This window comes from Serratia sp. OLAL2, assembly GCF_002752475.1.
Classification (GTDB): domain Bacteria; phylum Pseudomonadota; class Gammaproteobacteria; order Enterobacterales; family Enterobacteriaceae; genus Serratia; species Serratia bockelmannii.
Genome location: NZ_MSTL01000007.1, coordinates 1 through 57671, shown reverse-complemented (window position 1 = coordinate 57671; position 57671 = coordinate 1). Strand labels below are relative to the sequence as shown.

General features: G+C 58.6%; 49 protein-coding genes, 3 tRNA genes, 1 other RNA gene and 1 pseudogene (1 of these 54 running past the window's edge). 22 read left to right on the top strand and 32 right to left on the bottom strand.

What is annotated here, in order from left to right; genetic code table 11:
* From yejM to BVU99_RS07235, 3 genes are all read left to right on the top strand, one after another.
* Positions 1-1107, top strand: the 3' portion of a protein-coding gene (gene yejM, locus BVU99_RS07245) for an LPS biosynthesis-modulating metalloenzyme YejM (RefSeq protein ID WP_025303564.1). Its footprint begins 675 nt before the window's first position; only the last 1107 of its 1782 coding nucleotides appear in the window; its start codon lies beyond the left edge, outside the window; the stop codon is at positions 1105-1107.
* 78 nt (positions 1108-1185) lie between these two features.
* Positions 1186-1262: transfer RNA gene (locus tag BVU99_RS07240), tRNA-Pro, on the top strand.
* Between the two features lie 35 nt (positions 1263-1297).
* Positions 1298-1426: non-coding RNA, RtT sRNA (locus BVU99_RS07235), on the top strand.
* A gap of 112 nt (positions 1427-1538) precedes the next feature.
* Here BVU99_RS07235 and BVU99_RS07230 read toward each other — a convergent pair.
* The 5 genes from BVU99_RS07230 to BVU99_RS07210 are packed head-to-tail and all read right to left on the bottom strand — an operon-like array spanning position 1539 to position 6538.
* Complete coding sequence (locus BVU99_RS07230) at positions 1539-2732, bottom strand: 3-hydroxybenzoate 6-monooxygenase (protein ID WP_043136451.1); 1194 nt, start codon at positions 2730-2732, stop codon at positions 1539-1541.
* A 19-nt stretch (positions 2733-2751) separates the two neighbouring features.
* Positions 2752-3396, bottom strand: coding sequence for a maleylacetoacetate isomerase (gene maiA, locus BVU99_RS07225; protein ID WP_060433915.1), 645 nt, complete (start codon positions 3394-3396; stop codon positions 2752-2754).
* A gap of 19 nt (positions 3397-3415) precedes the next feature.
* Positions 3416-4117 carry a fumarylacetoacetate hydrolase family protein gene (locus BVU99_RS07220; RefSeq protein ID WP_025303616.1) on the bottom strand — a complete coding sequence of 234 codons (702 nt, stop codon included), beginning with the start codon at positions 4115-4117 and terminating at the stop codon, positions 3416-3418.
* Between the two features lie 15 nt (positions 4118-4132).
* On the bottom strand, positions 4133-5170 hold the full coding sequence (gene gtdA / locus BVU99_RS07215) for a gentisate 1,2-dioxygenase (RefSeq protein WP_049208494.1): 1038 nt from the start codon (positions 5168-5170) through the stop codon (positions 4133-4135).
* Positions 5171-5188: 18 nt separating this feature from the next.
* Positions 5189-6538, bottom strand: coding sequence for an aromatic acid/H+ symport family MFS transporter (locus BVU99_RS07210; RefSeq protein ID WP_049203377.1), 1350 nt, complete (start codon positions 6536-6538; stop codon positions 5189-5191).
* Positions 6539-6663: 125 nt separating this feature from the next.
* Between BVU99_RS07210 and BVU99_RS07205 the strand changes: the two genes are divergently transcribed.
* Entirely contained in the window at positions 6664-7572 is a 909-nt protein-coding gene (locus tag BVU99_RS07205; RefSeq protein WP_043136460.1) for a LysR family transcriptional regulator, read from the top strand.
* 38 nt (positions 7573-7610) lie between these two features.
* Here the strand turns inward: BVU99_RS07205 and ttrA are convergent, their stop codons facing one another.
* From ttrA to ttrB, 3 genes are read right to left on the bottom strand one after another with little or no spacing between them, the layout of a single operon-like run.
* Positions 7611-10682, bottom strand: a complete 3072-nt coding sequence (gene ttrA, locus BVU99_RS07200; RefSeq protein WP_099817469.1) for a tetrathionate reductase subunit TtrA — start codon at positions 10680-10682, stop codon at positions 7611-7613.
* Positions 10675-11700, bottom strand: coding sequence for a tetrathionate reductase subunit TtrC (ttrC, locus tag BVU99_RS07195; protein WP_049294873.1), 1026 nt, complete (start codon positions 11698-11700; stop codon positions 10675-10677). The genes ttrA and ttrC overlap by 8 nt, the downstream gene beginning before the upstream one ends.
* Positions 11697-12434 carry a tetrathionate reductase subunit TtrB gene (gene ttrB / locus BVU99_RS07190; protein ID WP_049208488.1) on the bottom strand — a complete coding sequence of 246 codons (738 nt, stop codon included), beginning with the start codon at positions 12432-12434 and terminating at the stop codon, positions 11697-11699. The genes ttrC and ttrB overlap by 4 nt, the downstream gene beginning before the upstream one ends.
* A 228-nt stretch (positions 12435-12662) precedes the next feature.
* Here ttrB and ttrS point away from each other — a divergent pair, with 228 nt between their 5' ends.
* The 4 genes from ttrS (at position 12663) to BVU99_RS07170 (ending at position 16707) form a co-directional block, all read left to right on the top strand.
* The gene (gene ttrS, locus BVU99_RS07185) at positions 12663-14384 is read left to right on the top strand and encodes a tetrathionate respiration histidine kinase TtrS (RefSeq protein WP_244590496.1); all 1722 of its coding nucleotides are present in this window, start codon (positions 12663-12665) and stop codon (positions 14382-14384) included.
* On the top strand, positions 14356-14955 hold the full coding sequence (ttrR, locus tag BVU99_RS07180) for a tetrathionate respiration response regulator TtrR (RefSeq protein ID WP_043136478.1): 600 nt from the start codon (positions 14356-14358) through the stop codon (positions 14953-14955). Before ttrS ends, ttrR begins: the two co-directional genes overlap by 29 nt.
* A gap of 340 nt (positions 14956-15295) precedes the next feature.
* Positions 15296-15958, top strand: coding sequence for a VUT family protein (locus tag BVU99_RS07175; protein ID WP_025303625.1), 663 nt, complete (start codon positions 15296-15298; stop codon positions 15956-15958).
* 17 nt (positions 15959-15975) lie between these two features.
* Complete coding sequence (locus BVU99_RS07170) at positions 15976-16707, top strand: metallophosphoesterase (protein WP_043136485.1); 732 nt, start codon at positions 15976-15978, stop codon at positions 16705-16707.
* On the opposite strand, the gene BVU99_RS07165 is transcribed toward BVU99_RS07170, so the two are convergent.
* Both BVU99_RS07165 and BVU99_RS07160 read right to left on the bottom strand, forming a co-directional pair.
* On the bottom strand, positions 16700-17188 hold the full coding sequence (locus BVU99_RS07165) for a hypothetical protein (RefSeq protein WP_043136490.1): 489 nt from the start codon (positions 17186-17188) through the stop codon (positions 16700-16702). The genes BVU99_RS07170 and BVU99_RS07165 overlap by 8 nt on opposite strands.
* Positions 17189-17842, bottom strand: a complete 654-nt coding sequence (locus BVU99_RS07160; RefSeq protein ID WP_025303628.1) for a helix-turn-helix domain-containing protein — start codon at positions 17840-17842, stop codon at positions 17189-17191.
* An 871-nt stretch (positions 17843-18713) separates the two neighbouring features.
* Here BVU99_RS07160 and BVU99_RS07155 point away from each other — a divergent pair.
* Both BVU99_RS07155 and BVU99_RS07150 read left to right on the top strand, forming a co-directional pair.
* The gene (locus tag BVU99_RS07155; protein ID WP_025303629.1) at positions 18714-18956 is read left to right on the top strand and encodes a DinI family protein; all 243 of its coding nucleotides are present in this window, start codon (positions 18714-18716) and stop codon (positions 18954-18956) included.
* Positions 18957-19097: 141 nt separating this feature from the next.
* On the top strand, positions 19098-20273 hold the full coding sequence (locus BVU99_RS07150) for an acyltransferase (RefSeq protein ID WP_060447942.1): 1176 nt from the start codon (positions 19098-19100) through the stop codon (positions 20271-20273).
* A gap of 133 nt (positions 20274-20406) precedes the next feature.
* Here BVU99_RS07150 and BVU99_RS07145 read toward each other — a convergent pair.
* The 4 genes from BVU99_RS07145 to BVU99_RS07130 form a co-directional block, all read right to left on the bottom strand.
* A tRNA-Thr gene (locus tag BVU99_RS07145) sits at positions 20407-20482 on the bottom strand.
* A 6-nt stretch (positions 20483-20488) separates the two neighbouring features.
* Positions 20489-20576, bottom strand: a tRNA-Ser gene (locus BVU99_RS07140).
* A 157-nt stretch (positions 20577-20733) separates the two neighbouring features.
* Positions 20734-21063 (bottom strand): osmotically-inducible lipoprotein OsmE, encoded by a 330-nt coding sequence (gene osmE, locus BVU99_RS07135; protein ID WP_025303630.1) that lies wholly within the window; start codon positions 21061-21063, stop codon positions 20734-20736.
* Between the two features lie 126 nt (positions 21064-21189).
* Complete coding sequence (locus BVU99_RS07130) at positions 21190-21657, bottom strand: nuclear transport factor 2 family protein (RefSeq protein WP_025303631.1); 468 nt, start codon at positions 21655-21657, stop codon at positions 21190-21192.
* A gap of 107 nt (positions 21658-21764) precedes the next feature.
* Between BVU99_RS07130 and BVU99_RS07125 the strand changes: the two genes are divergently transcribed.
* Entirely contained in the window at positions 21765-22343 is a 579-nt protein-coding gene (locus BVU99_RS07125) for a TetR/AcrR family transcriptional regulator (protein WP_099817467.1), read from the top strand.
* Here BVU99_RS07125 and BVU99_RS07120 read toward each other — a convergent pair.
* Together BVU99_RS07120 and ompC are read right to left on the bottom strand one after the other, a co-directional pair.
* Positions 22337-22753, bottom strand: a complete 417-nt coding sequence (locus BVU99_RS07120; RefSeq protein ID WP_025303633.1) for a VOC family protein — start codon at positions 22751-22753, stop codon at positions 22337-22339. The genes BVU99_RS07125 and BVU99_RS07120 overlap by 7 nt on opposite strands.
* Positions 22754-22911: 158 nt before the next feature.
* Entirely contained in the window at positions 22912-24042 is a 1131-nt protein-coding gene (gene ompC, locus BVU99_RS07115) for a porin OmpC (protein ID WP_025303634.1), read from the bottom strand.
* Positions 24043-24745: 703 nt separating this feature from the next.
* Here ompC and BVU99_RS07110 point away from each other — a divergent pair.
* Genes BVU99_RS07110 through rcsB form a run of 4 tightly spaced genes read left to right on the top strand, consistent with a single transcriptional unit; the run spans position 24746 to position 29728 of the window.
* Positions 24746-25153: a DUF4186 domain-containing protein gene (locus BVU99_RS07110; protein ID WP_062826730.1), complete on the top strand. Its 408-nt coding sequence runs from the start codon at positions 24746-24748 to the stop codon at positions 25151-25153.
* Positions 25154-25207: 54 nt separating this feature from the next.
* Entirely contained in the window at positions 25208-26362 is a 1155-nt protein-coding gene (locus BVU99_RS07105) for an MFS transporter (protein ID WP_099817466.1), read from the top strand.
* A gap of 20 nt (positions 26363-26382) precedes the next feature.
* Positions 26383-29085 (top strand): phosphotransferase RcsD, encoded by a 2703-nt coding sequence (rcsD, locus tag BVU99_RS07100; RefSeq protein ID WP_099817465.1) that lies wholly within the window; start codon positions 26383-26385, stop codon positions 29083-29085.
* Positions 29078-29728 carry a response regulator transcription factor RcsB gene (rcsB, locus tag BVU99_RS07095; protein ID WP_004935900.1) on the top strand — a complete coding sequence of 217 codons (651 nt, stop codon included), beginning with the start codon at positions 29078-29080 and terminating at the stop codon, positions 29726-29728. The genes rcsD and rcsB overlap by 8 nt, the downstream gene beginning before the upstream one ends.
* Before the next feature lie 61 nt (positions 29729-29789).
* Here the strand turns inward: rcsB and rcsC are convergent, their stop codons facing one another.
* Positions 29790-32651 carry a two-component system sensor histidine kinase RcsC gene (gene rcsC / locus BVU99_RS07090; RefSeq protein WP_089181144.1) on the bottom strand — a complete coding sequence of 954 codons (2862 nt, stop codon included), beginning with the start codon at positions 32649-32651 and terminating at the stop codon, positions 29790-29792.
* A 167-nt stretch (positions 32652-32818) separates the two neighbouring features.
* Positions 32819-35461 carry a DNA topoisomerase (ATP-hydrolyzing) subunit A gene (gyrA, locus tag BVU99_RS07085; protein WP_025303639.1) on the bottom strand — a complete coding sequence of 881 codons (2643 nt, stop codon included), beginning with the start codon at positions 35459-35461 and terminating at the stop codon, positions 32819-32821.
* A gap of 212 nt (positions 35462-35673) precedes the next feature.
* Here gyrA and ubiG point away from each other — a divergent pair, with 212 nt between their 5' ends.
* From ubiG to yfaE, 4 genes are all read left to right on the top strand, one after another.
* Entirely contained in the window at positions 35674-36399 is a 726-nt protein-coding gene (gene ubiG / locus BVU99_RS07080; RefSeq protein ID WP_025303640.1) for a bifunctional 2-polyprenyl-6-hydroxyphenol methylase/3-demethylubiquinol 3-O-methyltransferase UbiG, read from the top strand.
* Positions 36400-36837: 438 nt separating this feature from the next.
* Positions 36838-39126 (top strand): class 1a ribonucleoside-diphosphate reductase subunit alpha, encoded by a 2289-nt coding sequence (gene nrdA / locus BVU99_RS07075; protein ID WP_025303641.1) that lies wholly within the window; start codon positions 36838-36840, stop codon positions 39124-39126.
* A 67-nt stretch (positions 39127-39193) separates the two neighbouring features.
* Complete coding sequence (gene nrdB / locus BVU99_RS07070; protein WP_019453694.1) at positions 39194-40324, top strand: class Ia ribonucleoside-diphosphate reductase subunit beta; 1131 nt, start codon at positions 39194-39196, stop codon at positions 40322-40324.
* Between the two features lie 3 nt (positions 40325-40327).
* Positions 40328-40588, top strand: coding sequence for a class I ribonucleotide reductase maintenance protein YfaE (gene yfaE / locus BVU99_RS07065; protein WP_025303642.1), 261 nt, complete (start codon positions 40328-40330; stop codon positions 40586-40588).
* Between the two features lie 59 nt (positions 40589-40647).
* Here the strand turns inward: yfaE and BVU99_RS25345 are convergent, their stop codons facing one another.
* Both BVU99_RS25345 and BVU99_RS07055 read right to left on the bottom strand, forming a co-directional pair.
* Entirely contained in the window at positions 40648-40800 is a 153-nt protein-coding gene (locus BVU99_RS25345) for a Hok/Gef family protein (RefSeq protein WP_004935921.1), read from the bottom strand.
* A gap of 230 nt (positions 40801-41030) precedes the next feature.
* On the bottom strand, positions 41031-41852 hold the full coding sequence (locus tag BVU99_RS07055) for a helix-turn-helix transcriptional regulator (protein WP_043136550.1): 822 nt from the start codon (positions 41850-41852) through the stop codon (positions 41031-41033).
* Positions 41853-41968: 116 nt separating this feature from the next.
* Here BVU99_RS07055 and BVU99_RS07050 point away from each other — a divergent pair, with 116 nt between their 5' ends.
* Positions 41969-43177 carry an NAD(P)/FAD-dependent oxidoreductase gene (locus BVU99_RS07050; protein WP_230203399.1) on the top strand — a complete coding sequence of 403 codons (1209 nt, stop codon included), beginning with the start codon at positions 41969-41971 and terminating at the stop codon, positions 43175-43177.
* Between the two features lie 3 nt (positions 43178-43180).
* On the opposite strand, the gene BVU99_RS07045 is transcribed toward BVU99_RS07050, so the two are convergent.
* Complete coding sequence (locus BVU99_RS07045; RefSeq protein ID WP_049207301.1) at positions 43181-44377, bottom strand: nicotinamide mononucleotide deamidase-related protein YfaY; 1197 nt, start codon at positions 44375-44377, stop codon at positions 43181-43183.
* A gap of 245 nt (positions 44378-44622) precedes the next feature.
* On the opposite strand from BVU99_RS07045, the gene tyrP reads away from it, so the two are divergent.
* Positions 44623-45831, top strand: coding sequence for a tyrosine transporter TyrP (tyrP, locus tag BVU99_RS07040; protein WP_004935940.1), 1209 nt, complete (start codon positions 44623-44625; stop codon positions 45829-45831).
* 61 nt (positions 45832-45892) lie between these two features.
* On the opposite strand, the gene BVU99_RS07035 is transcribed toward tyrP, so the two are convergent.
* On the bottom strand, positions 45893-46432 hold the full coding sequence (locus BVU99_RS07035; protein ID WP_038876374.1) for a YfaZ family outer membrane protein: 540 nt from the start codon (positions 46430-46432) through the stop codon (positions 45893-45895).
* Between the two features lie 338 nt (positions 46433-46770).
* Here BVU99_RS07035 and katA point away from each other — a divergent pair, with 338 nt between their 5' ends.
* Positions 46771-48207: a catalase KatA gene (gene katA, locus BVU99_RS07030; protein WP_033651930.1), complete on the top strand. Its 1437-nt coding sequence runs from the start codon at positions 46771-46773 to the stop codon at positions 48205-48207.
* A 43-nt stretch (positions 48208-48250) separates the two neighbouring features.
* On the opposite strand, the gene menE is transcribed toward katA, so the two are convergent.
* From menE to BVU99_RS06980, 10 genes and pseudogenes are all read right to left on the bottom strand, one after another.
* Positions 48251-49636, bottom strand: a complete 1386-nt coding sequence (gene menE / locus BVU99_RS07025) for an o-succinylbenzoate--CoA ligase (RefSeq protein ID WP_049294882.1) — start codon at positions 49634-49636, stop codon at positions 48251-48253.
* Positions 49624-50607 carry an o-succinylbenzoate synthase gene (menC, locus tag BVU99_RS07020; protein ID WP_025303649.1) on the bottom strand — a complete coding sequence of 328 codons (984 nt, stop codon included), beginning with the start codon at positions 50605-50607 and terminating at the stop codon, positions 49624-49626. The genes menE and menC overlap by 13 nt, the downstream gene beginning before the upstream one ends.
* Positions 50607-51464: a 1,4-dihydroxy-2-naphthoyl-CoA synthase gene (gene menB / locus BVU99_RS07015; RefSeq protein WP_043136531.1), complete on the bottom strand. Its 858-nt coding sequence runs from the start codon at positions 51462-51464 to the stop codon at positions 50607-50609. The genes menC and menB overlap by 1 nt, the downstream gene beginning before the upstream one ends.
* An 11-nt stretch (positions 51465-51475) precedes the next feature.
* Entirely contained in the window at positions 51476-52246 is a 771-nt protein-coding gene (menH, locus tag BVU99_RS07010) for a 2-succinyl-6-hydroxy-2,4-cyclohexadiene-1-carboxylate synthase (RefSeq protein ID WP_025303651.1), read from the bottom strand.
* Complete coding sequence (menD, locus tag BVU99_RS07005; protein WP_025303652.1) at positions 52243-53919, bottom strand: 2-succinyl-5-enolpyruvyl-6-hydroxy-3-cyclohexene-1-carboxylic-acid synthase; 1677 nt, start codon at positions 53917-53919, stop codon at positions 52243-52245. The genes menH and menD overlap by 4 nt, the downstream gene beginning before the upstream one ends.
* A 380-nt stretch (positions 53920-54299) precedes the next feature.
* Positions 54300-54611 carry a stress response protein ElaB gene (elaB, locus tag BVU99_RS07000; protein WP_025303653.1) on the bottom strand — a complete coding sequence of 104 codons (312 nt, stop codon included), beginning with the start codon at positions 54609-54611 and terminating at the stop codon, positions 54300-54302.
* A gap of 81 nt (positions 54612-54692) precedes the next feature.
* Positions 54693-55724 carry an L-idonate 5-dehydrogenase gene (gene idnD / locus BVU99_RS06995; protein WP_099817464.1) on the bottom strand — a complete coding sequence of 344 codons (1032 nt, stop codon included), beginning with the start codon at positions 55722-55724 and terminating at the stop codon, positions 54693-54695.
* 22 nt (positions 55725-55746) lie between these two features.
* Positions 55747-56511, bottom strand: a complete 765-nt coding sequence (gene idnO / locus BVU99_RS06990) for a gluconate 5-dehydrogenase (RefSeq protein ID WP_025303655.1) — start codon at positions 56509-56511, stop codon at positions 55747-55749.
* Between the two features lie 239 nt (positions 56512-56750).
* Positions 56751-57260: a DUF1097 domain-containing protein gene (locus BVU99_RS06985; RefSeq protein ID WP_025303656.1), complete on the bottom strand. Its 510-nt coding sequence runs from the start codon at positions 57258-57260 to the stop codon at positions 56751-56753.
* A 130-nt stretch (positions 57261-57390) separates the two neighbouring features.
* Positions 57391-57671, bottom strand: a pseudogene (locus BVU99_RS06980) (MFS transporter); the annotation flags it as partial.

Sequence of the window (57671 nt, the reverse complement as noted above, 5' to 3'; positions counted from 1 at the left end):
CAAGAGTATGAGCGCCGCCTGATGCAACAGGGCAACCCGGAAGCGGTGGCGGTGGAGTATCCGCTCAGCGATCTCAGCTACGGCGATAAAGGCAGCGGCTATAACCTGCTGATGATCGTGGTGGACGGCATTCGCGCCAAAGACGTGGCGCAGGACATGCCGGCGCTGACGCGCTTCGCCCAGGAAAACGTGCGCTTCAGCGATCACTACAGCTCGGGTAATCATGCCGACACCGGGCTGTTCGGCCTGTTCTACGGCATTTCTCCGACCTATCTGGACAGCGTGCTCGCCGGCCGCAAGCCGTCGGCGCTGCTCAACGCGCTCGGCGATCAGGGCTACCAACTGGGGCTGTTCTCTTCCGACGGTTTCAACGCCAGCCTGTACCGCCAGGCCCTGTTGACCGACTTCTCGCTGCCGACGCCGGCGCCGCAAAGCGACGCGCAAACCACGCAGCAATGGCAGCGCTGGCTGACGGATCAGGGCGGCAAAGAGCCGTGGTTCTCCTATATCAACTTCAGCGGCGCCGAGCCGGCCGAAGGCGACAAAACCCCGGCGCCGGCCGATTTTATCCAACGCTATCGCACCGGCGCGCAAGACGTGGATGCCCAGATAGCCCAGGTGCTGGATACCCTAAAACAGCGCGGTCTGCTGGACAAAACCGTGGTGGTGATCACCGCCGAACACGGCGTCGAATTCAACGACAGCGGCAAAGGCCAATGGGGCGCCGGCACTGCCTTCAACCAGGCGCAACTGCAGGTGCCGTTGGTGATCCACTGGCCGGGCACCCCAGCGCAGACCATCAGCAAGCTGACCGGCCATAACGACGTGATGCGCACCTTGATGCAACGGTTGCTGCACGTGAAAACCGCGCCGAAAGACTATTCGCAGGGCGAAGATCTGTTCACCGCCCAGCGCCGCAACGACTGGATCGCCACCGGCGATGGCAATCAGCTGGTGATCACTACGCCGACGCAGACGCTGATGCTGGACAACAGCGGCAACTATCGCGTCTACGATCAGAACGGCGAAGAAATAAAAGACGAGAAACCGCAGCTTGCTCTGCTGCTGCAGGTGCTGACCGATGTAAAACGCTTTATCGCCAACTAACTGCTTAAAACTAAAGCAATCAAGTGGCGAGGCGCTTGCATTAACATCGGGAATCGGTAGTATGATTTTTCATAGCGTCGGCATGTAGCGCAGCCTGGTAGCGCACCGTCATGGGGTGTCGGGGGTCGGAGGTTCGAATCCTCTCATGCCGACCAAATTTAAGAAAACCTGCTGTTACAGCAGGTTTTTTTTCGTCTGCACGTCGAGAGGATGAGAATCTCCGAAGGAGGTTTGAGCCGAACGTAGTGAGACCACGTTGCTTTAGCAACGGCCCGCAGGGCAAGCATCGAAGATGCGCATAATCCTCTCATGCCGACCAAATTTAAGAAAACCTGCTGTTACAGCAGGTTTTTTTTCGTCTGCATATTGAGAGGATTAGGCCGCACCGATTTGGCCCATGCGCTAGCGGAGGCCTGGGCAGGGCCTCTCTCTCAGCGCGGCTGCAGGCAGTTTTCTTCTTTCCAGCCGTACAGCCATTCCATTCCGCGATAAAATTCCGCCTGAGATTTGCCTTTCCATAACAGATTACGCACCTGGCGCTCAACGCCTGCGGCGTGATAAACACGGCCCATCTCACGGGTTGACCAGACGATGCGCGCCGTGCGTGGAATACGTACCGACTCGTACAGGGCAAGCGCTTTTGCCGCATCCCCTCCATGCTCTTCCAGCGCTTTACCCAGCGTTACCGCATCCTCCAGCGCCATGCAGGCTCCCTGTGCCATATACTGTGCCACCGGGTGCGCTGCGTCTCCCACCAGCGTGATACGGTCGTTGCCCCATTTCTCCACCGGTTCACGATCGGCGGTTGACCAGCGGCGCCATGAGGTCGGCTTATCCAGCATCTGGCGCGGACGCGGGTGAATACCGGAAAAATAGGAAAGTACCTCCTCTTTACTGCCCTCCTTCACACCCCATTCCTCCTGCTGACGGCTATGGAACGTCACCACCAGGTTATACTGCTTCCCGCCGCGCAGCGGGTAATGCACCAGATGGCAATGCGGCCCCGCCCACAGTACCGGCGCGTTAATGCGTAAATCCTCCGGCATCTCATCGCAATTAATCACGGCGCGGTAAACCACATGTCCGGTCACCCGCGGCGCATCGCCCAGCAGGTACTGCCGCACCACCGACCTCACGCCATCGCAGCCGATCAGAATATCCGCCGTCCAGCGATTGCCCTGCTCATCAAATACCGTCACATCGTCCACCGTTTGGCTGATACCCGCCACCTGCGTTGAGGTACGGTATTCCACATCCGGATGGGTCAATACCGCTTCCCAAACAGAGGCGTGGATATCCGCCCGATGGATAACTGCATAGGGACCGCCAAAGTGATCGCGAAATGCTTGCCCGGTCTCAATATGCACCACCTCCTGGGCATTGACCGCATCCATCAGGGTAATGTGATCGGTAAAGACGGCGCGCTGACGCGCTACGCCGCCCACACCCAGGCTATCCAGCGCGGAAAAGGCGTTGGGGCCGAGCTGAATACCCGCCCCAATCTCACCAATCTCGTGCGCCTTTTCCAACAACATCACTTTAATGCCCTGGCGAGCCAGCGAGAGCGCAGTCGCTGCGCCGCCAATGCCTCCCCCGACGATAATTGCGCGCATCACTTTAGCCATTGTTTTCCTCCTTTCGGGCTCAGGCTGAGATTTTGTCTTGTTGGTTTTCGGGCGCCGCGGCGATGAACGCCGGGAGCTGAGTACAGGCGTCGTAAACCGCCTTACAGCGCGGATACCCGCTCAGATCGCACCCCATCCGCAGGGCATTCGCCCACTGAGGGATCAGGCAGCAATCCGCCAACGTCGGGGTATCTCCAACGCAGAAGGGTCCTGGCGGCCTCTGGAGCAACAGCTGTTCTACGGCGCTCAGCCCTTGGCGGATCCAGTGCGCATACCAGCGTTTTTTCTCTTCCTCACTCACCTTCAGCTCTTCACTCAGGTAGCGTAAAACCCGCAGGTTATTTACCGGATGAATATCGCAGGCAATAACATAGACGATTTCCAGTATCCGGCTGCGCGCCGGGTCGGCCGTCGGCAACAGCGGCGACTGAGGAAAATGGCGATCCAGCCAGTCAATAATCGCCAGCGACTGGCTGAGAGACTCACCGTCGTCCGTGAGCAGCGTCGGCACCAGCCCGACCGGGTTCATTCGCCGATATGCCAGCTCATTCTGCTGCCCGATACGAATATTGACCCCCACCGTCTGGTAATGGAGGCCTTTCAGCGCCAGCGCAATGCGCACGCGGTAGGACGCTGAGCTATTAAAGAAACTGTACAGCTTCATCATTCACCTCTGAATCGGCTCAGACAATCTTCACGGCGATTGGGGTTAGCCCCTCTACATTGCCGGTAATCACATCGCCTTTCACCACCGCGCCCACCCCTTCCGGCGTCCCGGTAAAAATCAGATCGCCGGGCTGCAGCTCAAAAAAGCCGGACAGATAGCTGATGGTTTCATTCACCGACCAGATCAGATGGCGGATGTCGCTGCGCTGGCGATCGCTGCCGTTGACCTGCAGCCAGATAGGCGCGTTGTTCACGTCGGCGCTGTCGCCGGCTTTATGCAATGGCGCGATGGGCGCAGAAAGATCGAACGACTTGCCGATTTCCCATGGGCGCCCCATCTGACGCATGTCCATCTGCCGATCGCGGCGGGTCATGTCCAGGCCTGTGGCATATCCCCAAATGTATTCATGCGCCTTTTCCAGCGGAATATCGCTCCCCCGTTTGCCAATCGCCACCACCAGTTCGATTTCGTAGTGATAGTTGTCGGTTTGCGACGGATACGGCAACGCCAGCGTTTCGCCGGCCGCCACCGGCACCACCGCATCGGCAGGCTTGCAGAAGAAAAACGGTGGCTCACGATCCGGGTCAAAGCCCATTTCGCGGGCATGCGCAGCATAGTTACGCCCGACGCAGTAGACACGGCGCACGGGAAACTGTTTATCACTCCCCACAACAGGAACCGTCACAGGGGCTTGCGGTGCAAATACGTATTGCGTCATTTTGTCTCTCCCAAATTAATAACGTGCTTCGCGGAACAGTCCCAGGGCTTCCTGAACCGGCCTGTCCGAGAAACTGAATAACACGGTGTCTTCGTCCGCCTGAAACGACACGTCGAACCAGGTCGGCGCCACGAAGATATCTTTTGCCGAAAAGTGAAGGGTTTCGCTGCCGATGCTGACCTGGCCGCGCCCTTCCACCACGTGGTAAATGGTGCTGTCCGTGGTGCGCGCCTTCCGTGAGGAAAAGCCTTTCGGCAGCAGCTGCAGGAAGGCGCCCATCGAGGGCATGGGATAGCCGCCGGTCACCGGGTTGGCGTAGCGCATCTTGTAGCCGTCCCACTCGTCGGCGTCCCCCATGCGGGTGAGGTCGTGCAGCGCTTCCCGGCTGCGATCGTAGCGGTAGTTGAAAATGGGCGATGAGTTGCCTTTCTGATGGCGCAGCGGCAGCATATTGGCCGCATAGCGCGGTAAATAATCCCCCTCCTGGCGCGTCACGGGCTGCTGCTCTTGCGGATAGTCTTCCGCGAAACCGCAACCCAGCAGGTTCACCAGCGGCAGATCCAGCCCGTCCAGCCATACCACCGGCTCCTCGCCGGGATTACCGTGATCGTGCCAGCGCCACTGCGGCGTCAAAATGAAGTCGCCTTCATGCATTTGCGTACGTTCACCGTCAACGGCGGTAAATGCCCCTTTCCCTTCGACGATAAAACGCAATGCCGACTGATTATGGCGATGGCTCGGCGCGACTTCGCCCGGCATGATCAACTGCAATCCGGCATACAGCGTCGGGGTGATGGAGGACTGTCCGCGCAGCATCGGGTTTTCCAGCACCAGCACGCGGCGAACCGCCTCTTTGGCGCCAATCAACTCGCCGCTGGCCAGCAGGTGCGGGCGAATCGCCTGATAGTTCCAGTAAGCCGGAGCGCAGTTTGCATTCGGCGTTTGCGGCACCAAATGGTGCAGCGACTCCCACAATGGGGTCAGGTTCTGCCCTGAAATATGCCGGTAGAACTGCTGGCGGCTGGGATTAACATCCTGATTGCGTTCAGGCATAGGGATTCTCCTTTTCATTCACGACGCTGCGCGAGGCAACGTATCAGGGGCTGGAGCAGACTGGCGAACAACAGCCGTCAGCAGCATTAACATCACCGTACTGATCGCCGCCGGCACGGCAATAATGAAAAATAGCGTATCGAATGAGAAATTCATCGCCATCATCACGCCGCCGGCAAGCGAGCCGACAATCGCGCCGCAGCGGCCAATGGCATTGGACCAGCTGACGCCGGTCGCCCGGCTTTGTGTCGGATAGAGCGTGGCGGTCAAGGCATTCAGCCCAACCTGCGAACCGCTGATGCCGATGCCGGTGCCGAAGATGGCCAGCGCCATCAGCCACAGGCCGTTCTCGCTCAGACCAATCATGACGATACACGCGGCTCCCAGGGCGTAGCTCGCCGCCAACACCCGGAAGGGATTGTATTTGTCCATCAACGCGCCCAGCCCCAGCGCCCCCAACGTTCCGCCCATCTGGAAAGCGGCGGTCACCCAAGAGGCATGCTGCAGATCTATACCGCGATGGTTAAGCAGCGTCGGCATCCAACTGGAGAGCAGATAGATAATCAACAGGCTCATAAAAAAAACCGCCCAGAGCATGAGAGTAATGCGCAGCTGGCGGCCGGCAAACAGCGGGCTGATGCTCCCTTTGGTCGCCGTAGCGGCTTCGTTGAGGTAAAAATGGGTCTCTTCATCGCACTCTCGGGTGATGCCGCTGACCGTTTTGGCAATCACCTTGCGCGGCAGTTGGCGGCGGACCTGCCAGCGCGGGGATTCCGGCAGGGCAAACAGCAGCACCACAAAGAGCATCAGCGGCAAAACGCCTCCGAGCACCAAAATGCCGTGCCACCCCATCACCGGCACCAGTTGGGCGCTGACGATCCCGCCCAGGGCTGAACCGAGCGTGAAACCGCAGAACATCAGCGTGACCAGCGCACCACGGCGGCGAGCAGGCAGATATTCAGAGGTCATCGTGATGGTGTTCGGCATCGCGCCCCCCAACCCCAGGCCGGTGAGAAAACGTAAAATGACCAGCGTTGGCATATCGGGGGAGAAGGCCGAAATCAGGCTCAGCGTGCCAAACAGCGCCACACAAAGTTCGATGACGCGCTTGCGGCCAAAGCGGTCAGAAAGCGGGCCGCAAAGCAGTGCGCCCGCCGTCAATCCCAACAACCCCGCGCCAAACAGCGGTGCCAGTTCGCCGGCGGTCAGTTGCCATTGGGTACGGATGTCGGGTGCGATGAAACCAATGGCGGCGGTGTCAAAACCATCGAACATCACCACCAAAAAGCAGCAGATGATAACGCGCCACTGCGTCTTACCGATGGGAGCAGCATCGATCAGTGCTTGTAAATCACGCCGTTGAGTCATAGTGAGCGCCTCGGTGCAGGTAGGGAGATGTCTGTCTTGTTTTAGGTATGTTACGAATTTGTATCCTTAGCGATAAAATGTACAATGGCTTTTCAGGCAGAGACATAACCGGAGGGTTATAGCAAATGGCGAACTGGGCGCAGAAAATGAAACTTCACCATCTGCAAATGTTGGTGGCGTTGGGTGAGCAGGGAAATCTGACCCACGTTGCCCGGATGATGAACATCTCCCAACCCGCTCTGTCAAAATGGTTGTCACAGCTCGAAGATGAGATTGGGATCACGCTGTTTGAGCGGCATAGCAAAGGGCTGCGCCCCTCCGAGGGGGGGAAACTGCTGCTTCAGCATGCGCAGCGCTTGGTCAACGATCTCGAGCGTTCGCAGTCTGAAATCGCCCGCTTTAAGCAAGGCGGGCTGGTGGGAAGCCTGAAAATCGGCTGTTCGCCGGTCGCCACCGACTGCGTTTCGCAGGCCATATTGAGCCTGCTGCAGGAAATGCCAACGCTGCATCTCAATATTGAGGAAAAGGTGATGACCCCGCTGCTGCACGATCTGATCGCGGGCGCGGTGGACGTCGTCGTGGGCCGCGTTGGCGGGCGGGCGCTGCAACTGCCGCTCAACTATCAAGTGCTCTACACCGAACCGGTATGCTTTGTTGCCCGCCCTCACCATCCGCTGGCGGAATCCGCCTCCCTCACCTGGCGCGATCTCACCCACTGGCGCTGGATTGTCTGGCCGACCGGCACGCCCATCCGCCTCAGCATTGATAATGCGCTGGCGGATAACGGCGTGATGCTGCCCGAAAACACGGTTGAATCGGCATCCATGAACGTCAGTACCAACCTGCTGCAAAGCAGCGATATGATCTCCATTCTTTCCCTACGGCTGGCGCAGCGTTATGCCAGCCAGGGGCAGTTGGCGATCCTGAATCTGCCGAAGATAGAGCAGAAAGGCAGCGTGGGCGTCTTCTGGCGCAACAGCGAACCGCCTTTTACCGCGCTGAGCCGCTTTTTGCAGCTGCTGACGCAGGCTTAACACCCCCACCTGCAGCCACAGCAGATTTACGGCTGCGCCTACGCGGAAAGCTTGACGATGGTCGCAGGGATCCCCTGACGCACCGCCGCTCCGGTCACCCAATCCAGCCAGGTATTCGGCACTTCACGCGTCGGATCGGCAAAGCCCAAATCGTTGAGGTTGATGCCGGCGGCGATGCGCTCATCCATCGCCAGCGGTTCGCCGTCCAGGTAGTGCTGACTGGCCCCCATCTCCCGGTGGCCGTAGCCGTGTTCCACCGCGATCACGCCGGGCATCACGCCCGCCAGTAAACTGATCCGCACCTCTCGACTGCCGCCCGGCGTGCTGATACGTACCCGGTCGCCGTGTTGAATGCCGAAACGTGCCCCGTCTGCCGGATTCAGCGCCACCAGGTTCACCGGTTTCACGTCATGCAGGCGCCGGATCACCGCGGTGGAGCTGCTCATCACGTTGGATTTGAAGGACATCAGGCGCAGTGGCCACTGCTGCTCAGGGTAGAGCGCTTCCACCGCGCGGCCGTCCGACAAACGCGCCGGATAGCAGGTTGGGCAGCCGCTGAAGCGCTCGCCGGTGATCGCATGCCGGTGCTGCGCCACTTCCGCATTCCAGATCTGCAGCGGTTTCTCCCACCGGTTGCCCACGCTGCCGTCGCGGCGGCCGCTGTCGTGAACGGCGAAGCGGCCGCCGCGGCTGTAAATAAACGCCACGCGGTCGATTTCATCGGCGCGCAGCGTCTGCGCAAGCTGCGGCAACAAGCGATCGACACCGCTCAGCGTCAGTTCGTCCGCCCTCGCGGCCGGCACCGGCGCCTTGCCGGCAAACGCCACGTTGGCGGCGGCGCGCAGATAATAATCCTCGGCGCAGTTGAGCGGCAGCAGCTCGCCCTGGCCGTCGCCGATAGCGCGATCGCCGAACCCCGGCAGCGCCAGGCGTTTAGCGACGGCGATGCAAAACGCCTCCATGGAAATCGGCTGCCCTTGCGCCGTTTTCGCGGTCGCCGGCGCCACTATCGGCCAGCGCGCGGTAGTGGCCTTGCTGGCGACGCCGCCCCAGGGAGCGCTGAACCCCCAGCTCTCAAAGTTATGGGTGTCCGGGACGATATAGTCGGCCAGCGCCGTCGTTTCGTTGATAAACGCATCGATAGCGATAAACAGCGGCAAACGCGCCGGATCTTTCAATCGTTCCTCCGCCACGCTACGCAACCCGGCGATACCGTACAAGGGGTTGGTCATGTTCGAGATCCAGGCTTTCAGCCCGTACGGATACCCTGCCAACGCCGATGTCAGCAGCTCGGTCAGTTGCCCGGCGACGAACGGATACCAGGGCGCCCTGGCCGGCCAGGGGGAAACGCCCGCCGCCACTTTTTCGCGGTACTCGTCGGAGGTTTCATAGGCGGCCTTGCTGCGCGCGATATTCAGGCCCTTCGGTTTTACCAGGCCGGGAAACTCGACCAGGTTATAGCGCGGCCCCTCAGCGAAGCCGTTGAATTTTCCGCCGCCGACGAACACGCCTCCCGCCAGGCTCAGGTTGCCGATCAGCACGTTAAGCATCATCACCGACCAGGTATTGTAAAACCCGTTTGCCGCCATCATCCCGCCATGGGCGATCACCGCCGCCTTGCGCCCGTGGGCGGTAAAGGCCTCGGCCAGTGCCGCGATGCGTGCCACCGGCACGCCGCATTGCCGGCTGTACGCCTCCGGCGACAGCTTGTCGGCGGCCTCTTTCAAACACTGGAAGCCGCTTTTCACCCCCACCTGCACGCCGTCGTGCAGCGTCACCGTACGGCTTACCCACAGCTCGGCGCTGTCGCACGCCTCGGCCGCCACCAGTTCCCCCGCGCCGTTGACCACCAACGGCGACGCCGACTCGGCGCCATTCAGATCGGCCAACGTCAGATGCTGCCCCGCCCGCGGATGCTCGCTCTCGGCGATCACCAGATGCGTGGCGTTGGTCCAGCTCTTCTCGCCGGCACGTTGCATGGCGGCCTCGGACGGGATGGCGAGATAACCGGCCTGATAACGCCGGTGGTCGAGGATCCAACGGATCATTGCCATCGCCAGCGCCGAGTCGGTGCCCGGCAATATCGGGATCCAATGGCCATGATCGTCCGCCAATGTGGTGGTCAGTGGCAGCGCCGGCGCCACTACCGCATAACGGAACTCGCTGCGCAATCTGGCGCTGGCCAGTTGCCGAGCCTGGCGCTTGAACGGGTTGCCGGACTGTGCCGGCGAGGTTCCCATAAACAGCGCGAATTCGACCTGTTCCCAGTCGGGTTTTACGTGCGGATTTTTGTCCAGATCGTTCATCAGCGCACCGGAACCGGCACGGTAGGCCAGCCCGCAGTAAGCACCGTGCGCGCCGAAGTTTTTGCTGCCGAAACTGTTCTGAGCGAAGCGCCGCAGGAAGCCGTCGCGCCCATCGTCACCGGCGTTGGTCACCAGCAGCTGATTGGCTTTCGGCCCCAGCCCCGGCTGTCGGGCATCGATCGGCGTCTCCAGATCGCGGATCGCCCGCAGGCCCTCCACATGCCCCTCGCCGAACAGATCGCCGCCTTCCACCACTTCAGCGATCAACTGCTCAAAGCTGATGCGCTGCCACTTACCCTCGCCACGTTTGCCGACGCGCTTCATCGGCTCCAGCACCCGCAGCGGGCTGTAAAGCCCCTCCAACAGCGTGGCGCCGCGGGCGCAGGCGGTGGAACGGGCATCTAGGCCGCTTTCGCCGCCCAGCTGCGCCAACGCGTCCTGCAGCGGCAAGGCCGAGTCGACGTGCCGTTCCTGAGACAGCGGATGATACGGGTTGCCGGCAATGCGCAATACCCGGTCGGTCTGCCTGTCCACCCGAACCCGCACGCCGCATTGCGTCCAGCAGCCGAAACACTGGGTCATCGAGATGGCCTGCTGCGGATTGCCTTGCCATTCCGGCATTGCCCGCCCTTCGGGTGGCAGGGAGTTGCCGTTGATGCGATCCAGGGTCACCCGCCCTGAAGTGCCGTGAATCAAGCCGTCGATCGCCCGTTTGGCGACCTCGCGATAGCTCAGGCCAAAGGCGGACAATCCACCGAAGGCCAGGCCCACTTTCAACCACTGACGCCGGGTGAGTTTAGCCATGTTGTTTTCTCCGCAGTAAAAACGCCTGTGCTTCACGCACCATGATCATTAACGCCAGCCACAACCCGAAAGTGCCGACGATCGCCAGCAAGCCATCGGTGCCGAGCGGCAGGCTATAAGGGGAATACGTCGCGTTGTATTTCGGGATGGTTTGCACCTCGATCAACAGCGTCCAGCGCATCAGCCAACTCAGCCCCAGTGCGCCGGCCACCAGCAGCGTCGTACCGCCGCGCGGCAAGCGCCGAGAGCCGGCCCAAGCGGCGCACGCCAGCGTCAGCCCCCACAGAGCAATCCATCCCACGGCATACCGGCGCGCCATCGCCTGCGTCTGCAGCCAGTGGCGTACCGCCGCGCCGGATAACGTATCGCCGCATACCCACAGCAGGATCGCCCCGCCGAGCAGCAGTAACGTCAGCAGCATCCCGCGCGCCAGCGGCGCCTGCAGACCGGGCCGTTCGCGCAATGTCAGCAGCAGCAAGGCCAAGAGCGCCTGCAGCGCGCTGAGGAACATCACGATCGGAAATCCGTAGCTGAACCAAATGGGGCGGGCACGCACGACGGAAACCTCACGCCCGGTGTACAACAGCAGGCCGATAGCCACCAGCGCGCAGGCGGGCGCAATCCCACGCAGCAGCGCAACCGGCCTACCCGTCAGCCGCGCAAATTCGAGAGCGAGAAACCACAGGCCGATCAGCAGGGTAAACAGCGGCAAGAACAGCGCGCCCCACGGCATCCACGACCAGGGCGTCGGATAGGCGTAGAAATGCCAGAAGCGGGCGGTTTGATGCAGGTCGGCGGTCAGCGCCAGCGGTGCGGTGATGGCGCACGTCAGCCCAATAAACAGCGCCATGCGCTCCAGATGCGCGGCGTTATCTCCACCGCGCCAGCGCCACACGCAGGCCAGCAGCGCAGCACAGGCAGCGATGCCGATAAAGAAGAAATATTGCACGGCCCACGGCAGCCAGCTCACCGCCTGCGGTTGGCCCAGCACTTCTGCGATCATCAGTTGGCGACTCATCGTCCCTCCCCCCATAAGGCAACCTGCGCCCGCCCCGGCAGCGGCGTGACGAAGGCGTCATCCAGCCCCAGATAGAACACATGGGGCGCGGTTTGGTTCTCCGGCTTGAGGACGTTGATCTCGGCCTCGTGGCGCCGCAGCATCTTGCTCAGCGTGCTGTGCGGATCGCGCATATCGCCGATGATCCGCGCTCCCCCCACGCACGACTCCACGCACGCCGGCAACAATCCCGCCTCCAGCCGGTGTACGCAGAAGGTGCATTTGTCCGCCGTTTGGGTGGCGTGATTGATAAAGCGGGCATCGTACGGGCAGGCCTGCACGCAATAGGCACACCCCACGCAGCGCGTGTTGTCGATCACCACGATCCCGTCCTCACGCTGGAAAGTGGCCTGTACCGGGCACACCGGCACGCAGGGTGGGTTGTCGCAGTGATTGCACAGCCTGGGCAGCAGCACGTTGGTCGCCACCGCTTCACCTTCGAGGCTGACCTGGTACTGGTTTACCGTGGTGCGAAACTCGCCGTGCGGCGTCTGGTTTTCAATGGCGCAGCTCACGGTACAGGCCTGGCACCCGACGCAACGCCGCAGATCGATCAGCATCGCGTAGCGGCGGCTCGCATCCCCCTCGCGCCGCGTCGGCGCTAACGTCAGCCCGGCCTCCGCCACGGGGATCAGCGAAGCCCCCGCCGTCAACACGCCCAGCTGCTGCAAAAACTGCCGTTTACTGAAGTCCATGCGCCTCTCCCACGCCCTGGGCATCACCCCGATCACGCTATTGATGCCCGTTAGATGAATAAACAATGTCGATGATTTACAGTGTAAAAATGGCATCGATGGCGCTCTATTGTGGTTAACCACATACCGGCCCCAACGTTGATCTAAAACAAGTGGCGGCAGGCAAATTGCCCATCAGGAGGGGCTGTGAGGGTCGTGTTATTACTGCTGTTCAGTCTCGGTTGGGGGATGGCGGCACAGGCGGGAGAGTGGTCGATCGGCGTGCTGGCGATGCGCGGCGATGCGGCGACCGCGCGTGACTGGCAGCCGCTGATCGACAGCCTCAACGGCAGTGTCGGCGGTGAGCGCTTCCGCCTGCAGCCGCTCGATCTGGCGCAGATGCGCGAAGCGGTCAATCGGGGCAGCGTGCAGTTCGTGGTCACTAATCCGGCGCAGTTCGTGCAGTTGAACAGCCGCTATCATCTGCGCTGGCTGGCATCGTTGCGCGCCGCCAACGGCGATCGGGCAACGGGCAACATCATCGGCAGCGTGATTCTGGTGCGGCGCGACAGCGGCATCACGACGCCGCAGGCGCTGATGGGCAAAACGCTGGGCGCCATCGATCCGCAGGCCTTCGGCGGCTATCTGACCGGCTATAAGGCGCTCAGCGATGCCGGTATGCGGCCCGATCGCGATTTCCACCTGCGCTTTACCGGTTTCCCTGCCGATGCCCTGCTCTATCTGTTGCGCGAGCGCGCCATTCAGGCCGCCATCGTCCCCGTCTGCCTGCTGGAGAAAATGGATCGAGAAGGCCTGATCAACCCGGCGGATTTTCGCCCGCTGTTGCAACGGCCCACATCGGTTCCCTGCGTCAGCAGCACGCCGCTTTACCCCAACTGGTCGTTCGCCGCCCTGCCCGGCCTGGATAACTCACTGGTGGATGCGGTGGCAAGAGCCTTGCTGACCGCACCTCCGCAGTCTCCCTTTCAATGGGGCGCACCGGTCTCGACCAGCGAGGTGGAAGCCTTGCTGCGCGCCGTCAATCAACACCCGGAACAGCGGCGGCTGTGGCTGGATATCAAGAGCTGGCTGATCCAGCATCAGACGGCCGTCGGCCTGTCGCTGGCGGTGCTGGCGCTGTTGATCGTCAACCATATCTGGATCGCGCTGCTGGTACGCCGGCGCGGGCGGCAGTTGCTCCATGCCGGAGAGCAACTGCGGCGGCAGGAGCAGGCGCTGGAGAACGCCAGGCAGCTGAACGTGCTGGGGGAAATGGCCTCCGGCTTCGCGCACGAGCTCAACCAGCCGCTGGCGGCCATTCGCCTTTATGCGCAGGGATGCCTGATCCAACTGCGCAAAACGGACGCCGGGCATCCGCTGTTGGGGCCGTTGGAAAATATCGACCGACAGGCGCAGCGCGGCGGCGAGACGATTCATAACCTGCGCCAGTGGGTGCAGCCCACCGCTGAGGCGATAGATCAAACGCGCTGGCGACCCGCGGTGGTAAGCGAAACCGCCGAGCGGGTGTGGACGCTGCTGCGCCTGACGCAGCGCTATCCCGACCTGAAACTGTTCAACAACGTGGCGCCTTCGCTGACGCTAACCCTGCCGCCGGCGCTGCTGGAACAGCTGCTGGCGAACCTGCTGCTGAATGCGGCGCAGGCCGGAGCCAATGCCGTCTGGCTTTCCGCCGTCCAGAGCGAACGGGCGATCGAGTTGCATCTGCAGGACAACGCGGGCGGCATGACAACGGCCGGGCTGGAACAGGCTTTTCGCCCCTTCAACACCACCAAAGCCGGCGGCATGGGGCTGGGGTTAGCCATTTGCCGGCGCCTGGCCCGCTACGGCGGCGGCGAAATCCGCCTGGCGAACCGCCCCGCCCCCGACAGCCGCAATGGGCTGTGCATAACGCTGCATTTCATATTGAACGATGAGGAAAACCATGTCGCTAATTCATCTGGTGGACGATGACGCCGCCGTCACCGACGCCTGCCATTTTTTGCTGACCAGCCTCGGCCACGACGTGCAGTGCTGGAATGACAGCGCCGGCTTTTTGGCGCAGGCCGATCTGTTTCAGACCGGGATCGTCTTGCTGGACATGCGGATGCCGATACTCGATGGGCATCAGGCCTACGCTGAGCTGCGCCGCCGCGGTAGTACGCTGGCGGTGGTGTTCCTGTCCGGCCATGGCGACGTGCCGATGGCGGTGGAGCAGATGAAGTACGGCGCGGTGGATTTCCTGCAAAAACCGATCGCCGCAGAACCGCTGATCGCCGCCCTCGAACGGGCACAGCAGGTCTCGGCCAAAGCCCAGCAGCGCCATGAAACTTGCGGCCGCTACCGCACGCTCACGCCGAAAGAACGCGACATCGCGCAGCTGGTGGTGCGGGGCATGATGAATCGGGAAATGGCGGAGCGGCTGAATATCGCCCTGCGCACCGTAGAGGTTCACCGGGCAAAAGTGATGGAGAAAATGCAGGCCGCCAGCCTGGCGGAATTGGTGATTCAGCTGCAGGCTCTACCGCCCACGCCCCGGGAGTGAATGCATAAAGCCCTCATCAAGCTAACGTCCCGTATTCCTCTTTCCTTGATTGACACAGCGCGATCCAGGCAATATATTTATTAGAAATATTAATGAATTACGGTGAGATCACCTTTTCTCAACCAACAGGCTATCAGCATTCTCCGCAAAACCCAGCGTAGCGCTCTCGCCTTCAGGAACCCCGTGAGGGAAAGAAGGGGCGTTGCCTTGAATGAAGAGAAATGATGGCCATGCAACATGGCTCGAGCATCATTACGCCACTATCTGGCCATCCGGTTAACGTTTTAAATAAGTATGGATTATGAATAACAGAAGAATACGGACTAAATAAGGAATAAAAATGCAAGGAAATCTCAAGCTCTATGGCCTTTTTGTTGGCCTGACGGTGACCATTATGATCACCTGCGACACGTTGGTTTATAAGGTCTTTGATATCTATGGTTTTAAAATAACGGCAAGCGGCATTGTATTCTCCTTGTGTTTCTTGATATCCACATTGCTGACTGAAGTTTATGGCTATAAATTGTCGGTAAGAGCAATATGGATCATGGTGTTCTGCCAAAGCTTATATGTCATAATACTTAATCTCTCAGCCGTTATTCAGCCAGAAAATAACGATATCGCCACACACTATTATTCTTTATACCATGAATTCTGGCGAGTCATGATAGGCACCTGGGTGTCCGTTCCGGTCGCTTATTTCGTCAATGGTTTTATTATTTCAAAGATGAAGATTATCTTCTCCGGTAAATACTTCTTTATCCGATATATTGTTGGCTCCATGTCTACACAGGCCGCCCTGTTGCTGACAGCCTATCCGATCAGTCTTTCAGGAAAATACACCTTCATGGAGTTGGTTAATATCATAAGCACGACGTGGTCTTATAAAGTTGTCGTCTCTATTGTATTACTGCCGCTCGCCATCGCCTTAGTCGAGTGGGTTAAGAAGATAGAAAACACCGATCATTATGATTGGGGCACCTCATACAATCCATTTAAGTAATATCAACAGGGTCTCGCATGAAAGTAATTCAGATTAGCGACATACATATTATGCCTAATGAAAGCGCGCTGGCTTCGAAGCATCTTGCTAATTTCGACAGGGCCATTGACTTCATTAATGCCAATGCCGATAAAATCAATGCCGACTTAATCATTGTGACGGGTGACATCTCTCATGATGGCGATATCCCCTCTTATGAGCGCTTCTTTAAGATAATGAACCGCACTTCCTTACCTTTCTATTTTTTCCCAGGCAACCACGACAACAAAAAGAACCTGGACGATACAGCCCGTAAACAGGGCGGCAGCTACGATATAAACTCGTTTGAAGATGACGAATGGCGCATGCTCAGCATCGACTCGGTGGTCGATAACGAAGATTTCGGCAGGGTCTCGACGCATGCGCTCGACACGCTTGAAAAAGCCATCGTCGCAAGTGACAATAAAAAGGTCGCCGTCTTCTTGCATCATCACCCTATTCCGGTAGGCACCCCGATTGTTGATAGCTGTATGTTAAACAATGCCGAGGAGTTTTTGAGCCTCTGCCAACGATTAAACGTTAAGTTTATCGGCTCAGGCCATGCACATACGCTATTCCAAAGAAAGCTGGGGGAAACCTTAGTCTCTGTTTCCCCGGCGATTTGTTCGCAATGGAAGAACGGCACAAGCGCTGTCAGCAGCATAGACAATTCGGCTTTCAGCGTGATTACGTTCGATGAACATATTCACGTCGAACCCTGGTTTATTTAATCAACGTCAGTATTGTTTTTTTAGACCTGTCGCTTTTCTTAGCATTTTTCAATGAGGCAGAGAGTGCTCTGCCTTCCTTTACCCCGGCATAAAAGGCTATTTTCGTCGCATCCAAGGACTCGGTTTTGTCGACAAGATCGCGATCCCTTAGAAAATCCGCCCCTGATATTGATATCGAGTCAACATCGTTTTTCAACGTCCACATACAGTTTCGTTTCTCTTCATGAATCGACAGTTTGGCCGAGGCGATTTTTATTTTAGATTCGGTCTCGGCGATAAAAGCGATATCTTTCGGGTTAACATGCCTGAGAAAATCGCCCTCGATGAGTTGCCCCCAGTTTTTTTTCACGAAAGTATGGGTGCCAAACTCTTTGAAAAGCCAATATCCATCCGCCGTTCGGATCACACTACGATCTAACGTATAGAGGTAACTGGGAGAGTATATTTTTCTTAACCTTCTCATTATGTTAAATAAGTCCATTTATTTCAGCCTCTTTATCGTTTTCAATAGAACACCGACGATCGCATAATCGCTATAGGACTTCACACTGCTATCTGAATCTAATGAGATGTTTGTAAACAACAAGTCGCCGTCGGAAACAAAAACTCGCCTTAAGCATATTGGGTAATTTTTCAGCTTAACCAGGACGATATCGCCATCGCAAAATGGCTCCTTGAGCGAGATCACACAATACGTTCCACGGTCTAATTCAGGCGACAGTGAATTATTCGTTATCTCTACCACAAACAGCGAATCGTCCATCATGTCATCGACTTCTGTCGTATAGGTATCTGCCGTTCTGATCGTGTTGGCCAGAAAACGTTCTACATCGCTGTAGCTAATGAGTGGAAGCGATCTCACATTGTGTTTGGCCTCTCCCGTGACGCTTAAATCCTTGTCAGTCAGCTCCCCTACTTTTACGCTGAAAAATTCACCAATGGACGCAAGCGTAGAGATCGTGGGATTCCCCACGCCTTTCCTCAGATTATTGATCGTGGCAATACCTATCCCTGTTTCGCTGCTCAACCGACTGGCGTCAATCCCGTGCATGCGCATGAGGTAAGTAAGGTTTTCACCTATCATTTTCAATGACATACCATTTTCTTCTGATATTTTAATGTTGTTTGGTTGCATTATAATGTTTTAAACCTATACTTTAGTGTCATTAAAGTGAATTAAAAACATTAAACCACTTCTAGGGTGGCTATGACAATGACTCGGGGCCTTTGGTATACGAAATATAAATACAATACATTGTAATATAATAATTTTATTGTGAATCACCGGTCTTGCCGAACATGACTGGCTGCCTTTTAAATGATTCAATTTACTTATAAAAATGCTGTCTGCACAGGCTAACTCATATGCACGTTCATCAAACATCAGAGGCGCTTTACAACGCCCGGGATATCTTCATCGCATTCACGCCATAGCCGACGCAGGAGAAACCCAAAATGCTAAACATTAACCCCGCAGCAATTTAACGCACAGAAGCCAACCTGGAGAGCAAATCGCATCCCGGTTCGATAATTTTAAAGGAAATGAGATGAGTGCTTTATTCATCGCTCATCGAGCGACCATTGGCCAACACTCGGGATTTTTTCTCTGTCAGAACGCGAAGAAGCTGCGTCAGCGCCCGTAGCGCCGAGTTCCGGCGCATACCTGCATTGATCGATATTATGCCAAGAACGGCGACCAGAAAGGTGGCGTCGGGCCCCCAACACCAGGGAGCCCCCAGCCCGACGCCACCGCCTTACATACTGATTAGTAAGGGAGAAAAATGTAGGTTGCGGAGGATAATCGTGCCCTTTGAATATTCACGCACGAAGTGAGCGAGGAAAATGCAGACCACTGGCCAGACGTAAAGAAAAGATTCAGTGGCAGGCTTGGCAGCCCGCTGCGCAAGTAAGAATAAACGCCTTATGCAAAATTGCGCCCCCCTCTTGCCAACCCGCCTTCCTCAGGCCAGAATACTGTACATTAAATCAGTGTTTACAGGTGAGTCATGTTTGTAGAATTAGTGTACGACAAGCGCAACGTCGCTGGGCTACCCAACGCCGCCGAGATTATTCGCAACGAGCTGGAAAAACGCGTGCATGTGCTGTTCCCGGAGGCGGAGGTGCGCGTGAAGCCGATGCAGGCCAACGGCCTGAACTCCGACGCCAGCAAAAGCGATCGTGAGAAGCTGAACCGAATGTTGGAAGAGATGTTCGAAGAAGCGGATCAGTGGCTGGTCACTGATATTTGAACCCTGTCTGATAGCCGGACTCGCCCACCGGCTATATTTCCAGCCAAAACTGATGACCAACGCCGCCCCCTTGTTCTGCCAGCAACATTTCGTACCCCGCTCTATGCTAGAATAAAATGTAAACCCTAGGCTGGAATGATCATGAAAAACGGATTGGCAGAATCCTCCGACTACCCCGTCAATCAGTGGTCACAGGAACTTGAGGGGTTACGCGGCCTGGCATCACTTTGGGTTGTTTTGGGCCATATCTGCATTTTAACCCGCTTCCGTCCCCCCATTCTTTCTGATCCTGCAATCGGTGTAGATCTTTTCATTTTGCTTTCGGGTTATCTGATGGCCAAAAATTATGTTGAGCGTAAGGAACGGGAACCTTGGACCGACGCGTCGACTTTCAAAAAATTTTGGACTCGGCGGTTCTTTCGCATCGCACCGCTTTACTACGTCTTATTGGCTGTGGCAATTGTATTTGGTAGCTACTTCGGTGAGGCCAGAGACATCATTGGCCACTTCTACAGCGAAACGCAAACCAACAGCTCACGCTATAGCGATCATTCATTCTTGAATGTATTTACACATGCCACCTTTATGTTTGGCTTTCTGCCTGATTATTCCTTCAATACGGTGCTCCCCGACTGGAGCATCGGTTTGGAAATGCAGTTCTATTTACTTTTCCCATTCATCATGTTGACAGTCTTGAAACTGGGATTTGCCCGAGCATGCCTCGCGGTTGTCTTGTTCTGCGGACTCGCCAAGTTTTTAGTACCGGACTACTTTGCTGCATTCCCCATGCCCTCCATGATCCTCATAAAGCTGAACTTATTTATTGGTGGCATGCTGATGGCTGAATCAATCCGCAGAAAGAGTGTTCGCTATGTCGTTTTTGCTTTATTGACCGTACTGGGTAGCGCGTATCTGCCAAACGAATTGAATAAATACCATTTGCTCGCTCAAATAGGTCTTATCTTAATGATGGTCACGATGCTTTGGGCTAGAAGTGAAGATAGCAAGTGGTCGCGCGTGTTGCGCTTGCCGCGCTGGTGCCTGACAAACCGTTTCAGCGTATTTCTGGGAGATGTCTCATACTCAGTCTATTTGCTTCACCTATTGATAGTCCTACCGGCCATCGCCTATTTGCTCTCAACCACATCATTTGCTGAACTTTCTTCAGTGATGCGGTTCATTGTTGCATCAGGAATCATTCTCCCGCTCACTTATGGTATCGCAACGTTGCTGTACCACTTTGTTGAGAAACCAGGTATCAAACTCGGCAAAATGCTTATTAGCCGCAGCCAAACGAAAGCTGTCGCGTTAAGGTAATTGCCTATCGACACTCAATCTGATAGCTGCTTATCGGTTAACTTCAGCGCCACCCGAGAAACTCCTTCTCGTGGCGCTTCTAGTAAAAAATCCATAACAAAAAGCCCCAGCATCGCTGCTGGGGCCTCTGTCATGGTGCCGGCTACCGGAATCGAACTGGTGACCTACTGATTACAAGTCAGTTGCTCTACCTACTGAGCTAAGCCGGCTGAATTTGGCGGAAGGACAGAGATTCGAACTCTGGGAGCTGTTACACTCGACGGTTTTCAAGACCGTTGCCTTAAACCACTCGGCCATCCTTCCAATGGGCGCTGATATTAGCGATACCGTTATGAAATGTCTATCGTTTTGATACAAAAAAATGGCACAACCGGTGCAGTTGCCTAAACTTCAGGCCTTAAACGCTTAAAAAATGAAAAGCCCCGCGCAAGCGAGGCTTTTTTGGTCGGCCGAAACGCGATTATTTCGGCTGAGAATCGTAGTCTGAACAGGTTTGATAGCCCTTGTTCATGACATGGCCCGTGTCGTTGTAGCTGACAAAGTAGGTTTGCACCTTGCCGTCGCGCGGCGCCACCGCATAGGTGTCGCAGGTGCCCTGCGCATGAACCAGTGTGGCAGTGGTCGACGGTGGACCCGCGATAGCCCGCACCTGCTGCTTGGTCATCCCTACTTTGACATCGCTGACCACCGGCTCATTGACATAGCTGGCTGCGCGATCATAGGTGGTACAACCGGCAAGAATGGAGAATACCGCCGCAGTGCCGACGGCCAAAACCAACTTCTTCGTCATAGCTTGTCCTCTTGGAGTGCATTTGTTGTTCCCTAAGTCTAGAAGCGGGAAGGCTTTTCTACAAATTCCCCTTTGTCGATCGGTGCGCTTTTGCTCTCAAAAGGCCATCGCAGCATGCCATCAGATTCAAAAACCGAAATCGCTCAGCGCCGGAACGTCGTCCGGGCGCCGACCGAGCGGCCAATGAAAACGCCGATCCTGTTCGCGGATCGGCATGTCGTTGATGCAAGCGTGACGGTTGATCATCAGCCCCTCCTGATTGAACTCCCAGTTCTCGTTGCCGAAGCTGCGATACCAATTGCCGGAATCGTCGCGCCATTCATAGGCGAAACGCACCGCGATGCGCGCGCCGTCGAACGCCCACAGCTCCTTAATCAGCCGATACTCCAGTTCTTTCGCCCATTTGCGTTGCAAAAAGCCGACCACCGCCGCGCGGCCATCGACAAATTCCGCGCGGTTACGCCAGTGGGTATCAAGGGAATACACCTGCGATACGCGTTCGGGATCGCGGCTATTCCAGGCATCCTCCGCCAGCCGCACCTTCTCGATAGCGGATTCGCGGGTAAACGGCGGCAATGGGGGTTTAATGCTCATGTTTATCTCCTGAGTGAAGGCATGTAGACAACTCTGTCTACGTCATTACGCTAGCGTATGTAGACAGAGTTGTCTACAATCACTCGGAAATAGCCTGGGAGAAAATGATGACCGCCGATCTCAACACCTTACCCGCCCGCCAGCGCATCCTGCTGACGGCGCACGATCTGTTTTATCAAGAAGGGATCCGCGCCACCGGTATCGATCGCATCATCAAAGAATCGGGCGTGACCAAGGTGACCTTCTACCGCCACTTTCCCAGCAAGAATGATTTAATTACGGCGTTTTTGACCTATCGCCATCAGCAGTGGCTCACCTGGTTCAGTACAGCGTTGGATCGACATGTGGCACAGAGCGGCGGGTTACTGCCGGCGCTGGCGCCCTGCCTGGCGGAATGGTTCGACGATCCGCGTTTTCGCGGCTGCGCGTTTATCAATACGGCGGTGGAAATCGCCGATCTGCTGCCGGAAAGCCTGCACATCGCCAGCCGGCATAAGCGGCAAATGGCGGAGGAACTGGCACGTCACCTGCCCGCCGGCCCACAGCAGGAACAGCAGGCAGCAATGCTGGCGATGCTGATCGACGGCGCCATCGTCAGAGTGCAGATAGAGCGGCAACCGCAGGCGGCGCTGCAGGTGCTGAATGCCGCTCTGGCGTTGCTGGCACAAGGCGGGTTCGATCAGTAATTGGCCCAGATGCCCGGCGTCACCAGTTCTAACAGGTGGGCGTCGGGATCGCGAAAATAAATACTCTCCCCGCCGTGTTCCCAGCGCATCCGCCCCTCAATCTCCACGCCGTTGGCCGTCAGATGCCGTTCCCAGTGTGGCAGTTGCGCTTTCGCCACCGCCAGCCCGATATGCGCTGGCCCCACGCCATCGTGCGCAGGAATAAACCCGGTAGGATAGTGCGCCCCGCGCAGCGAGTCGCCCTCGATAAACAGCAACAGTACGCTTCGATCGCCGACGTTATAGGCGCGAAACCGTTCGTTAGCGACCATCGCCGGCAGTTTCAGCACCTCCCGGTAAAAAGCGTCCGCGCGTTCAATATCGCTGACGTACAGCACCGTTTCGATCACCTTGTCGATCTTGAGTTCCATATCATCCCCCTCTTTTTCTGTACTGACAGCGTAGGCTTAGAGGAGGAAAACCACGGTACTTCCCGTGCCGATAGCGGATCAATCCGTGCTTTTTTACCGGCTTACAGGCAAAAAAAACGCGGCCCGAAGGCCGCGCGATGACGTTCACACTGAGGTGCTTAGAACTGGTAAACCAGGCCCACGGCAACCACGTTGTCGGTGTTGATACCGGCAGCGTCGGTGAAGTCGTTGTTGTCCACCAGGTTGATTTTGTAATCAACATAGGTGGACATGTTTTTGTTGAAGAAGTAGGTCGCACCCAGGTCGACGAATTTGACCAGATCTTGATCGCCGTAGTCCTTGCCGTTGCCGGCGCGGCCCAGGTCTTTACCTTTGGTCTGGTTATAACCCACGAACGGACGCAGACCGAAGTCGAACTGGTAGTGCGCGTAGGCTTCGAAGCTCTGCGCCTTGTTGGCGTAGCCATAAACGCTGCTGTCAGAACTACCGAAACGCGCCGCATTGTAGGACTGGGTGAACATCACCGCCAGGTAGACGTCGTTGGCGTCATATTTCAGACCGCCGGAGTACCCTTCGGCCTTGTCGCCGCGACCCATGATGTTCTGGTGACCGTTACCGCCGTTCTGCTCGCTGGTGCGACGCGAGTTGAAGAAGGCACCTGCGGCGCTGATGCCGTAGCCCATGTCATAGCTCATGGACATACCGTAGCCTTCGCCGTTTTGACCCAGAACGTCACGACCGTTGTTGGTCTCTTCGCCGTTGCCGTTTTTACCCTGGTACTGCAGGGCGAAGTTCAAGCCGTCAACCAGACCGAAGAAGTCGTTGTTACGGTAGGTCGCCAGGCCGCTGGAGCGCTGGAACATGAACTGGTCGGCGCCGTAGGTCATACCGTCGAACTCAGGCTGCAAGTCGGTATACGCCGCGACGTCGTACAGCACGCCGGTGTTACGGCCGTAGTCGAAGGAGCCATAGTCGCCGAATTTCAGACCGGCGAAGCCGTAACGGGTGAAGTTCTTGTTGTCCTGGCTTTCAGCGTGATTCAGGTTCGCCTGATATTCCCACTGGCCGTAACCGGTCAGCTGATCGCTGATTTGCGTTTCGCCGCGCAGGCCAAAACGCATATAAGACTGATCGCCGTCCACGCCGTTGTTGCTGGAGAAATAGTGAAGACCGTCGACTTTACCGTACAAATCCAGTTTATTACCGTCTTTGTTGTAGATTTCCGCCGCGCCTGCTGTGCCTGCAACCAGCAGTGCGGGTACCATCAGAGAGAGTACTCGAAGTTTCATCGTTATTATCCTCGTTAATTATGTCGAGCTACGGCCACTGCCCTTTTCGAGCATTATTAGCACGACTGTGCATTACCATTCTGGTAACAAGGGTTATATTAATCCAGAAAGAAAATGATACCAAGTATCCGATAGTGTTTCAGTGTAATTAATAAAGGTTTCCAAATGTAAATACGCGCGAACTTTCACAAAACATTACAGACAAACAAAATAAAGCACTTAAAGACAAAGAATAGATTAATTGATAAAAAAATCATGTAGTTATACATATCTTTAAGAAAAAAAAGCCAACCATACAATTGAGCCAGACAATAAGCACATTGTGCCAAAACGCCGTCCGCACGCAGCCGCTATAATCACCTCGCTATCATCATTATTTTCATTATTACCTTCATTATCCGAGATTCGAGGATAATTTCTGCACTCCTTTAACCGGCTTCTGGCCGGTTTTTTATTTTTCTCCATACTCTCCTCACAATTCCGACTCGTACAAATAGCACGCAAATAAATAACCTAATGATATAGTTTCATTAATTTACTTTCGCACTAATTGCTAATCTTTTCCCTTATTTTAGTCTACAAATTGAAATTACTTTTCATTTCGTGCTTTATCCCACCGATTATTTCCCGCCACAGGCACAATTAGCCGCAGAGTTTCAATTCTGATAACCTGAAAAAAGTGCACCTCCAGCGAGTAAAATTCATGATGCCCTTTCAACCCGACGTGCTGTGGCGGCGGCTACAAACCTCCCCCTTCCGCGCTCGCTTCCGTTTAAATGCCAAAGACCAGACTTATCTCGACGGCAAGGGATTGCCGCTGATACTCAGCCATGCCCGCGATTTTATCGACCGCCGCCTGGCCGCCGCCCATCCTAAGAATGACGGCAAGCAAACACCGATGCGCGGCCACCCGGTGTTCGTCGCCCAGCATGCCACCGCTACCTGCTGCCGCAGCTGTCTGGAAAAGTGGCACGGCATACCGCAAGGCGTCGCACTGAACGAGCAGCAAAAGGAGTATATTGTCCAAGCTATCGCGCTGTGGCTGGTGCGCAGAGGCGGTGCCAGGGAGATGTCAGGCGCGAATATTTTCGATCCGGATCGCGGATTGTGATAAAAACTGTCAGTAACTTTCACCATTCTTTTGACCCAAGATCCTGACGCTTACATGACAGCTACCTTGTGCAATGAACAGCAAACGCCCGGCATTCCTCAACAGATCGCCACCCGTCTGGCCTTTTTCGTCGCCGGTCTCGGCATGGCCGCCTGGGCGCCGCTGGTCCCCTTCGCCAAAGCGCGCATCGGTATCGATGACGGTTCGCTCGGCCTGTTGCTGCTCTGTATCGGCGCCGGCTCCTTGTTGGCGATGCCGCTGACCGGTTTCCTGACCGGCAAACTGGGCTGCCGCGCGGTGATCCTGATGGCGGGTCTGGGATTGTGTATTGATCTGCCGCTGTTGGCACTGATGGATTCCCTCGGCGGCATGGCCGTAGCGCTGCTGCTATTCGGTGCGGCAATCGGCATGATCGACGTAGCGATGAACGTTCAGGCGGTGATCGTCGAACGCGCCAGCGGCAAGGCGATGATGTTCGGCTTTCACGGTTTCTTCAGCATCGGCGGCATTGCCGGCGCCGGCGGCGTCAGCGCGTTGCTGTGGTTGGGGCTGACACCGCTGCAATCCACCCTGCTCACCGTGCTGGCGGTGATAGTCCTGCTGGCGCTTGCCAGCCGCCATCTGCTGCGTGAGAGCGGCGCCGACGACGGCGGGCCGATGTTCGTCTTGCCGCGCGGTTGGGTGATGTTCATCGGCATTCTGTGCTTTATCATGTTTCTGGCGGAAGGATCGATGCTCGACTGGAGCGCGCTGTTCCTCACTACGTTGCGCGGTGTCGAACACAGCCAGGCCGGTCTGGGCTATGCACTGTTTTCCATCACCATGACGCTCGGCCGCCTCAATGGCGATCGGGTGGTGAACTCGCTGGGCCGCTACCGGGTGCTGCTGCTGGGCAGCCTGTGTGCCGCTTTCGGCCTGGGTCTGGCCATCGCCGTCAATCACGCCACCGTTTCGCTGGCCGGTTTCATGTTGGTCGGCCTGGGCGCCTCGAACGTCGTGCCGATCCTGTTCAGCGCCGCAGGCAACCAGCGCGACATGCCGGCCAATTTGGCGATCGCTTCCGTCACCACCGTCGGCTATGCCGGTATTCTGGCCGGCCCGGCGCTGATCGGCTTCATCGCTCAGTTTTCCAACCTGACGGTGGCCTTCGCCTGCGTAGCCGCTCTGCTGTTGGCGGTGACCGCCAGCGCCAGGGCCGTCACTCGCTGATTCAGGAATGCGCAGCCACTATGCAAAATAAACAACTGACCATCAGCTCCAGCAACATTACCCGCTGCTTCCTGCTGTTTATCGTGCTGCTGACGATCGGCATCGGTCTGTATGGCTACAACTACACCAATGCCTGGCTGGCGGAAAAGAAGTACACGCTCAATAGCATCGCCGGTTCGCTGCAAAAGCGTATCGATACCTACCGCTATATGACCTATCAGGTCTATGACAAATTCGGCAATGCGCCGGCGCAGAATGTCGATCCTGGTTTGCAGGAAACCCGCCTGCGGCCCGACGTCTATTATGTCGAGAAACCGCACAAGAAAACCGACGCGGTGATCTTCGGCAGCCATGACGAGAACACGCTGGCGATGATCGCCAACATCTCGGACTACCTGGACACCCGCTGGGGCGCCAAGACCGAGAACTACGCCATGTATTACCTCAATGGTCAGGACAACAGCCTCAGCCTGATCACTACCCAGCCGCTCAAAGAGCTGGCTTCGCGCTTTCGGGAAAGCTACCTGACCACCTCGGCGGACGAACGCCGCGCCGAGATGCTGCAGCAGGCCAATATGCTCGACGAACGCGAGAGCTTTTCCGATCTGCGCAAGCAACGCTTCCAGAACGCCTATTCGTTTTCGATTCGCACCACCTTTAATCAGCCGGGGCATCTGGCGACGGTGATCGCCTTTGATTTGCCGATCAACGACATCATTCCGGCCAATCTGGCCCGCGCCAATTTCCTGCTGCTGCCGGATGATGTCGATCTCGACGACAGCACCATCCCGTCGGAAACCGTCCTCGGTACCCATGCAATGATGAGCGGGGGCTGGGTGGAGTTCAGCGCCGCCCTGCCCAATGCGCCGCTGAAGGTGGTGTATCGCGTTTCGGCTATCAATCTGGCCATCGATCTGCTGCGCAACAACATCTGGCTGATCGCAGTCAACTTGCTGCTGCTGGCGCTGTCGATGCTGAGCATCTACTTTATCCGCCGCCAGTACATTCGCCCGAGCGAAAACATGGCAGTGGAACTGGAGGCCGAGCGCGCGCTGAATCGGGAGATCGTCTCCAGCCTGCCCTCCGGCCTGCTGGTCTACAGCTTCGCCAACAATGCAGTGATCGCCAGCAACAAAATCGCCGAGCACCTGCTGCCGCATCTCAGCCTGCAAAAGATCGCCCATATGGCCGAACAGCATCACGGAGTGATCCAGGCGACGGTCAACAACGAGGTGTATGAAATTCGCATTTTCCGCAGCCAGCTCTCGCCGGACACCTACCTGTTCCTGATGAACGATCAGGATAAAGAGGTGATGGTGAACAAGCGGCTGCAGCAGGCGCGGCGCGAATACGACAAAAACGTTCAGGCGCGCAAACTGATGCTGCACAATCTGGGCATCGAGCTGAATCAGCCGGTACGTCAGATGCACGATCTGGTCGACCGCCTGCACAACCGGCCGGATGAGGAACAACAGCAGGCGCTGCTGGGCCAGCTGACGACGGCGTCGGCTTCGGTACTGGAGTTGATCGATAACATCACCCTCCTGACCCGGCTGGAAACCCAGGACTGGCAACCCACACGCGAGCCGTTCAACCCAACGGCGCTGATCGACGAGTTACTGCTGGAGGCCCTGCCTGCCCTCAATCAAAAGGGGCTGGCGCTGTTCAAGCATTTCCAGCTGGACGTCGAGCAGAACTATATCGGCGACGCCAACGCGCTGCGCAAGGTGATCTCGTTGCTGGTGCATTACGCCATTATCACTACCGCCTGCGGCAAGATTTCTCTGGTCATCGACCATGAGCCCGAGCACCCTGACCGCCTGATTTTCCAAATCAACGACACCGGCTCCGGCATCTCCAACGAAGAGATCAGCAACCTCAACTATCCGTTCCTCAGCCAGACGCTGGTGGACCGCTTCAACCACGGTTCCGGCCTCACCTTCTTCCTGTGCAATCAGCTGTGCAAGAAGCTTAACGGCCAGTTGGACATTCACAGCAAGGTGGATATCGGCACTCGCTACACCATTCGCGTCGCCATGGAGATGGAGAAAAAAGAACCGCAGGAGCAGGAAAAGCTGCTCGACGGCGTCACCGCCCTGCTGGACGTCACGTCGGATGAAGTGCGCGGCATCGTGACCCGCCTGTTGCAGGCCTACGGCGCCGACTGTATCGTCGCCGAAGATCGCGCGGTCAATCGCGATTATGACGTGCTGCTGACGGATAACCCGCAGCGGGCCGATGACTACACCCTGCTGCTGGCGACCGATGAGCCGGGTTGGCAAGCGCTGGATAAACGCTACATTAGGGTGAACTACAACCTGAACGGCGCATTAATCGACGCTGTGCTGATGTTGATCGAACAGCAAATGGCCGCGCTGGAACAGGAAGAAAGCCCGCTTTCATTGAGTTCAGAAGATATCCAACTCTATGAAAAACAATTGAAATCAAGTGATTACTATGGGCTGTTTGTCGATACAGTACCCGACGATGTCAAAAAACTGTATACTGAGGCGGGCAGCAGTGATTTCAATGCGCTGTCACAAACCGCACACCGCCTGAAAGGCGTGTTTGCCATGTTAAATCTGCTTCCCGGCAAGCAGCTGTGCGAATCGTTAGAACAGCGCATCGCAGAAGGTGATGCGCCCGAGATCGAGAATAACATCAGTCAGATTGATTTTTTCGTCAGCAGACTGCTGAAGCAAGGTAGCCAACAACATGAATAACCTGAACGTAATTATTGCTGATGACCATCCTATCGTACTGTTTGGCATCCGGAAGTCACTTGAGCAAATTGAATGGGTGAATGTCGTTGGGGAGTTCGAAGACTCAACCGCACTGATCAACAATCTGTCCAAGCTGGACGCCAACGTGCTGATCACCGATCTGTCGATGCCGGGTGACAAGTATGGCGACGGCATCACGCTGATTAAGTACATCAAGCGTCACTATCCGCAGTTGTCGATCATCGTGCTGACCATGAACAACAACCCGGCGATCCTGAGCGCGGTATTGGATCTGGATATCGAAGGCATCGTGCTGAAACAAGGCGCGCCGACCGATCTGCCGAAGGCGCTGGCCGCCCTGCAGAAAGGCAAGAAGTTCACGCCGGAAAGCGTCTCTAAACTGCTGGAAAAAATCAGCGCCAGCGGCTATGGCGACAAACGCCTGTCGCCGAAAGAAAGCGAAGTGCTGCGTCTGTTCGCCGAAGGTTTCCTGGTGACCGAAATCGCTAAAAAGCTCAACCGCAGCATCAAAACCATCAGCAGCCAGAAAAAATCGGCGATGATGAAGCTGGGCGTCGAGAACGACATCGCCCTGCTCAACTATCTCTCGTCCGTCAGCATGACGCCGTTGGACAAAGACTAAAGCCCGCCTCACGGCAGGTGAACGCCAAACAGGCACGGCATCCGCCGTGCCTGTTTGTTTTTCAAGCCTCGCTGCGGCTGTAGCGCACCTGTTGACTGTAGTAAGCCAGCGTCTGTTCCAGCGTCTCCAGCGTAACCGGTTTCGACAGGCAATTATCCATGCCCGCCTCGAGACAGCGCTGCTTCTCTTCCGCCAGCGCGTTCGCCGTCACGCCGATTACCGGCGAGCTGAACTGCATCTGTCGCAGTTCCTGCGTCAGGCGATAACCGTCCATGTTCGGCATATTGACGTCGGTCAGCACAATATCGACGTGATGCTGTTTCAGTACGCCGAGCGCGTCGACGCCGTCGTTGGCGGTCACCACCTGATACCCCAGCGACCCTAGCTGATCGGACAACAGGCGACGGTTGATCGGATGATCGTCGACCACCAGCAGATGAATATCGCCGTTGTCCGCCGCGCTGGCCTTGGCGGGCACCGGCAGCTGCACCAGCCCCTCTGCCGCGCCGCCGCCGACGCCAAACAACCGGTTGAGCAAGGTCAACGTTTCACGCGGCGTGGAGGTGCTGTGCATCCAATAGCCTGGCCGGGTTTCCTGCGACGGGCCGATATGCTCGGTGGAGAATTGGATCTGAGCCAGCAGCGGCGTGTCCAGCATCAGCGGGTAATCGCTGAGCAGCACCTCACCGGCAGCGGTCTCCTGCCCGTCATAGCGTTGGATATCGGCGCCGTAACCGCCCAGGATCGCCATCAGGTAGCTTTCCAGCCGCTGATTGCGGATATCCAGCCACAGCCGCCGGCCCTGCCAGGTATCGCTGGCCTGCGGGATCGGGAACTGGGCGTTGAACAGCGGAATGCGAATGCTGAACAAGCTGCCCAACCCCGGTTCGGACTCGACAGAGACATCGCCGTCCATCAGGTTGACCAATTTTTCGCAGATCGCCAGCCCCAAACCGGTTCCCTGGAAGTGGCGCTGAACACCGGTCCCCACCTGGAAGAACGGGTCGAACAGGCGCGAGACCTCTTTCTCCGGAATACCGACGCCGGTATCGCGCACGCTGAACTCCAGGTAGCTGCCGCGGGTGCAGACCTGCAGCACGATACAGCCGGTATCGGTGAACTTGATGGCGTTGTTCACCAAATTGGAGAGCACCTGCTGTAACCGCACCGGATCGCCGAAGATGCGCTCCGGCACGTTCTGTTCGATAAAGCAGTACAGCCCCAGACGTTTCTTGACCACCAGCGGCAAATAGTTGCCGGCGATATGGGTGATCACCTCCAGGCAGGAGAACTCGCGCGGTTCGATCTTCAACTGCTCGGACTCGATTTTGGAGAAGTCGAGAATATCGCTGATGATTTTCAGCAGCAGGCCGGAAGAGTTGTTCATCGCATTGACCAGCCGATCGACCCCTTGCGGCAACGCCTTGGTTTGCAGCAGATCGAGGTTGCCGATAATGCCGTACAGCGGCGTGCGCAGCTCATGGCTAACGGTAGCCAGGAACATCGATTTGGACTGGCTGGCCTGCTCCGCCGCCGCCGCCATCTCCTGCAACGACTCTTCCATCTTCACGCGCGCGCTGACGTCCACCAGCACGCAAATCGCCACCTCTTCGTTACGGTAGCGCGAGTGAACAAAGCTGATCTGCAGGTTGTTGTTGTTGCTGGTCATCACATCGACGAAATTCGCCTGCTGTTCGCAAATGATGCGCGTAATGCGATCGCGATCTTCGTGGGTCAACAGGTTGATGTAGTTATGCGCCAGTTCGTTACTCAGGATATTGGTACCGTCGCTGATGCGCAGGATACAGATACCCACCGGCGCCGAGGCGACGATCTTGCGGTTGAACTGCTCGTGCTCTTCCAGGCGAAACGCGTTGTCCTCCGCCGGCAGGAACATCTTGCGCTCAAACAGCCACGCCAGCGTGAACAGCACGATGGCTGACAACAGGTTCAGCAACAGCGCGTTGAGGATCAGCATTTTGAAGCGTTCCACCACGCTTTTCACCGGCAGTGCATAGACGATGCTCAGCGAAGAAGGTGGCAGCGCTTTCTTCAGAATCAGGTCGCGGTAATTGTCGACATAGCCGAAGTACGCGTGCTCTACGGGATAGCTGTTAAGTGAGGCGGCATAACGATCGCCGTCCGCCAGACGCAGCACCGGCTCGTTGTTCTCATCCAGCAGCGTGACGCCGATCGGCAGGTTGCCGGCGGTAACGAAATCCTCCAATCGAACGGTTTGTTCGATGCCCAACAACGCCTCCAGCTTGTTGCCGATATAGATCGGCGTCAGTACATACAGATAACCGACGTCCGGCCGCTGCGCGCTGGGGCTGATCCAATACAGGTTGTTGTCTTTGTCCTGATTCTTGGCGTTGCGGTATTTCAGAATGCGCTCGTGCAGTGACTTCAGCACATTTTCCCGATTGGCACTCGCATTGCCGCCGCCGAATTCTGCCATACACAGGCTGTCGCCGCCGATGAAGAACACCCGGTTGAGATCGTAGGCCGCCACGAAGTTCTCTTTCCAATACTGGATCAGGCCGCTCAGTGAATCGAGCGAACTGCGGTAGGTGGTGCTCAGCGCACAGTTGGACTCCGGGTACAGCGGAAAGAATTGCGGCGGGCTGCCCTTGCCGGGAAACACGCCGCTGAACATGTCCAGGCTGCTGACTGACCCGTTGAGGCGGTTCTCCGCCATATACTTGATGTCGCGGATGATGTCGGCGGAATGGCGGATATAGCCCTGTGCCTGGTCGAAATTGAGGTTGTACTCCTGCCGGATGTCCGATTCTTTCTGATGCAGGATATTCAGAATATAAAAGGTGGTGAGCAGCGCTCCCAACGACCACAGCAAAATCGCCAGCACCCGGAACAGATAGCGGGATATCTTCAGCGTAGTTCGAAAAGAGGCTAAGTATTTCAATCGGATACCATACGAAAGTCAGTGGCGGCGCACGCTATCGCCGGCACGGCGGCCGGCGGCTCGGTGCGCCAATTAAACCATATAACTGAAAAAGGGCCTAGCATCGCTGCCAGGCCCTTTTGTCTCAGTGCATTACGGTGTCGGCATGCCGACGCCCTCACCTTGCTTTAAACGTTGTCGTCGTCCATCGGCTCAGCCGCGTCGTCGCCATCGTCCAGCGGCGTGGTGTCTTCTTCCACCGCTTCCGCGCCCGGTTCCAGACTATCCAGCTCTTCGTCTTCCACCGGTTCGGCCACGCGCTGCAGACCGACGACGTTTTCGTCTTCCGCCGTGCGGATCAGCGTCACGCCCTGGGTGTTACGGCCCACCACGCTGACTTCCGAAACGCGGGTGCGCACCAGCGTGCCTGCATCGGTGATCATCATGATCTGGTCGCTGGTTTCCACCTGCACGGCGCCAACCACCTGGCCATTACGCTCGCTCACCTTGATGGAGATAACCCCCTGGGTGGCACGTGACTTGGTCGGATACTCGGTCACGGCGGTACGTTTACCGAAGCCGTTTTGCGTGACGGTCAGAATGTCGCCTTCGCCGCGCGGCACGATCAGTGAGATCACGCTGTCGCCTTCGCCGAGGTTGATGCCACGTACGCCGGTCGCGGTACGGCCCATCGAACGCACCTGCGCTTCCGGGAAGCGCACCACTTTACCGTTGGCGGAGAACAGCATCACTTCGTTACTGCCGTCGGTCAGATCGACACCAATCAGCTCGTCGCCCTCGTTGAGGTTGACGGCGATGATGCCGGCGCTGCGCGGACGGCTGAACTCGGTCAGCGCGGTTTTCTTCACGGTACCGCTGGCGGTGGCCATGAACACGTGGCGCCCTTCTTCATACTCGCGTACCGGCAGGATGGCGGTGATACGCTCATCGGCTTCCAGCGGCAGCAGGTTGACGATTGGACGACCGCGCGCGCCACGGCTGGCTTCAGGCAGTTGGTACACCTTCATCCAGTACAGGCGGCCACGGCTGGAGAAGCACAGGATCGTATCGTGGGTGTTGGCCACCAGCAGGCGATCGATAAAGTCTTCTTCTTTAATACGCGCGGCGGACTTGCCTTTGCCGCCGCGGCGCTGGGCTTCATAGTCGGACAGCGGCTGATACTTCACGTAGCCCTGGTGAGACAGGGTCACCACCACGTCTTCCTGGTTGATCAGGTCTTCGATGTTGATGTCGGAAGTATTGGCGGTGATCTCGGTGCGACGGCCGTCGTTGTACAGCTCTTTGACCGCCACCAGCTCTTCGCGGATCACTTCCATCAGGCGCTCTGGGCTTTCCAGAATAAAGATCAGCTCGGCGATGAAGTTGAGCAGCTCTTTATATTCTTCCAGCAGCTTTTCGTGCTCCAGGCCGGTCAGTTTCTGCAGACGCAGATCCAGAATCGCCTGAGCCTGCTGCTCGGTCAGGTAGTACTTGCCGTCGCGGATGCCGAACTCCGGCTCCAGCCACTCAGGGCGGGCGGCGTCGTCACCGGCGCGTTCCAACATGGCGCTGACGTTGCCCAGATCCCACGGCTGAGCTACCAGTGCGACTTTCGCTTCCGCCGGGGTCGGCGCACGGCGAATCAGCTCGATGATCGGATCGATGTTGGCGAGCGCGATAGCCAGCGCTTCCAGGATATGGGCGCGATCGCGGGCTTTGCGCAGTTCGAAGATGGTGCGACGGGTGACCACTTCGCGGCGGTGGCGCACGAAGGCTTCGAGGATGTCTTTCAGGTTCAGCAGTTTAGGCTGCCCCTGATGCAGCGCAACCATGTTGATGCCGAAGGTGACCTGCAGTTGCGTCAGCGCATACAGGTTATTCAGCACCACTTCGCCGACCGCGTCGCGTTTGACTTCGATGACGATGCGCATGCCGTCTTTATCGGACTCGTCGCGCAGCGCGCTGATGCCTTCCACGCGTTTTTCTTTGACCAGCTCGGCGATCTTCTCGATCAGACGCGCCTTGTTCACCTGATACGGGATCTCGTGAACGATGATGGTTTCGCGCCCGGTCTTGGCGTCGGCTTCCACTTCCGCGCGCGCGCGCAGGTAGATTTTGCCGCGCCCGGTGCGGTAGGCCTCTTCAATACCGCGGCGGCCGTTGATGATCGCCGCCGTCGGGAAGTCTGGCCCCGGAATGTGTTCCATCAGTCCTTCAATGCTGATGTTTTCATCGTCGATATAGGCCAGGCAGCCGTTGACGACTTCCGCCAGGTTGTGCGGCGGGATATTGGTGGCCATGCCCACGGCGATGCCCGATGAGCCGTTGACCAGCAGGTTCGGGATCTTGGTCGGCATGACGGCCGGGATCTGCTCGGTGCCATCATAGTTAGGCACGAAGTCGACGGTTTCTTTTTCCAGATCCGCCAACAGTTCGTGAGCAATTTTGGACATGCGCACTTCGGTATAACGCATCGCCGCGGCGGAGTCGCCGTCGACGGAACCGAAGTTACCCTGACCGTCCACCAGCATGTAGCGCAGTGAAAACGGCTGAGCCATACGCACGATAGTGTCATAAACCGCGCTGTCACCGTGCGGGTGATATTTACCGATCACGTCCCCGACGACACGGGCCGATTTCTTGTATGGTTTATTCCAGTCGTTACCCAATACGCTCATCGCGTACAGAACGCGGCGGTGAACCGGCTTCAGTCCATCACGAACATCTGGCAGCGCACGTCCGACAATAACGGACATCGCATAGTCCAGATACGAGTTTTTCAACTCGTCTTCGATGTTTACCGGTGTGATTTCTCTGGCAAGGTCGCTCATGGAGCTGCTATCCCTCTACTAATGATTCATCTGCCCGCTGCCATAGTGGCAAAGGTGTAAAACTATATCACAAAGCACGCTTTACGGGAAAATAACCGCCGCTGTTTCACGGAAATTGTGCAGATAAGTGCGCTAAAAACGCATCGGCGCAGACGATGCCGCGCCGGAACATGTATAATCCGCGCAACGAGAACAAGGAGCCAGACAAGCCCATGAACGCAGAATCATCCAGCCGAGTGCAAAACGTTGACCACCAGGAAATCGCCAAGTTCGAGGCTGTCGCCTCCCGCTGGTGGGATCTGGAAGGCGAGTTCAAACCGCTGCACCGCATCAACCCGCTGCGCCTGAACTACATCATGCAGCGCGCCGGCGGCATCTTTGACAAGCAGGTGCTCGACGTGGGCTGCGGCGGGGGCATTCTGGCGGAAAGCATGGCGCGCGAAGGCGCCAAAGTGACCGGCCTGGACATGGGCGCAGAGCCGCTGCAGGTCGCCCGGCTGCACGCGTTGGAAAGCGGCATGGACGTCACCTATGTGCAGGAAACCGTAGAAAGCCACGCTCAGGCCAATCCGCAGCGCTACGACGTGGTCACCTGTATGGAGATGCTGGAGCACGTGCCCGATCCGGCCTCGGTGGTGCGCGCCTGCGCCCATCTGGTGAAACCGGGCGGTCACGTGTTCTTTTCCACTATTAACCGCAATACCAAAGCCTGGCTGATGGCGGTGATCGGCGCAGAGTACGTATTGAAAATGGTGCCGCAGGGCACCCACGATCATAAGAAGTTCATTCGCCCGTCCGAACTGATCGGCTGGGTCGACGGCACGCCGCTGCGCGAAAAGCATATGATCGGCCTGCATTACAACCCGATCACCGATCATTTCAAGCTTGGGCGCAACGTTGACGTGAACTACATGGTGCACACCCAGCACGAAGGTTAAGCACGGTAAACCGCGCCGGCCCTGCATTACCGGGGGGCGGCGCCAACGCGGTATTAGGAAAAATACCTAATTTCCGCGACTTCGATCAAAATAGCGGTTGTAGACAGTTTTTTAGAATATTAAATCAGATCAATATGCCGTTTTTTTCTAACGTTTAATAAAGCGCCAAACGATCGGTTTTTTCAGTTTTTCAGTAAAATCTGATCGTGCTTATTGACAAGCTTGTCGCGCCAGTCACGGCGCGCACTGCGAACGGCAAGTGGCATTTCACCCCCAAGTTATCCACAAATTAGGCCGGTTTTGTTCACTTGCAAACGCCGTTTTTTCTCACTATCTTGTTACCTCACCGACATACAACCCCTATATATAGTGTTTACATACTGAGCAGAGCGACTACACTTCTGCTTAGGGGCACCATACGGACAGGTAAAACACCACATGAACCAAAGTCTGCTTGTAACTAAACGCGATGGCCGTAAAGAGCGCATCAATCTCGACAAAATCCACCGGGTCATCGATTGGGCCGCTGAGGGATTACACAACGTCTCGGTTTCTCAAGTAGAGTTGCGTTCACACATTCAGTTTTATGACGGCATCAAAACCGCCGACATTCACGAAACCATCATCAAGGCCGCAGCTGACCTGATCTCCCGCGATGCGCCGGACTATCAGTACCTGGCCGCTCGCCTGGCGATCTTCCACCTGCGTAAAAAGGCTTACGGCCAGTTTGAGCCACCGAAGCTGCACGCCCACGTCACTCGCATGGTCGAGATGGGCAAATACGATAAGCATCTGCTGGAAGACTACAGCGCTGAAGAGTTCGAGCAGATGGATTCCTTTATCGATCATTGGCGCGACATGAACTTCTCTTATGCCGCCGTCAAGCAGCTGGAAGGCAAATACCTGGTGCAGAACCGCGTCAGCGGCGAAATCTACGAAAGCGCCCAGTTCCTGTATTTGCTGGTGTCTGCGTGCCTGTTCTCCAACTACCCGCGTGAAACCCGTCTGGACTACGTCAAACGTTTCTACGATGCGATTTCCACCTTCAAGATTTCGCTGCCTACGCCGATCATGTCCGGCGTGCGCACCCCAACCCGCCAGTTCAGCTCCTGCGTGCTGATCGAGTGCGGCGACAGCCTGGACTCCATCAACGCCACCTCCAGCGCCATTGTGAAATACGTTTCGCAGCGCGCCGGCATCGGCATCAACGCCGGCCGCATCCGCGCGCTGGGCAGCCCGATCCGTGGCGGTGAAGCCTTCCATACTGGCTGCATTCCGTTCTACAAACACTTCCAGACCGCCGTCAAATCCTGCTCGCAGGGCGGCGTGCGCGGTGGCGCGGCAACGCTGTTCTACCCGATGTGGCACCTGGAAGTAGAAAGCCTGCTGGTGTTGAAAAACAACCGTGGCGTTGAAGGCAACCGCGTGCGTCACATGGACTACGGCGTGCAGTTGAACCGCCTGATGTACCAGCGTCTGATCAAGGGCGAAGACATCACCCTGTTCAGCCCGTCCGACGTGCCGGGGCTGTACGACGCGTTCTTCGCCGATCAGGACGAATTCGAGCGCCTGTACACCCAGTACGAGAAAGATGACAGCATTCGCCAGAAACGCGTGAAAGCGGTTGAGCTGTTCTCGCTGATGATGCAAGAACGTGCCTCTACCGGCCGTATCTACATCCAGAACGTCGACCACTGCAACACCCACAGCCCGTTCGATCCGCAGATCGCGCCGGTGCGTCAGTCCAACCTGTGCCTGGAAATCGCCCTGCCGACCAAGCCGCTGGAAGACGTCAACGATGAAAACGGCGAGATCGCGCTGTGTACCCTGTCTGCCTTCAACCTGGGCGCGATCGACAGCCTGGACGACCTGGAAGAGCTGGCGACCCTGGCGGTGCGTTCACTCGACGCTCTGCTGGATTATCAGGATTACCCGATCAAGGCTGCGCACCGTGGCGCGATGGGTCGCCGCACCCTGGGCATCGGCGTCATCAACTTCGCTTATTACCTGGCGAAGAACGGCGTACGCTATTCCGACGGCAGCGCCAACAACCTGACCCACAAAACGTTCGAAGCCATTCAGTACTACCTGCTGAAAGCCTCCAACCGTCTGGCTCAGGAACAAGGCGCTTGCCCGTGGTTCAACGAAACCACTTATTCGCAGGGCATCCTGCCGATCGACACCTACAAGAAAGATCTGGATGCGATCTGCAGCGAGCCGCTGCACTACGACTGGGAAACCCTGCGTAAAGAGATCCAGGAAACCGGCCTGCGCAACTCGACGCTGTCCGCCCTGATGCCATCGGAAACCTCTTCGCAGATTTCCAACGCCACCAACGGCATCGAGCCGCCGCGCGGCCACATCAGCATCAAGGCGTCGAAAGACGGCATCCTGCGCCAGGTGGTGCCGGAGTATGAGCGTCTGAAAGACAACTACGAGCTGCTGTGGGAAATGCCGAGCAACGACGGCTATCTGCAGCTGGTTGGGCTGATGCAGAAATTCATCGACCAATCGATCTCGGCCAACACCAACTACGATCCGACCCGCTTCCCGGGCGGCAAGGTGCCGATGAAGCAGCTGTTGAAAGACCTGCTCACCACCTACAAGTTCGGCGTCAAAACGCTGTACTACCAAAACACCCGCGACGGTGCGGAAGACGCCCAGGAAGATTTGCAGCCTGCCAAGGCCGGCGATGACGACTGCGAAAGCGGCGCCTGCAAGATCTAAAGTTTGACCTAGCGGGCCGGAATTTTCCGGCCCCTTCATTTAGCCACGTTACGATGGATTCAGGCTTATGGCTTACACCACTTTTTCTCAGACCAAAAACGACCAGCTGCAAGAGCCGATGTTCTTCGGCCAGTCGGTAAACGTTGCGCGTTTCGACCAGCAAAAGCATGAAATCTTCGAAAAGCTGATCGAAAAACAGCTCTCCTTCTTCTGGCGCCCGGAAGAAGTTGACGTTTCCCGCGACCGTATCGATTACCAGGCGCTGCCGGAGCACGAGAAGCACATCTTCATCAGCAACCTGAAATATCAGACGCTGCTGGACTCCATCCAGGGCCGCAGCCCGAACGTCGCCCTGCTGCCGCTGATCTCGATCCCTGAGTTGGAAACCTGGGTGGAAACCTGGTCGTTCTCCGAGACCATCCACTCCCGTTCCTACACTCACATCATCCGCAACATCGTCAACGATCCGGCGTTAGTGTTCGACGACATCGTCACCAATGAAGAGATCAAGAAGCGCGCGAAAGACATTTCCGGCTACTACGACGATCTGATCGAGATGACCAGCTACTATCACCTGCTGGGTGAAGGCACCCACCAGGTGAACGGTAAAACCGTCACCGTCAATCTGCGCGCGCTGAAGAAGCAGCTGTACCTGTGCCTGATGAGCGTGAACGCGCTGGAAGCGATCCGCTTCTACGTCAGCTTTGCCTGCTCCTTCGCGTTCGCCGAGCGCGAACTGATGGAAGGCAACGCCAAGATCATCAAGCTGATCGCCCGCGACGAAGCGCTGCACCTGACCGGCACCCAGCACATGCTGAACCTGATGCGTTCCGGCGCCGACGATCCGGAAATGGCGGAGATCGCCGAGGAATGTCAACAGCAGTGCTACGATCTGTTCGTGCTGGCCGCCCAGCAGGAGAAAGAGTGGGCGGAATACCTGTTCCGCGACGGCTCGATGATTGGCCTGAACAAAGACATCCTGTGCCAGTATGTGGAATACATCACCAATATCCGCATGCAGGCGGTCGGCCTTGGTCTGCCGTTCGAAACCCGCTCCAACCCGATCCCATGGATCAATGCCTGGTTGGTGTCCGACAACGTGCAGGTAGCGCCGCAGGAAGTGGAAGTGAGCTCCTACCTGGTTGGCCAGATCGACTCGGAGATCAACGCCGACGACCTGAGCGACTTCGAACTGTAAGCGATGGCGACGCCAATCGTAACGCTGCGCGCCGCCGGCACGCAGCTCTCCTGCCCCAACAGTGAAAACTGTCTGCTCGACGTGCTGGAACTGCACGACGTGCAGGTGGAGTATCAGTGCCGATCCGGCTATTGCGGTGCCTGCCGCCTGAAGCTGGTGAAAGGTGAAGTGACCTACCGCCAGCAACCGCTGGCGTTTATCAACGCCGGCGAGATCCTGCCCTGCTGCTGCATGCCGCTGACGGATATCGAGCTGGAAATGTAAAGTCGGGTGCCGGAAACCGCGCCTGGAGACCAGAAGGCGGGGTTGCCCCCGCCCTATGATTACCGCTTCACCTCACACGCCAACCTGATCAGGATAGTGATATTTTCCTGGTAGATTTTCAGCTCGCACAGCGAGTCTCTTATCATCCAGATAAATAACAAAACCGTAATACATACAACGGTTAGCGAGTGAAACACATGCCTTAAGCGCATGCTTGCCTCCTTGCTGTGAAGGGGCTACCATAACGGTGTCTAGGCGTTAGGGCAGCCCCATTCTGATTGAGAGTCAGTTTGGGGCTTTCATCTATCCGCCTTGTCACACAATGCCCAAGACGAACAGTCTCAAGCACCCGCCAAAAGAGTAACAGCATTCCCTCGCCGCGAATATCCCCTATAACCTTATGATTAATTAGGAATATATAACTATCCTCAAAGTATTTCGCTTAGCGCCCCTTGCCTGCCGATGCGGAGAAATAACGTGCCGGAGAATCGCCAAAGGCTTTGCGAAACATGGCGATAAAATTACTCGGCGAGGCATATCCCAGCGTTTCCGCGATCTGCAGCACCGTCTCGCCTTCGGCCAGCTTCGCTAACGCATACGACAACCGGGCCTGCTGGCGCCACTGTGCAAAACTCAACCCCGTCTCGCCGATCATCAGCCGCCGCAGGGTACGCGGCGACATCGCCCCCCATTCAGCCCACGCCTCCAGCGAACGCTCGCTCCCCGGCTGCGCCAGCAAGGCCTGCAGAACGCCGGCCAGGCGCGGATGGGACGACATCGGCAAATGCAGTGGTTCCGTCGGCGCCAAACGTATCTCGTCCCGCATCACCTGCGCCATGCGATCCTGCTCCAGGGTGAGCGCGCTGCGCTTGTCCCAGCCTTCTGCTCGCTGAGCCAGCGCCTGCAGCACGGCGCTAATGCCGATGACGCAGGGTACATTCGACAGATCGTGGCAGGCCTCCGGCGCCAGCAGCAAACTCCAGCCGCTCAGTGCGCCGCAGACCTGCACCCGGTGCTCCGTCGCCGGTGGGATCCAACCCGCCCGCTGAGGCGGAAGCACCCAATCGCCCTGCGCCGTGCGTACATGCAACAAGCCGCTTTCGACGCACAGCAACTGCCCGCGCACATGCTGATGCCAGTCGTATTCGCGCGTGCCCAACCGATACTCCCGGCCTGCCGCGTCGCGGCCGCCAAGGGCGATCAGCCAGGGGCCCGCCCGCCATTCGCTGCAGTCAGCGTCAGTGAAGTGAGGGTTATCGTTCACATTGGCCACTTATCACTATTTTTAGTCCAGATACCGTTATATCAACCTTTTCCTGCGCCGACATAATGAAATGCTTCCGGCCGCTCCCGTTTGTGGCCACTGACTCACGAGGGAACATGATGACAACACCCAGCATTGGCATTATCGGCGCCGGGCCCGGCGGTCTGTGTCTGGCTCAGGGGCTGAGCCGCTTCGGCATCCACGCCACGGTGTTTGAACGCGACACCACGCCGCAAGCGCGCGATCAGGGCTACCGGCTGCGCATCGATCCGTCTGGCCAGCAGGCGCTGGCCGCCTGCCTGCCGCCGGCGCACTACCGGTTGCTCTGCGCCGGCAGCGCGCAAAACAGCGGCGAGAGCAATCTATGGGATCCGCAGCTTGCCCCGCTCACCGGCCGGCGCCCCGAGCACTGGTTGCCGTCCAGCCAGCGCCAAACGCAAGAACCGAGCGGCGATCTCGGCATTCATCGCCAAACGCTGCGCGAGATCCTGCTTGCCGGCCTGCAAGACCGGGTGCGTTTCGGCCATACCTTGCGTGAATTTGCACAAACGCCGCAGGGCGTGGAGCTACAGTTCGCAAACGGCGAGCAAGTGCGAGTCGATGTGCTGATCGCCGCCGACGGCGTCAACTCGCTGGTGCGGCGGCGCTGCCTGCCCGAGGCGGGGCCCGAAGACAGCGGCGCGGTCACCCTCTACGGCAAAACACCGCTCGATGCGGCAACCCGGGCCCAATTGGCCCCTGAGCTGCTGAACGGCGTATCGGTGATCTTCGCCGACGGCGTATCGCTGGTGATTGAACCGATGCGCTTTCAGGCGCCCATGGCGCAGCTGGCGGCCGACTACGCGCCCGATTGCCGCCTCACGCCGGTCGACGATTATCTCTATTGGGCCTGTATCGGATCGGCTGAACGGCTCGGCGGGCCGACACGGGCGAAGGGAAGCGCAACGCTGCAGGCGCATGTACGGCATATCTCGCAGGGATGGGCGCCCGCTTTGCAAACGGCGTTAGCGCTGGCGGATCCCCTGTCGCTCAGCGTGCGGACGGTGCAGGTTACGGCGGCAATGCCGGAATGGCACAGCGAACGCATCGCCTTTCTCGGCGACGCCGTGCACGCCATGAGCCCAGCGGGCGGGCTTGGCGCCAACACCGCGCTGGCGGACGCCGCCAGCCTGGCGACGCATCTGGCGCAAGCCGGCAGCGCCGCGCAGGCGCTCAGGGACTACGGTCTGGAACTGCACGTGCGGGGTGCCGCGGCGATTCGCCTGTCACGGCTGGCGTCCGAACGGCTGCAGCAAAGCCGTGACGCCGGCAACTCGGCGCCATGACCGTCACTCGATAATTTCCACCACCTCCAGCCAGGCGTTTTTACCGCACGCCTGGCCCCCATTCAGCCAGCGGCGCAGCATATCCAGCGCCAGCATCGCCACCGACTCCTGACGCAGCCGCAGGCCGTGGCGCGACGCGCGATAACGCACGGTCTGGCCAATGCCGCCACGCGGCGTGTGCAGCGCAATGCTCACCTGCTCATCGCGCATGGCGCTGACCGCCAACGCCAACGGCGCACCGGTCAACTCCGCCAGCGAGCGGGCGCGGGCCAGCGTCGTTTCCAGCGTTTCGATACAGTGCGCCGGCAGCAGCTCGCCCCCCGCCAGCGGTGCACCCTCGCTTTGCAGCTGCAGATTGATCAACCCGCCGCTGAATTGCTCGCTCAACGCCAGCTTCAGCCCTTGCTGACTCAGCCGCTGCGTCAACAACGCCGGCAACCCGACGGTGCCTTCAAAAATGCAGTTGTCCCCCGCCACTTCGCGCACGCGCCGCCACGCCTGCTCCATTTCCGCACGCCGGCTTTCCGGCCCGGTCAGCTTCAGTTCGATAATCGGGCTGGATGAGCGGTAACCCAGCACCACTTCCGGCGGCAGCGGCATGCCATCCAGCTCGGCGGCCAGATCGCTCTCGGAAGTGCCGAACGTCGTCAGGCGCAGGCATAGCGGCGGCGCCGGTAAGGTGAAGCGCTGGCGCAGGCGCGGCACGATCTGCTGTTCGACCATCACTTTGAATTCCGACGGTACACCGGGAGTGAAGAACATCTGACATTTGTTCAGCTGCAATGCGAAACCGCAGGCGGTGCCCACCGGGTTATCCAGCATTTCCGCGTTGGCCGGGATCTGCGCCTGCTTACGATTGGAAGGAGCCATCGGCCGCCCACGCTCGGTGAAATAGGCTTCCATGCGCGCCAGCCAGTCGGCCCGTTCGACCAGCTCTACGCCACAGGCTTTCGCGGCGGCCAGCGCGCTCAAATCGTCGCTGGTCGGCCCCAGGCCGCCGTTGACAATCAGCACATCGGCGATATGGCTGCGTTCCTGCAGGATCTCGATCAAAGCAGAGAGGCTGTCCCCTACCGTTTCCCGCCCGCTCATCGGCACGCCCTGCTGGAACAGGTAGTCCGCCAGCCAGGCGGCGTTGGTATCAATAATTTGCCCGTGCAGCACCTCATCGCCGGTGCTGAGCATCTCCACCCTTAACATTGATCTCTCCCACATTTTTTGGTCATTCCACTATAGAAGCCCGTAAATAACTTTTCACTAGCCGCCTGCGGATAATTTCAGCCATGGGTCCGTTTCTCATGTGCGATGCAGGCTTGCGAGATGTAAACATTAATGTACATCATGCGTAACGTCGGTTTGACACAAATTAGGGCTTCCACTATCCTGCCATCCTCATAAATCGTTACCTATAATTTTCAAAATCTTTCGGCTGGTAGAGAAAAAACGTGAAGAATCGCACTCTTGGCAGTGTTTTTATCGTGGCGGGCACCACCATTGGCGCCGGGATGCTGGCGATGCCGCTGGCGGCGGCCGGCGTCGGTTTCGGCGTCACGCTGGCCTTACTGGTCGGGCTGTGGCTGTTGATGTGTTACACCGCGCTGTTACTGGTGGAGGTTTACCAGCATGAGCAGGCGGATACCGGTCTGGGCACGCTCGCCAAACGTTATCTCGGCGGCGGCGGCCAGTGGCTGACCAGCTTTAGCATGATGTTCCTGATGTACGCCCTCACCGCCGCCTATATCAGCGGCGCCGGCGAACTGCTCGCCACCAGCATCAGCCAATGGACGTCGCAGGACTTCCCGGTGTCGCTCGGCGTCCTGCTGTTCACCCTGGTGGCCGGCGGCGTGGTGTGCATCGGCACCCACTCGGTCGACTTGTTCAACCGCATCCTGTTCAGCGCGAAAGTGGTGTTTCTGGTGGTGATGCTCGGCCTGATGTTGCCGAATATCCACCAGACCAATCTGATGACGTTGCCGCTGGAGCAAGGCCTGGCGCTGTCGGCCATTCCAGTGATCTTCACCTCTTTCGGCTTCCACGGCAGCGTGCCGAGCATCGTCAACTACATGGGCGGCAACATTCGCAAACTGCGTTGGGTGTTTATCATCGGCAGCGCGATCCCACTGATCGCCTATATCTTCTGGCAGCTGGCGACGTTGGGCAGCATCAGCTCCGACACCTTCGTCGGCATCCTGGCTCAGCAGGCCGGGCTGAATGGCCTGTTGCAGGCGGTGCGTGATGCAGTAGCTTCGCCGCACGTTGAACTGGCGGTGCACCTGTTCGCCGATCTGGCGCTGGCGACCTCGTTCCTCGGCGTTGCGCTTGGGCTGTTCGATTTCCTGGCCGACCTGTTCAAGCGGCAAGATAACGTGCGTGGCCGCCTGCAAACCGGCGCCATCACCTTCTTGCCGCCGCTGGCCTTCGCGCTGTTTTATCCGCGTGGTTTCGTGCTGGCGTTGGGTTTCGCCGCCATCGCCCTGTCGGTGCTGGCGCTGCTGCTGCCTTCGCTGCTGGTGTGGAAAACTCGCCAAAAGCATCAGGCGCAGTACCGCGTCTGGGGCGGCACCCCTGCGCTGGCGTTGGTGTTTGTCTGCGGGGTAACGGTGATCGCCATTCAACTGGGCATCGCCAGCGGCATGCTGCCGGCGGTCGGGTAAGCGCCGAAAGACAAGAAATGATAGAGAGAAAGGGGCCGCAATGGCCCCTTTTTTCGCAGCCTTAGAAGCTCAGGCCGACACCGACATAAGGGCCATCGGCCAGGGTGTTGTCGCGACGCCCGTCTTTGCCTTCCATCTGCATGTAACGGTAGCCCACGTCCACGCTCAGCGGACGGAACTTCCAGCGCAGGCCGCCGCTGGCTTCGTTATAGGCCTTCACGCCGCTGGTGAAAGAGTCAGGCGCAAAGTAACCTTCGCCGTGCAGGCTGAAGTAGCGGTTGATCTCCCACTCCAGGCCGCCGCCCAGCGCGACCGCCCCGCCGCTCTTCCCGTCTTTCGGGCTGAGGTACAGCGCTTTGGCACCTACGGTCGCCGTCAACGGCCCCAGCGGCACACCGAAGTTCAACCCCACGCTGCCGACGTTGCCGTCGTGGTCGCTGCGCGCCCAGTTGCCGGTCAAGCCCAGACCTGAAGAGCCGGTGCTCATGCCAACGCCCAGGTTGGTGTAGTGTTGCCCGGCTTCGCCCGACACGCTGATGGCGTTCGCCGCACCGGTCACAAACAGCAATCCTGCCGCGCACGCGACCCAAGTCTTTTTCATCATCTTTCCCTCTGGTTTGTCATCCGTACCGAATGATCGAATCAACGCATAATAATAACGTCATGAGTCTATACCAAAGCGCAATGAGTATTTAAGGGATAAAAGCGAAAAAATTCTTCAATAATCAAATAAATGTAAAAATTTGCAAACAAAAATCCATATTCGTCAAGGCGATGCCAACGATAACCGAGACCTATTTGCCGTCGCTCGGCAATAGGGCTACAACTAGTAGTGGCTTTGACCAAGGTCAGGGGAAGAAGCCCCGCCAAAGGACTATGCTGATGAACGCTTAAACCGCCCGAGTCTTTACTTAACTGCACTACGATAAGGAGCAAGTGATGAGCAAGAAAGGACTGACCACCGCAGCCGGCGCCCCGGTTGTCGATAACAATAACGTGATCACCGCAGGCAAACGCGGCCCGATGCTGTTGCAGGACGTGTGGTTCCTGGAAAAACTGGCCCACTTCGACCGTGAAGTCATCCCCGAGCGTCGCATGCACGCCAAGGGTTCCGGCGCCTACGGCACCTTTACCGTTACCCACGACATCACCCGCTACACGCGCGCCAAGATCTTCTCCGAAATCGGCAAACAGACCGACATGTTTATCCGCTTCTCCACCGTCGCCGGTGAACGCGGCGCCGCCGACGCCGAGCGCGATATTCGCGGCTTCGCCATGAAGTTCTATACCGAAGAAGGCAACTGGGATTTGGTGGGTAACGATACGCCGGTGTTTTATCTGCGCGATCCGCTGAAATTCCCCGATCTCAACCACGTGGTGAAACGCGATCCGCATACCAACCTGCGCAACCCAGTCTACAAGTGGGACTTCTTCTCCCACCTGCCGGAGTCGCTGCACCAGCTGACCATCGACTTCAGCGATCGCGGCATTCCGAAATCCTACCGTCACATGCACGGTTTCGGCAGCCACACCTTCAGCTTTATCAATGCCGCCAACGAACGTTTCTGGGTGAAATTCCACTTCCGCTGCGAGCAAGGCATTGAAAACCTGATGGATGAAGAAGCGGAAGCGATCATCGCCAAGGATCGCGAAAGCTCACAGCGCGATCTGTTCGATGCGATCAAACGCGGCGACTTCCCGCGCTGGAAGCTGCAAATTCAGATCATGCCGGAGCATGAGGCCTCGCAGACGCCATACAACCCGTTCGACCTAACCAAGGTGTGGCCGCACGGCGACTACCCGCTGATCGACGTCGGCTTTTTCGAGCTGAACCGCAACCCCGACAACTACTTCTCCGAGGTTGAGCAGGTGGCGATGAACCCCGCTAACGTGGTGCCGGGCATCAGTTTCTCGCCGGATAAAATGCTGCAGGGCCGCCTGTTCTCCTATGGCGATGCGCACCGCTACCGCCTGGGCGTCAACCACCACCAGATCCCGGTGAACGGCGCCAAATGCCCGTTCCACAACTACCATCGCGACGGCGCGATGCGCGTGGACGGCAACAGCGGCAACGGCGCCACCTACGAACCGAACAGCTTCGGCCTGTTCCAGGAGCAGCCGGACTTCAGCGAGCCGCCGCTGAGCATTGAGGGCGCGGCCGACCACTGGAATCATCGTGAAGACGACGATTACTACAGCCAGCCGCGCGCGCTGTTCAACCTGCTGAGCGCCGAAGAGCACCAGCGCATGTTCACCCGCATCGCCGGCGAACTGTCGCAGGTGCCGGAACACATCCAGCGCCGTCAGGTCGAGCTGTTCACCAAGGTGCACCCCGACTACGGCGCCGGCGTCGCCAAGGCGTTGGGGCTGAAATAATCCCCCTGCATCATTCACTCAGCCGCCCTTACGGGCGGCTTTTTTATGCCTCAGAGAGACGCTGCGCCACCCACCGCTGCAACTGGCGGCGCGAAATCTTGATGCCACCGTTTTTCAGCTCGTCAGGCAGCGGGAGCAACGCCGCCGGGCGTTGGAAATTGGCCAGCTTATCCTGCGACCAGGCAAGCAACGCCGCCAACGACAGCGACGGATCGCCATCGATTACCGCCACCGGCCGCTGGCCGAACTCGGCGTCCGCCACCGGCACCACAAACGCCTGCGATATCTGCGGGTGCGCCGCCAGCACGCGTTCGATATCTTCCGGCTGCACCCCTTCGCCGCCACTGAAAAACAGGTTGTCCAGCCGGCCGAGAATTCGCAGTTCCCCCTCGATCATCGCGCCGCGATCGCGGGTCGGGAACCAGCCCTGTTCATCGGCCAACGGCTGCAGATGGCCATGACGCCAGTAGCCAAGCGCCAGGCTGTCGGCGCGGATCCAGACCTCTTCATCCACCAGTTTTACCTCGCGGCCGCCGAGCGGCAGGCCGACACCCGGCCGCGCATCGGCGCGCTTGGCGCACACCGTGGAGGCCAGTTCGGTCAGCCCGTAGCCGCACCAGCAACGGATCCCCGCCGCCTCCGCCCGCTCGGTCAGTTCCACCGGGATCATCGCGCCGCCGAGCAGCACCGCCTTCAGCGTCATGTCCGCCAGCGGTTGCGCTAGCAGCCGCCACAGCTGGGTCGGCACCAACGAGGCATGCGTGCATCCCGCCAACGCCTCGTTCAGCGGGTGCATCTCGCGCACCGCCAACCGGGCGCCCGCCGCCAGCCAGCGCCAGACGATACCCTGGCCGGAGACGTGAAACAGCGGCAATGACAGCAGCCAGCAATCCTCGCGCTGAAACGCCATCAGCCCCAACACCCCGGCGGCGCTGGCCAGATGGTTGGCATAGCTGTGTGCGGCCGCTTTCGGCATGCCGCTGGAACCGGAGGTCAACGTCAGCGTCGCCAGACGCTGCGCATCCCACGTCGGCAGGTCTGGCCAACGCGGCTCGGTCGACGGCGGGGTCAATCGAATCACGTCTTCCGGCAGCGCCGGCAACGAGTCCGGGCCGAAGACAAAGGTCATATCCAATTCCGGCAACAGCTGCGCCAGCAGCGGCGTCGGCAAGGCGGGATTGAGCGGCAACAGGCGTGCGCCGCACTGCAACAGCGCCAGATAGGCCAGCAGCAGCGGATAGCTGTTTTTACCGCACAGCGCCACACCGCAGCCCGGTTCAACGCCCTGATGCTGGAAATCCGCCGCCAGCTCATCCACCTGGCTCTGCAACGCCAGCCAGCTCAGCGGTTGTTCGCCGAGCATCAGCGCCGTCGCCTGCGGCTGAGTGCGCGCCCAGTGTCGCCACGGCCAATCGTTCAACGGCGCCATAGGCACTCCAGCGCCGAGACATCCAGCAGCGGCAACGCGCTGCCCGGCCACGGGCGCAGCACCTGCGCCTGCATCAACCCCAGCGTGTCCAGGCCCGGCACGGTATCCGGCGTCAGCCAATGGGCGATGCGCGCCAGTTGAGTCAACCCCAGGCTGGATTCGAGGCTGGAGCTGATCACCGCCGTCAGGCCCGCCGCGTGCGCCTGCGCCACCAGCGTCTGGCAACGCGCCAGGCTGCCGACCAGCGTCGGCTTGATCACGATGGCCGCCACGCCCGGCTCGGCCTGCACCACAAAGTCCGCCTCCCGCACGCTCTCATCCCAGGCGATGGCGATACCGGTCGCCCGGGCGAAGTCGCGCGATTCATCACGGGTCTTGCAGGGCTCTTCCAGGAAGGCGATACGATCGCGCCATGCCGGGTTAACATACCTGGCGAAGCCGTCGGCCTTGGCGCGGGTCCAGCTGCGGTTGGCGTCCAGCCGCAGCCGCAGATCCGGCAGCGCCTCCAGCAACACGTTGACGATCATGCCGTCCCGCACTGCCTCATACAGCCCCACCTTCACCTTGGCGACTTTCTCGCCCGGCAAAGCGCTCAATGTCTCGAACAGCTCATCCGGATCGCCGGTGCACAGCGGCGCCTTGCGAAAATCCGCCTGCATCGGCAAACGCTGCTCCAGCTCGGCCTGCGCACAGCTGAGCCCAAAGGCCACCGAGGGCAACGCGCTGTGCTCCGGTTCGTTGCCCGCCAACCAGGCCTGCAGCCAGCCCAACGCGGCCTGTTCGGCCTGCGCCGGCGTTTCCCGGCTGAATTCCGGCAGCGGCGCGATCTCGCCCCAACCTTCACGCTCGCCCTGACACAGCTGCACCACCCACCCGTCACGCGTTTTCAACCGTTGATTGCGCAGCACCACGCCCGCCTCCATCGGCAGGCTGTAACGGTATAGCGCCGCGCTGCGGTTTGTTCCGCTCATTACGGGTTACGCTTGAATTTGCTGAAGTCCGGTTGGCGCTTCTCGTTGAACGCGTTGCGCCCTTCCTGCCCTTCGTCGGTCATGTAGAACAGCATGGTGGCGTTGCCCGCCAGCTCCTGCAAACCGGCCTGGCCGTCGCAGTCGGCATTCAGCGCCGCCTTCAGACAGCGCAGTGCCATCGGGCTGTTCTGCAGCATTTCGCGGCACCAGCGCACCGTCTCTTTTTCCAGTTCGGCCAGCGGCACCACGGTATTGACCAGGCCCATGTCTAGCGCGGCGGCGGCATCGTATTGGCGGCACAGGAACCAGATTTCGCGCGCCTTCTTCTGACCGACGATGCGCGCCATGTAAGACGCGCCCCAGCCGCCGTCGAACGAGCCCACTTTCGGACCGGTCTGGCCGAAGATGGCGTTATCCGCCGCGATGGTCAGATCGCACATCATGTGCAGCACGTGGCCGCCGCCGATCGAATAGCCGGCCACCATCGCCACCACCGGCTTCGGGCAGGTGCGGATCTGGCGTTGGAAGTCCAGCACGTTGAGGTGGTGTACGCCGCTGTCGTCGCGATAGCCGCCGTAGTCGCCGCGCACTTTCTGATCGCCGCCGGAGCAGAAGGCCTTATCGCCGGCGCCGGTCAGAATAATGACGCCGATGCCGTCGTCGTAACGGGCGTTGGCCAGCGCGTCGATCATCTCTTTGACCGTTTGCGGGCGGAACGCGTTGCGCACCTGCGGCCGGTTAATGGTGATTTTGGCGATGCCGTCGGCGGATTTGTGATACAGGATGTCTTCGAAATCGCCGGTGCAATCCTGCCAGGCGATAGCGGCATACAGGTGTTCTTCATTCGGATAAAGCATGTTCGGTTCCTTTAACCAGGGTTAACGAGAAATGTCTGCAGCTCGGCGACGAAATCCTGCGGATTGGCCAGATGCGCGTTGTGGCCGGCCTGCGGCACGATGCGCAACGGCAACCCGGCGTCGCGCGCCAGCCGTTGAAATTTGGGGTCGTTCTCACCGCACAGCACCCGCAGCGGCACGGTCAGTTGGCGCAGCTGCGGCGCCAGATAAGGCTGCCGCCCGAGCGAGGTGGCTTCGAGCATGTCGGCAATCGCCGGGCCGCTGTTGACCGAACGCGCGGCGATCAACGCCTGGCGGTGCACATGGCTAAGCTCTTTGAACACCGGCTGCTGATACCAGTCCGCCAAGACTTCGGCAATCAGCTCACTGCGAAAACGCGCCGCCCATCGCGCATCCTGCTCGCAACGATCGCGGCGCTGTTGTTCGTCCTCAAGCCCCGGATTGCCGCCCTCGGCGATCACCCCTTGCAGGCCGTCATGGCGGCCGTGGCAAGCGTGATACATGGCGATGCGCCCGCCGAGCGAGTAGCCCACCAGCCAATAACGTTCAATATTGCGCAGTTGCAGGGTCGCGGCGATTTGCGCGCTGATGTCGTCGAAGCCGCGGCAGCCCACCGCCACGGAATCGCCGTGGCCGGGCAGATCGATGGCCAGCGACGGCCATTCCGGGCAGCGCGCGGCGATCACCCGCCATTCATTGTTGTTGCCGAGCAGGCCGTGCAGCCACACCAGCCACGGACGCCCCGCTTCGCCCTGTTGCAAAATTCGCGTCGCCAGCATCATTGCACCGCCATCTGTTGTACCAGGTATTGCAGGCTTTCGGCCCCTTCACTCGGCGACACCTGCAGTTCTATCAGCGTGGCGCCGCCGCGCCGCCAGCCTTGCTCAACCGCTTGTTGCAGCTGGCTCCAGTTCTCCGGCCGCGCGTAGTCAAGCTGGAACATCGCCGCCGCATGGCTGAACTCGACGTTCTGCGGCATGCAGTAAAAGCGCTGACGATCTTCTTCGGGCGTCGGCAGCAGCGAGAAAATTTGGCCGCCGTTGTTATTGACGACGATCAGCACCGTCGGCGCCGAGCAGTGGCGCAGCAGCGCCAGCGCATTGAGGTCATACAGTGCGGAAAGGTCGCCCACCACCGCCAACGTTGGCCTGGCGGTGGCACGTTGTACGCCGGCGGCGGTGGAAATCAGACCGTCGATACCGCTGGCGCCACGGTTGCTGAATACCGGGTAAGCGACGGGCAATGGCGTTAACGCGTCGATCAGTCGCACCACCAGGCTGTTGCCGAGAAACAGCTGGCCGTTCTCCGGCAACAGTTCCGGCAGGCGGTGCGCCAGCTGCGCTTCGCCAAAGTTATCGTACAGATGCGTGGACGCCGCCGTCAGCGCCTTATCCGCCAGCGCAGCCAGCCCGGCGGCCCACGGCGCGCGCGGTTGCGCCGGATGCTGCGCCAACCACTGCGCCACGCCGGCGCGCAGGCGCCGCCCCCGGTGCTGGGCCGGATCGAGCCGCCCCGGCAGCTCGTCGATGACCCAATACTCTTCCGGCCGGCACTGCGCCTGCCACTGCAGCAGGCGTTTGCCGGTCAAGCTGCCGCCGAACTGCACCACCAGCTGCGCGTCTTGCAACAGGCGCTGCGCCTGCGGATGCGCGAGCCATAAATCGGCACAGGGCAGCGGTTGCCCGGTCTGCGACAGTACATCGCCGATCAGTGGCCAACCCAGCGTTTCGGCCCATTCCGCCACCTGTGCGCCCTCTTGTGCGCTCATGCGGCCGGCGAGCACCACGCCGCGCTTTTGTCGCCAGAAAAACCAGTCCGGCTGCGGCAATGGCACTGCATGCGTCTCGCTTTCCTGCAGCCAAGGCCGATCGCTCTGCCACCAGTCGCCCAGCGCGGCGGACCATTCGGCATAGTGACGCTCATCGCCGCCGTACAGCGGTTCGGCGAACGGGCAGTTGATATGCAAAGCGCCATGCTGCAAGCGCGCCATCGCGCTGTCGACGCTGGAGGCCAGCCACGCGGCCGGAATATCCGGCGTAGGACGCGGCAGATCGATCGCCAGCGTCGGGTGGCTGCTGTAGAGGCCGTTTTGACGGATCGCCTGATTGGCGCCGCAGTCGATCAGTTCCGGCGGCCGATCGGCGGTGAGAAACACCAGCCGTTCACCGGTCAGGCCGGCTTCGATTAAAGCCGGGTAAAGGTTCGCCGCCGCGGTGCCGGACGTGACGATCACCGCCACCGGCTCACGCGCCGCCTTCGCCAGCCCGAGTGCCAGATGACCGAGCCCGCGCTCATCAAAATGGGTATGGCAGATAAACGATCGGTTGGCCGCGGCGGCCAGCGTCAGCGGCGTGGAGCGCGATCCCGGAGCGATACAAACATGCCGCACCCCATGGCGGGCCAGCGCCTCGAGCAGCACAGCCGCCCACCGGCGATTAAAAACACTTGTCGACATAGTTCGCTCACAAGTCAGTTAGCAGAGATCGTCTCCGACGCAGCCGACAGACGCCGCGCCTGTAGTTACGCTCTGTATTATATGAGGTGTTATTTTCACGGCTTTTGCGCCAGCGCAAGAACGCCGTATATCCCTGGGTGTTTACACCAGATAATTATTTGATTTAGAACAAAAAACAAACAATAAATACACAAACACTTTACACTTGCGGCGGCGTCGGCTCAATCCGTCCATATAAAAACAAGGGAAATAGGGGTGCTCCAACGGCGGCTAGCGGGAAGTATAGGCAGGATAAGGAAAAGCTTTCGGTAAAACGGCGGAATGAACAACACAGTCTGAAGAAAAACACGGGGCGGCCTGCGCCGCCCCGATGGCATGGTTTATTTGCGAGCCAGCAACAATCCCAGCACCAGCCCGACGGTGGCGCCGATGCCCACGCTGTGCCAGGGTTTGTCCCGCACGTAGTCGTCGGTGCGGTGCACCGCTTCTTTGGCGCGCGCATAGTAAGATTCGCCGGTGTTCGCCCAGCGCGCCTTGACCTCACTCAGCGCCTGCTCGGCGTGCGACTTGATGTCGATGTAGGCCTGATCCGCGCGGTCGCCGGTGTATTGCAGCACTTCTTCCAGCGTCTCGGTCAGCATTCTCAGATCGTCATCCAGCGTAGTTTGCTCAGCATCCGTATGTCTTGCCATCGTGAGATCTCCGTGGTTGAAAAATTAAGCGTTCCTACACTATAGACAAGGATCGCCGCCTGCGGCCATCGGACTTTTACCCTAAAACACCAATTGCACCTTGGCAGCCTGGCGTTTATCGCCGGCAAACGTCAGCGCCTGCGCCAACTGCCCGCTGGCGAATTCCGCCGACAGCAACGGCAGCGGATCGATCACGCCGTCGGCCAGCCAGGCCACCGCCAACGTGAACTCCGCCACGAAGCGGAACGATCCAAGCAGATTCAGTTCCTTGGCAATCAACAACATCAGCGGAAAATCGGGGAAGCTGCCGCCCATGCCCACCTGCACCACAGTGCCTTTGGCGCGGGTGATCTCCAGACAGCGCTGCAGCGACTGCGGGTGCCCCGCCACTTCGAAGGCGACGTCAAAATACCCCTTGTCCTGCAGATAACCGCTAAAATCGTCGTCCGCGGCATGCAGGCACCGATCGGCCCCCATTTGCCTCGCGATCGCCAGGCAGCGCGGACTGAGATCGGCGCAGACAATCTCGGCGGCGCCCAGCGCTTTCAGCGCCGCCACCAGCAGGCAGCCGATCGGGCCAACGCCGGACACGAAAATCTTTTTCCCCGTCACATCGCCGGGCTGCTTCGCCGCGTGGACAGCCACCGCCAGCGGTTCGGCGAACACCATTACCCTGTCGTCGCGATCGGCAGCGTAAGGAATGCACTGCGCGCTATCCACCACTTTGTATTGGGTAAAAGCGCCGTCGACGTGCGGAAAATACATCGCGCTGCCGAAAAAGCGCATCTCGACGCATTGATTGCTTTGCTGCGCCAGACAGTATTTGCACTGCCCGCAGGGTTTGCTGGGATTGAGCGCCACCTTCTGCCCGACCGGCAGCTGCGGCGAATCGCTGGCGACCACCTCACCGATCACCTCATGGCCCAGCACCATCGGCTGACGCACCTGAAAATTGCCGACCTTGCCTTCCTGGAAGTAATGCAGATCCGAGCCGCAGATGCCGCCGCGGCTGATTTTTACCAGCGTTCCCTGCCCCCGATAATCCACTTCTTGCGCGATCACCGCCACGTCTCGCTTGCCATTGACCACGCAGGACTGGGTTTGAATTTTCATCTCCAGACTCCACGAAAAAAGATTACACCGCCGCAGACATGCCGCCATCGACAAACAGCAACTGCCCGTTGACGAAGGCGGAGGCGTCGGCGGCCAGGAACACCGCCGCGCCGATCAACTCCTGAGGATCGCCCCAGCGCGCGGCAGGCGTGCGTTGGGTCAGCCAGGCGGTGAAGGCCGGATCGTCGGCCAGCGCCTGCGTCATCTCGGTTTTGAAGTAGCCGGGGGCGATGCCGTTGACCTGAATGTTGTAGCGCGCCAGCTCCACGCACATGCCGCGCGTCAGCATTTTCACCGCGCCCTTGGACGCCGCATAAGGGGTAATGGTGTCCCGCCCCAGCTCGCTTTGCATCGAACCGATATTGATTATCTTGCCGCGCCGGCGCGGCACCATATAACGCGCTACGGTCTGCGACACGATGAAGACCGCCTTCTGGTTGACGGCGATGATGTCGTCCCAGTCTTGCTCCGGAAATTCGGTGAACGGGTGGCGGCGCTGGATACCGGCGTTGTTGATCAAGACGTCTATCGCGCCGATGTCCGCTTCGATACGGTCGATGGCGGCATGCACCGCCTGGGAGTCGGTGACGTCGAACGCCGCCGCATCGGCGCGCAGCCCCTCTTCACGCAGGCGATCGGCGGCGTGCCGGGCATGTTCTTCGGTGGTGGCATTGATCAGAATATGCGCGCCTTGCTGTGCCAGGCCGCGCGCCAGCAGAAAACCAATGCCGCGCGAGGCACCAGTGATTAAGACGGTTTTGTTATCCAGAGAAAACAGGTTGTGCATGGTGATTCCCGGCCTTCAGGCCTCCAATCGGACAGACCTCTATCTCAGCCGATTGTTACCGGTAAAAACGTGATGGGAATCACTGAAAATAATGTTACGAAACCCTGTTACTTTTAACGTGATCTCACGCAATCCCTACAGGAAGAGTCAATACCTATCCCTTTTAAAATAGACAATTTTCAACAGCGTTACCGTCCTGGTTATCAGGAGATACTGCCGCACAGCGGCGCGGCAGCAACTCACTCGGCGGCACCGTTTGAGCCGGCATTCGGGTCCATCGGCGGCGTAGCGCGGGCTTTATCGCTGCGTGCCGCCCACCACAGACCGCTGTTTTTCATCGCATAGCCGAACAACAGGCCCACCAGCAGGGAAAGCGTCACCAGCGGCCAATCGCCGCCGCCGGCGAAGGTCGCACAGGCGCCGATAAAGGTGCCGGGTACGAATCCCAGCCACTGCTGTTTAGCCTGAATGCACATCAGGAACGCCACGATGCCGGTCAGCAGATACCCCAGCAGATTCCACTGCGGCGCCAGTTCGCTGCCGTGGATGATCGCCATTGCCCAGAAGACGCCGCTGCAGCAGGTCAACGCGCCGATCAACAGCCCTTTCAGTCCGCCCTGCGGGCAGGCGAAATACGCCGTGCAGCCGAGAAAGCCGGCCCAACCGATCAGGCCCAAACTGACGGCAACCCATCCCCAAACGCCGGACAGGATCCCGGTGGTGACGGCAATGGCGAAAAGAACGTTCATAAAGTGACCTGCAGCAAAAAGAAAGCGCGCAGTTTACCCGAAAACAGGCCAATTTATGCGATGAAAATCACACTATAAATGTAATTAAAGAATTATTAATTATAAAAAATAGATATTCATCACAAAGTAATTAGCGAGGGAACCCCACCCGGGACGTCTTCCATGCCAACAACAGGCACACCACGGTGCTGCCCAGGAACAGCAAATGGGTTGCCTGATTCAGATCGACGCGATCGACCACCACGCCCAGCAAGATCGGCACCCAGTTGGCGATATAAGCGATAACGTAAAACAGCGAAAGCAAGCGCGCATGGCTGGTCGGCGGCGAAATCAGGTTCACCAGGGTCGCGCTGCCGACGAAAATGGCGCCATAAGCATAGCCGGCCACCACCAGCCCTCTTATACCCATCA

Bases quoted from the DNA above. Each gene is read 5' to 3' on its own strand.
- BVU99_RS07210 (WP_049203377.1), bottom strand. From the start codon at position 6,538: ATGACTCAACGGCGTGATTTACAAGCACTGATCGATGCTGCTCCCATC.
- ompC (WP_025303634.1), bottom strand. From the start codon at position 24,042: ATGAAACTTCGAGTACTCTCTCTGATGGTACCCGCACTGCTGGTTGCA.
- BVU99_RS07035 (WP_038876374.1), bottom strand. From the start codon at position 46,432: ATGAAAAAGACTTGGGTCGCGTGCGCGGCAGGATTGCTGTTTGTGACC.
- BVU99_RS07155 (WP_025303629.1), top strand. From the start codon at position 18,714: ATGTTTGTAGAATTAGTGTACGACAAGCGCAACGTCGCTGGGCTACCC.
- BVU99_RS07050 (WP_230203399.1), top strand. From the start codon at position 41,969: ATGATGACAACACCCAGCATTGGCATTATCGGCGCCGGGCCCGGCGGT.
- ttrB (WP_049208488.1), bottom strand. From the start codon at position 12,434: ATGGACTTCAGTAAACGGCAGTTTTTGCAGCAGCTGGGCGTGTTGACG.
- BVU99_RS07170 (WP_043136485.1), top strand. From the start codon at position 15,976: ATGAAAGTAATTCAGATTAGCGACATACATATTATGCCTAATGAAAGC.
- BVU99_RS07105 (WP_099817466.1), top strand. From the start codon at position 25,208: ATGACAGCTACCTTGTGCAATGAACAGCAAACGCCCGGCATTCCTCAA.
- BVU99_RS07150 (WP_060447942.1), top strand. From the start codon at position 19,098: ATGAAAAACGGATTGGCAGAATCCTCCGACTACCCCGTCAATCAGTGG.
- maiA (WP_060433915.1), bottom strand. From the start codon at position 3,396: ATGAAGCTGTACAGTTTCTTTAATAGCTCAGCGTCCTACCGCGTGCGC.
- menH (WP_025303651.1), bottom strand. From the start codon at position 52,246: ATGATGCTGGCGACGCGAATTTTGCAACAGGGCGAAGCGGGGCGTCCG.
- idnO (WP_025303655.1), bottom strand. From the start codon at position 56,511: ATGCACAACCTGTTTTCTCTGGATAACAAAACCGTCTTAATCACTGGT.
- menC (WP_025303649.1), bottom strand. From the start codon at position 50,607: ATGAGCGGAACAAACCGCAGCGCGGCGCTATACCGTTACAGCCTGCCG.
- ubiG (WP_025303640.1), top strand. From the start codon at position 35,674: ATGAACGCAGAATCATCCAGCCGAGTGCAAAACGTTGACCACCAGGAA.
- yfaE (WP_025303642.1), top strand. From the start codon at position 40,328: ATGGCGACGCCAATCGTAACGCTGCGCGCCGCCGGCACGCAGCTCTCC.
- BVU99_RS07205 (WP_043136460.1), top strand. From the start codon at position 6,664: ATGGCGAACTGGGCGCAGAAAATGAAACTTCACCATCTGCAAATGTTG.
- BVU99_RS07125 (WP_099817467.1), top strand. From the start codon at position 21,765: ATGACCGCCGATCTCAACACCTTACCCGCCCGCCAGCGCATCCTGCTG.
- BVU99_RS07120 (WP_025303633.1), bottom strand. From the start codon at position 22,753: ATGGAACTCAAGATCGACAAGGTGATCGAAACGGTGCTGTACGTCAGC.
- ttrA (WP_099817469.1), bottom strand. From the start codon at position 10,682: ATGGCTAAACTCACCCGGCGTCAGTGGTTGAAAGTGGGCCTGGCCTTC.
- BVU99_RS07160 (WP_025303628.1), bottom strand. From the start codon at position 17,842: ATGCAACCAAACAACATTAAAATATCAGAAGAAAATGGTATGTCATTG.
- menB (WP_043136531.1), bottom strand. From the start codon at position 51,464: ATGCTTTATCCGAATGAAGAACACCTGTATGCCGCTATCGCCTGGCAG.
- elaB (WP_025303653.1), bottom strand. From the start codon at position 54,611: ATGGCAAGACATACGGATGCTGAGCAAACTACGCTGGATGACGATCTG.
- BVU99_RS25345 (WP_004935921.1), bottom strand. From the start codon at position 40,800: ATGCGCTTAAGGCATGTGTTTCACTCGCTAACCGTTGTATGTATTACG.
- menD (WP_025303652.1), bottom strand. From the start codon at position 53,919: ATGTCGACAAGTGTTTTTAATCGCCGGTGGGCGGCTGTGCTGCTCGAG.
- BVU99_RS07045 (WP_049207301.1), bottom strand. From the start codon at position 44,377: ATGTTAAGGGTGGAGATGCTCAGCACCGGCGATGAGGTGCTGCACGGG.
- BVU99_RS07175 (WP_025303625.1), top strand. From the start codon at position 15,296: ATGCAAGGAAATCTCAAGCTCTATGGCCTTTTTGTTGGCCTGACGGTG.
- rcsD (WP_099817465.1), top strand. From the start codon at position 26,383: ATGCAAAATAAACAACTGACCATCAGCTCCAGCAACATTACCCGCTGC.
- BVU99_RS07230 (WP_043136451.1), bottom strand. From the start codon at position 2,732: ATGGCTAAAGTGATGCGCGCAATTATCGTCGGGGGAGGCATTGGCGGC.
- rcsB (WP_004935900.1), top strand. From the start codon at position 29,078: ATGAATAACCTGAACGTAATTATTGCTGATGACCATCCTATCGTACTG.
- BVU99_RS07220 (WP_025303616.1), bottom strand. From the start codon at position 4,117: ATGACGCAATACGTATTTGCACCGCAAGCCCCTGTGACGGTTCCTGTT.
- menE (WP_049294882.1), bottom strand. From the start codon at position 49,636: ATGGCGCCGTTGAACGATTGGCCGTGGCGACACTGGGCGCGCACTCAG.
- BVU99_RS07110 (WP_062826730.1), top strand. From the start codon at position 24,746: ATGATGCCCTTTCAACCCGACGTGCTGTGGCGGCGGCTACAAACCTCC.
- ttrS (WP_244590496.1), top strand. From the start codon at position 12,663: ATGGCGGCACAGGCGGGAGAGTGGTCGATCGGCGTGCTGGCGATGCGC.
- ttrC (WP_049294873.1), bottom strand. From the start codon at position 11,700: ATGAGTCGCCAACTGATGATCGCAGAAGTGCTGGGCCAACCGCAGGCG.
- nrdB (WP_019453694.1), top strand. From the start codon at position 39,194: ATGGCTTACACCACTTTTTCTCAGACCAAAAACGACCAGCTGCAAGAG.
- katA (WP_033651930.1), top strand. From the start codon at position 46,771: ATGAGCAAGAAAGGACTGACCACCGCAGCCGGCGCCCCGGTTGTCGAT.
- ttrR (WP_043136478.1), top strand. From the start codon at position 14,356: ATGTCGCTAATTCATCTGGTGGACGATGACGCCGCCGTCACCGACGCC.
- BVU99_RS06985 (WP_025303656.1), bottom strand. From the start codon at position 57,260: ATGAACGTTCTTTTCGCCATTGCCGTCACCACCGGGATCCTGTCCGGC.
- BVU99_RS07165 (WP_043136490.1), bottom strand. From the start codon at position 17,188: ATGGACTTATTTAACATAATGAGAAGGTTAAGAAAAATATACTCTCCC.
- osmE (WP_025303630.1), bottom strand. From the start codon at position 21,063: ATGACGAAGAAGTTGGTTTTGGCCGTCGGCACTGCGGCGGTATTCTCC.
- nrdA (WP_025303641.1), top strand. From the start codon at position 36,838: ATGAACCAAAGTCTGCTTGTAACTAAACGCGATGGCCGTAAAGAGCGC.
- idnD (WP_099817464.1), bottom strand. From the start codon at position 55,724: ATGAAAATTCAAACCCAGTCCTGCGTGGTCAATGGCAAGCGAGACGTG.
- BVU99_RS07130 (WP_025303631.1), bottom strand. From the start codon at position 21,657: ATGAGCATTAAACCCCCATTGCCGCCGTTTACCCGCGAATCCGCTATC.
- gtdA (WP_049208494.1), bottom strand. From the start codon at position 5,170: ATGCCTGAACGCAATCAGGATGTTAATCCCAGCCGCCAGCAGTTCTAC.
- gyrA (WP_025303639.1), bottom strand. From the start codon at position 35,461: ATGAGCGACCTTGCCAGAGAAATCACACCGGTAAACATCGAAGACGAG.